Origin of the sequence: Acinetobacter sp. AYS6 (assembly GCF_025630795.1) — a bacterium.
Lineage (GTDB): Bacteria > Pseudomonadota > Gammaproteobacteria > Pseudomonadales > Moraxellaceae > Acinetobacter.
In genome coordinates, this window is the sequence record NZ_JAOTNV010000004.1 from 1 (window position 1) to 57,671 (window position 57,671).

A 57,671-nucleotide genomic window follows, 5' to 3' on the forward strand; every position below is an offset into this window, starting at 1 on the left:
CATCAATGAGTTCAGCGGGTTGTCCTGCGGTACCAAAACCACCAATCAGGATGGTTGCACCATCTTTAATCTGGGATAGAACCTCGCTAAGTGAGGACTTACTTTTGTCAATCATTAGACAACTCCATTGTGCTCATTGAAGAAGAAATAGATAAGAGATTTAGGCACACTGAGGTAAGATGAACAGATAAATATTTCACTCAATCCCGAGTGTTTCCCTTAGATTTCCTTTTAAACATTCTTGATAATTTTTGTAATTTGATCTAGTTATCAAACCATGGTTTTGTTCGGTATAAATAATTTTTGTTCGATGATCGAACATTATCTAATATAGTTGTCCGATCTGAATAAATCCTAAAACTTATCAATGTAAAAGAATATGAGTGGTTATAAATAGATATGTAGAAAGAATTGCTTAGACGGTTTAATCATCCAAGCAATTTAAAAATAATAGAATTAAGACTGAGACTGAAGAATCAAACGCGCAAGTTCTAAATCATCGGGATAGGTAATTTTTATATTATCAGATCGTCCCATTACTACCTGTACAGTTTCACCCATATATTCAAGTGCACTTGCCTCATCGGTAATAGTGACGTTATTTTCTAAAGCATGTTCAATTGCTTTTTTAAGTTTACCAATTTTAGTAATTTGAGGCGTTTGAGCTTGCCACAATAAATCTCGGCTTACCGTTTTATCAATATGATGACCTGTCTTAACTTGCTTTAGAGTATCACGAACAGGAATTGCTAAAATAGCACTATCCTTTGACTCAACTGCCTTTGACACAAGTGCATTTAAACAATCAATTGTGACACAAGGTCGAGCTGCATCATGCACAAGCACCCAGTCATTTTCATCGGCAAAATTTAAGAGATGATTTAATGCGTTTAAAACCGAATGAACTCGCTCAGCTCCACCAGTGCAAAAATGCGCCTTATCGATATTTTGAAATGCAAGGGTCTGAGCAAAGGTATCTTGCGTACCAATTGCCAAAACATAACCATTTAACGGAAGTTGACTTATACGGCCAATAGTATGTTCTAAAACAGTCCTATCCTGAATATATTGATACTGCTTCAATTCAGTTTTAGAAAATCGACTTCCGGATCCTGCAGCAGGTATAACTGCCCATAATTTAGTCTGGGATATCTGGAGATGCAGGTGTCTCATTCGTTTCCAAATCAACTTTAGCGTTCGGGTCAATATAAATAGGCTTGTAATGAGTACTGATTGTACTCATTTGAACAAATGTCTCGTGAGGTTTAACTAAACCAAGATCAAGGCGAGCATGTTCTTCTATTGCTTCTGTACCATTTTTCAGGTCAAAAACCTCTGCCGCCAAAATACGGTTCCGTTCTTTAAGCTCTTCATTTACCTCAGCTTGTTGCTGAATTTGTTGCATGAGAGCTTGATGAGGGATATAGCCACCCTCACCTAACCAAAATTGATATTGCAGTACAGCTACTAAAACAATAACAAGTAGCAATATCAGTTTGCTTGAAGTGGATCGAAATACTTCTAACATATCATTAAGAGTTTTAATTAAAAACTTTCATTAAGCTTTTGTATTGTATAACAATTTAAAAACGGCATACAAAATTCCTGCAAAATTTATGCAAAACTATTAATCCGCATATTACTTTAAATTGACCATTGTGACATGTTTCATTTTGTCAAAATTGAATGGAATTTGAAAGGGAAATAATATTTATAAGTACAACTGCTTATAAATCAATCTATGCATCTAAAAGCGACTCTCACTAGCAGGAAATTATGCTAAGTAACTCTAGAAAAACCCTCATTGGTGGCATTAATCAAGTATAGATTTAACCCATAGATTCGAGGTTGTTTAAGAGTTCGTAATATTGACCTTCTCATCTTTCACTTCAAAGTTAGCAAAACCAAAATTGATCCCCCCCTTTATTGTTAATTTTACCATCTCTAGCTCGACAAGCCTGCTCTTGAGTTTGTAGATTATTACTAATAAAGACAGAGAACTCCCCCACTAAAATTCTAGATTCCTAACAAATTGAATGTAGACCAATTGAACACTGATACTTAAGTTCTAATGCTTATATTATTGATTCCAAAATATGTAAATCAATTTTCAAATTAATTATTGAACCACTTAAGAACGAGAAAAATAAAAAACTACACAGTATTTTCTTTTATATTTTATTATTCTTCATAAATCTCACAAAAGAGAATAAAGGTATAAACTGTAGTGCATAAAATTTTAGCTTTTTCTTTAGTAAGCTTAGGTGTCAGTGCTTGCAACAACCCTATTGATGATAGCCCTTCGAAAATAATTAATATGGAGAATTATCAGGAAAAATATACACCAACCAACAGCTATATATTTGAATACAATGACATTATATACAGTTTAAAAAATGGACAAGAACCAAAAACAGCCCAACTAAAATTAAAAAATTTATTAAAAAAGATGCCATCCAACGATAATAATTTAGATATTTTAAAAACCAAACGTAAAGTACTTATTCATTTGGGTTGTCTTAAAGAAGCTTATATTTCTACCGAAAAAATATTAGCTAAAACAAATGATGCTAAGCTACAAGAAGCACAATGTATCTTCTTAAGAAAAATGGGAAAAAATGCTCATGAAATAAAAGAATGTTATGAAAAAACGGCTAATAGCTATTTCAATGAAGTAAATTTAATTCCAAGAGCAGCCTTACGATATCAATATGCACTGTGGGGCTATTATGCAGCCATGTTCCATGCAGGCCACATAGAATATAAAGATAAACTTCAAGAAATCATTGACTATCACAACATTGAAGATCACAAAAAAACATATCAACAAATGTATGAAAATATACTGAACCCACATGTTTTTCAAAAACGTTTAGATGCTATTCCCTACAGCCCCAATTGTCAGTAATTCATATTAGTAAAAATTATATATTCAATTACTCTCATTTTTTTATTCACCTTTTAATAGAGTTAAAAATATTAAATACTAAAAATAAAAAATTATGAAAAGTAACTTTTCACTTATCTATAGCTAAATAATTTTTCTATAGTTAATCCAAAACACAGCAAAAATCTAATTAATACTATTTATACAAATATAAAAATAGAATAAATAATTATCATCTTCAATCAAATCATTTTCAGCGTCATTGATATAATCTGGTTAAGGAGCTTTATCAAATTATATATAGCATATATTTTGTATCTTTCCTAAAATTTTCAATCCTCCCTCTATGCAAGCTATTCATTATTCTACTTTGTGAATATATTATTATAGGATAAGATAAATCCACCTCTTGAAGTAGGTATATATGGTTAACAGTATCTTGAGTTGTGGGAAGAGAATCTGGATACCCATACAATTTATTTAATTCTTTTATGTCTTATAGCAAAATCTCTTTTACTTAAAATTTCTAATTAACTCTACTAAACTATCTACTTCCTCAATATAATTATCATTTTCTATTTTATAAAATGATATTACTTTCTCATGATACAAAATCCCCATATAACTTAAAATAATATATTATCATTAGATATAAAAAATAATTAGTCTAATAAGGAATAAATAAAAAACTATTAAAACTAAACTCCAATAAACATTACCTTTATCTTAATTGAACACGTCAACAATCACTTTATCTTGCTATTTATCTACCATTAAAACCTAGAGTATATATTTATTCTAACGAATAAGCAGGATAGTGAAATTTATACAAAATCACATAGAGTTCTAATTTTTAACCAATAACTACTTAAAAAGTATATTTTTTCCATTTTTAATTTGCTAAGAATTCTATAAAGATTTATTACACCTATTTAAAAGGAGAAAAAAATGGATTTTTTTAATATTTTCATAGGTGACACGACTTGGCCCTTCATTTTGGAGATTTTGGTTCGATGTTCCGTCATGTTTATCATTATTATTAGTTTTTTAAGACTATCAGGTAAACGAGGTATACGCCAACTTTCCCTTTTTGAACTCGCAATTATTCTATGTTTAGGTTCAGCGGCTGGTGACCCAATGTTTACCAAAGACTTACCTATCATACATGCTTTAGTCGCGTTTATCGTTATTCTGTTTCTCTATCGTCTTGTAACATGGGCCATGGTGAAGCATAAGAAAATTGAAGATCTGTTGGAAGGAAAAGCACTTTGTGTAGTGAAAGATGGACTTTTAGTCTATAAGGATTTCCAGAAACAAACATATTCACATGATGAGTTTTTCTCAGAAATGCGCCAACAAAATGTTGAACATTTAGGTCAAATCAGAACAGCTTTGCTTGAGTCCGACGGAATTCTTAGTTTACTGTACTATGAAGATGAAGACGTAAAATGGGGGTTACCACTCTTCCCTGACGCTTACTACAAAGCTGACGTGCTTAAAATCAATACTTTTTATTCATGTATGAAATGTGGGGAAACTAAAATTCTAAATAAAATCGATCAAGAATGTACTCGTTGTAAACATCATAGTTGGGCTGAGTCTTTAAAAACCCGTCGTCTAGGATAGTAAAAGAATTCAATATTATAAATATCAGATATTAGGTTTTGCTAAAAAGACTGTAACAGATAGAATTTTGCATTTTTGAGAAGTTAGAAAAGAAGTAATAGAAAATGAAAAATTAATTTATTTTTATAAATTAAAAAAGGTGCTATTTCCCCCATTAAAAGAGTTAAATAGCACCTTAAAATGTTAAAAAATTAATTTTAACTTTTTATTTAAAGATTAGTTTAAACCTTTAAACTCAGCCTTACCGCGGTAAGCAGCTTTAGTCAATTCTTCAATACGAAGTAATTGGTTGTACTTAGAAACACGGTCAGAACGGCAAAGTGAACCAGTCTTAATTTGACCAGCCGCTGTACCTACTGCTAAGTCAGCAATAGTTGAATCTTCAGTTTCGCCAGAACGGTGAGAAATTACAGTTGTATAACCATTTTCTTTAGCAAGGTAAATTGCATCAAGAGTTTCAGTCAAAGTACCAATTTGGTTGTATTTGATTAAGATAGAGTTACCTACTTTCTCATTAATACCACGTTGTAAAATCTTAGGGTTTGTAACGAACAAGTCATCACCTACCAATTGGATTTTGTCACCAAGAATAGATGTCAAGTAAGACCAACCTTCCCAATCTGATTCATCTAAACCATCTTCAATTGAGATAATTGGATATTGGTTTACAAGGCCAGCTAAATAGTCAGAGAACTGGTTGCTTGAGAATGCTTTATTGCCTTCACCCGCAAGAACATATTGACCATTTTTGTAGAATTCTGAAGATGCACAGTCAAGCGCCAACATAATGTCAGAACCAGCTTTGTAACCAGTTTGACCAATAGCTTCAAGAATAACAGTGATTGCTTCTTCGTTTGAACGCAAGTTTGGTGCAAAACCGCCTTCATCACCTACAGCAGTGTTTAAACCTTTTTTGTTTAAAACTGATTTTAATGAATGGAAGATTTCAGCACCAGCACGTAATGCTTCAGCAAATGAAGTGAAGCCTACTGGCTCAATCATAAACTCTTGAATATCAACATTATTATCTGCATGTGAACCACCGTTAATGATGTTCATCATTGGTACAGGCATAGTCAAAATTGTTTGACCACGTAAATCAGCGATGTATTGGAAAAGAGGAATTTTCTTTTCATCAGCAGCAGCGCGTGCAGCAGCCAATGACACAGCTAAAGTTGCATTTGCACCCAATTTTTCTTTGTTTTCAGTACCATCAAGTTCGATCATCGTATTATCGATGTCTTTTTGTTCAAATACTGATTTGCCCACTAAAGCGTCACGGATAATCGTGTTTACGTTATTAACCGCAGTTTTAACACCTTTACCCAAATAACGTGCTTTGTCGCCATCACGAAGTTCTAAAGCTTCACGAGAACCAGTTGAAGCACCAGATGGTGCACATGCACGACCAACAACCCCAGATTCTAAAATTACGTCTGCTTCGATGGTTGGGTTACCACGAGAGTCCAAAATTTCACGTGCACGGATGTCAACGATTTGGCTCATGAACAATTCCTCTGTTGAATGAATAACTAGATGCAGATTATTGCATCAATGGGTGTCTAACTTTTTGAATCCTTTAACTAAAGTATCCAATTCTTTTATTTGTGCCAAGAATGGCTCAAGCTGCGACATACGTAATGCACAAGGTCCATCACATTTTGCATGTTCTGGGTCCGGATGACCTTCCAAGAACAATCCGGCTAAGCCTGTTGCCATTCCAGCGCGTGCTAAAGTTGTAATTTGAGCACGACGACCACCTGCTGAGTCAGCACGACCACCAGGAGTTTGCAACGCATGTGTTACGTCAAAGAAAACTGGTACATTCATTTCTTTCATGATGTCAAAGCCAAGCATATCTACAACAAGATTGTTATAACCAAATGCTGAACCACGCTCACAAAGAATAAGTTTATCGTTTCCTGCTTCTAAACATTTATTCAGGATATGACGCATTTCATGAGGTGCCAAAAACTGAGCTTTCTTAATATTGATAATGGCTTGGGTTTTCGCCATCGCTTCAACAAGATCAGTTTGGCGGCTTAGGAAAGCAGGTAACTGAATAATATCAGCTACTTCTGCAACTGCTTCAGCTTGATGTGGCTCATGAACATCAGTAATGATAGGCACATTAAAATGTTTTTTAATATCACCTAACCATTCAATCCCTTTTTCAAGTCCAGGACCACGGAATGAATGCAGACTAGAACGATTTGCTTTATCGAAGCTTGCTTTAAATACATATGGAATATCTAAGCGTTTGCAAATATCAACATACGTTTCTGCAATTTCGAAAGCTAAATCTTTTGATTCAAGTACGTTCATTCCGCCAAATAATACAAATGGCAAATGATTTGCCATTTGTATATCGCCTAAACGTACAACTTCTTGTGGTTTTAATTGTGACATTTAAACTTTCCCAGTTTATTTAAAATCGCATTATTTACTTTTTTGATGCTGAGTTTTCGCAGCGCCAATAAAACTAGCAAATAATGGATGTCCATCACGTGGTGAACTTGTAAATTCCGGGTGGAATTGTACAGCAATAAACCAAGGATGTTCAGGAATTTCTACAGTTTCAACCAAATGTTGTGCAGAAGAGTAGCCTGAAATCTTCATACCAGCCTTTTCAATCGACTCAATGAAACGGTTATTCATTTCATAACGGTGACGATGACGCTCAGTGATTTCTGCTTTACCATAGACTTCACGTGTTTTTGTGCCTTCAACCAATTCAGATTTTTGTGCACCTAAACGCATAGTTCCACCTAAATCAGACTCTACGCTGCGTTGTTGTAACTCGCCACGCTCATCTAACCATTCGGTAATTAAACCAATCAATGGATACTTTGTAGAACGGTTAAACTCTGTAGAAGATGCTTCTGGCATTGCTGCAACATGACGTGCATATTCAATTACAGCCAATTGCATCCCTAAACAAATACCCAAGAATGGAATTTTGTTTTCACGTGCATATTGAATAGCTTTCATTTTGCCTTCAGTACCGCGCTCACCAAAGCCACCTGGGACTAAAATTGCGTCAGCTGTTTGCAAAATAGAAACGTCTTGGCTTTCAAGTTCTTCAGCATTGACATAATCAATCTGAACTTTGACAAGGTTTTGAATACCCGCATGTAAAAGTGCTTCATTCACAGATTTATAAGCATCTGGAAGTTCTACATATTTACCGACCATCGCAACACGTACTGTGTATTCAGGATTCAACAATGCTTCAACTACATTATCCCAATCGGTTAAGTCAGCTTCAGGAAGATCATTAAACCCAAAACGTTCACAGATCAAGTCATCAACGTTTTGTTCATAGAATGTACGTGGAATTTGGTAAATCGTTTTCGCATCTTTACATACCACAACCGCACGCGCTTCTACGTTAGTGAACAATGCAATTTTACGTTTAGTATCAACATCTACATCATACTCAGTACGGCAGATTAAGATATCTGGCTGAATACCAATTGAAAGAAGTTCTTTCACTGAATGTTGAGTTGGCTTAGTTTTTAACTCAGCTGCAGATTTAATGTATGGCAACAATGTTAAATGCATCAGCATGGTACGTTTATGACCAAGCTCTACCATCAATTGACGAACTGATTCCATAAATGGAAGTGATTCAATATCACCAACCGTACCACCAATCTCAACGATTGCAACGTCGTAACCTTCACCAGCGCGAAGTACACGTTCTTTAATGTTGTCTGTAATATGTGGAATAACTTGAACCGTACCACCTAAGTAGTCACCACGACGCTCTTTATTTAAAACGTCTTGATATACACGGCCACTGGTAAAGTTATTCAGTTTGGTCATTTTCGCACGACGTAAGAAACGTTCGTAATAACCCAAGTCTAGATCAGTTTCGGCACCATCCTCTGTGACAAAAACTTCACCATGTTGGAAAGGACTCATTGTCCCCGGATCGACATTAATGTAAGGATCCATTTTAACCATTGTGACTTTTAAGCCACGGGCTTCCAAAAGTGCAGCAACTGAAGCAGCAGAAATACCTTTACCTAGCGATGAAACCACACCACCAGTAACAAAAATAAAATGGGTCATTAAGTTTCTCGTACAATCAAGCCGAAATCGGCCTACAATGTTGGGCAATTTTACTGTACTCTGCCCCTATAAAGCAAAGTCAAACCGCACCAATTCAAAGATCATTAAACAACTGGTTATTCTATCAGCATTTTTAATAAAAAATTAGGTCAATCTCACATGATTTTTTCATTCTCTTTTGCTGTTATAATGCCAGCTCCTCAATTAAATGTTGTTTAGGACAATGGCAAATAAAAAACTTTTAATCTGTGCTGCAATTGCAGCTGGACTATTGTTAACCGCATGTGTCAAAAAAGAAACACCAGAAGAAGAGCAAGAAAAGGTTGAAACTGCTGTTTCAGAACCTAAGCCTGCTGAACCTGCAAAATTTGAGTCTTTAGAAAGTGTTAAAACTGAAGAAGCTCAAACACAGGAACCAACGCAAGTTGAAGTTCATCACGAAGAAACAGCGAATACTACAACCGAAATTCGCCGTGAAACTCGCCCTGCCCAATCTGATCAAAGTTCACAAACAACAGCTTCTGAGCAACCTAAAGCTGAGCCAAAACCGGAACCTAAGCCAAAACCGGAACCTAAGCCTGAACCAAAACCAGAACCTAAGCCTGAGAAAGTTCAGTCGAAACCGGCTAAACCAGCTGAGCCATCTCAAACTGAAGATGATGCTGTTGCCGCGGCAATTGCTGCTGCTACACCAGCGCTTAAAAACTAAGTTCCTGTATGAATATGCCCAAATTAAACACTTGATTTGGGCTTTTTAAGTATTATTAAAATTATCAGTTTTACTTTTTTATTCCAATTTGTCTTTAAAGTTTTTCTAGATATCAATTTAGGACAACCTACTTCTTTCACTTGAAAAAGCATTGACGTTCCCTATTCTGAGATGTAATTTTTAATCAAGTTCCTTTTTGGAACTTCAATTAAAAGAAGATTGGAGCTTAAAATGAATACCGTATCAAATCGCGTGCCTGCCTCATTTCCAGTCCGCCGTATGGACTATAATTTTGAAAATACACCACGCTACTGGTGTAATAACGAACCTACTTTTACCCATTATTTTACGGGTTTATCTACATTGTTTCCTGAGGGTGAATCATATTTTGTTCGTTCAGTTCGAGCATTACGCGCAAAAGCAAAGTCGAATGAACTTCTAGATCGCGAAATCAGTGCTTTTATTGGTCAAGAAGCAATGCACTCTAAAGAACATCATGCTTTCCATGTGAGCGCACAACAACATGGTTTAGATCCAGAGTCTTTAGAAAAAGTAACTGGAATCGTTTTAAAAAGTATTGAAAAAGTTTTTAGTAAAAAATGGAACCTACTTGTAACAGTAGGCCTTGAACACTATACCGCAGTACTCGTGGTTAGCATGATGCAGTCTGTTAATGAACTAATGACAGACTCAACTATTCGTAATTTATGGTTATGGCACAGTATTGAAGAAACTGAACATAAAGCAGTGGCCTTTGATCTCTATCAACATTTATATGGAACCGGCTTAAGTGCTTACCTTCCGCGTATTACAGTGTTTACTTTAAGCCTATTTTTAATTACTGGCTTTTCAACAATTTATCAATTTGTGCTTATGAAACGGGATCGTCAACTTCTTAATTTTAAATCTTGGCGTAAGTTTCTTGGTTTTATGACAACACAATATAAAGTTCTAACTCCGAAGTTTTTTGATTATTATCGCTTTGATTTCCATCCTAACCAAACCGATGAAAAAGACCTTGTGGCTAGTACTAAACTTAAAATAGGACTGAAAGATCCCAAATTGCTTTTATCTTGAACTGATAAATTAATAAAGCCCATTCAATAGATGGGCTTTATTAATTTATGACCACATACTGTCATTCTTTATGATCGACCATAAAATAATTCGATATTAATTTGGCTGCCCATGAAGTACTTTTCCAACCTTCGTAAAAACCACAATGACTTCCCTTTTTAGTAGTTACCACGGCAATATTACTCATTTGCTGAATCGTTTCTTTATAAGGTTCTAAATTTTTAATAGAACATACCGGATCGTCTTCAGCATTAAGAATCATTAATGGAATTTTGACATTTTCAAATACATAAATTGGATTAATGGCTTGGCAATAACTTTGATAGTCCTCAAAGCCAGCCATTTCAAAATATTCTTTTTCAAACTCTTCGAGGCTAGTCGTTGCAAGAACCTTTTCTAAAGAAGCAATCTGGTTCCATGTATTTTGATAAGGATGAATAAAATATTTGAATAACTTTCTAGTCATCATTTTGCTATAAAACGGATGAACATTTTTAAAGCCAATTTCGGTATTGTAGCCTGGACACATTGCAAAAGCAGCTTTAAATGGTGTGTCAGTGCCTTGCTCTCCTAAATAGCGGACCAACAACCCTGTTCCGGCAGAGGAACCAACAGCATACAAATCAGATTCGGGAAACAAACTTTGAATATGTGTGAGCTGTTCTTTAAGGTCACTTGTTGATCCGAAAAGAGAAATCTGTGGTACAGGCATAGGTAAACCCGCATGCCCACGGCGTAAGCATAGTGCTATTCTCCATCCAGTATATTGATGTATATCTCTCACCAACTCACGCATACTTTCAGGCGTTCCAGTAATGGTATGCATAATGACAACTGTAGGAGTGGTTTTGGGAAGATTATAGCCATACCATGCGATTGCAGTTACGCCACCATCTTTCATGCTGAGCTGGTCAATACGATCATATTCAAGCTTAATGGTTTTTTTTCTAATAATATCGAAATATAAAAGATGAACATGATTGTTGCTTAACCATGGCGTAGGACGATATTTTTGTTTAAGTTGGGGCAACTTATCCAAAACATCTTTAATTTTTCCTTTTGGGTCATAATAGACTTTTGGTTGTTCAGCACCGAGTACCGAATCAAACAATTCTGAACCGAAAGCTTTAATTTTATTTAAAGTAGATATGACCATTTCCAATCACAACCTCTGATTATGAGTTAAATGATTGCCGCACTAATGCTGCAACCTGCTGTCCCCAAATTGCATAAATTTCTTTGCTCGGATGAAAGCCATCACTTGCCATAGGTAAGTTCATCGCTTGAAAACTTTCAATATCATATTGAACGAATCTAAATTGGTTTTGTGATTCTAACCATTTATATAACACTTGATTCATTTGCTCCGCATATTTTCCAAACAACCAAGCCAAGGGATTTGGTAAAGCTGGAAAATGTTGCATGGGCGGAACGCCCGAAACAATAATGAGTTTAGGCTGAAAACGTGCCTGTATATGTTCAAATAATTGCTTTTGTTGTTTTATCCATGAGTTTGCTGACGTTAATTTTGTCACATCATTAACGCCAATAGACGTAACAACAACATCGTAATTTTGCTGATCTAAATGCTGTAAAGCTTGAAAAACCTGCTTAGTAGTATCACCTGTTTTTGCATGAAGCTTCCAACTTATCAAATATTGATTTTGTAACTCAGAAATAATTGCGCCAGATAAAGCGTCTTGTTGAGTTTCAACACCAACTCCCGCTGCGGCAGAATCTCCTAAAATAAGCAGAGATAATGGTCTGCCATTGCCAACAATGCCTTCTCTTTCACCACTGGCTTCTAGCAAGCGTGGTGTATTCTTACGAACCTTTGTTCCCTGCATAAAAAGTACAGGCAACAATGCTAAAGTTGAAAGTTTTAACCACATTCTATTAATCTCTATCTTACTTAGGCTATTTACTAAAATTATTGGGGTTGAAACTTGGCAATTCTTATACCCATTTGCTCAGCCAGTGCAGCTAACCCACTCATTGGACGAATCATTACTTCAAAATCAATAATTTTTCCTTGTTCATTAAACCGAATCATATCGATTCCTTTTAATGACTTGCCACTGACATTGGCACTGAACTCAAGCACTACATTTTCACCATCTTCTGTATAAAACTCACGATGATATGTAAAGTTTTCGAACACTTGAATGACATTGGTAAGAATGAAGAAAACAACCTGCTTTCCTTCGTAAGGTTTATAGGCAACCGGTGAACGAAAAACCACATCATCTGCCAGTAAATCATTTAGATCGGATAAGTTACCTGCCTGAATCATGTGATGCCATTTTTCTAAAGACTGTTTTGTTATTTGAAGTGTCATTGCTATTTTATCCTATAATTCAACCAATGAAGTTAGGGACATTTCCGTTAAAAAATGTCCCCATAAAATTTATAGTACCGCTGCTAACTCAGCACCTTGACGTATTGCTCGTTTTGCATCTAGCTCTCCTGCCTCTTTAGCCCCACCAATTAAATGAACATTTTTTCCATCTGTTTTTAATTGATCATACATTGCAGTGAAAGATTCTTGACCAGCACAAATCACAACATGATCAACTTCAAGCACACTTGGTTGCCCATCTATAGTGATATGTAAGCCCTGATCATCTACTTTGTGGTATTGCACACCTGCAAGCATTTTAACTTGGCGATTTTTTAGGCCTGCACGATGAATCCAGCCTGTAGTTTTACCTAAACCAGCACCAACAACAGCCGTCTTACGTTGCAGCAAATAGACTTCTCGTTCAGAAGTCTCAACTTTTGGCTGCTTTAAACCACCTACATGCTCATATTGAGTATCAATTCCCCATTCTTCATAGAACTTTTCTGGGTTTAAACTGCCACTTTCACCCTCGTGAGTGAGATATTCAGCCGTATCAAAACCAATACCGCCTGCACCAATAATGGCTACACGCTGACCCACTGGCACACGTTCTTTTAAAACTTGTAAGTAGCTGAGTACTTTAGGATGATCAATGCCTTCAAATTGTAATTGACGAGGCGTGACACCCGTTGCAACCACAATTTCATCAAAATTTGCTTGGCTCAATTCTTCATAAGTTGCTTTATGATTCAAAATTAACTCAATGTTTGGTCGTAACTCAATTTGGCGACCAAAGTAGCGTAAAGTTTCATAGAACTCTTCTTTTCCAGGAACAGTTTTTGCAATATTAAATTGCCCACCAATTTGATGACTGGCCTCAAAAATTTTGACCTGATGCCCACGATCAGCTGCATATACAGCAAAACTTAAGCCTGCCGGACCTGCGCCAATCACAGCAATATTCTTTTTCACCTGAGCTTCTTTAAAAATAAGTTCAGTTTCATAACATGCGCGCGGGTTCACTAAACAAGTTGCGATTTTCATTGAGAAAATATGATCTAAACAAGCTTGGTTACAACCAATACATGTATTAATTTCATCACTACGACCTTGACTTGCCTTTAAGACAAACTCAGCATCAGCGAGCATTGGGCGCGCCATAGACACTATATCAGCATGACCAGATGCCAATACATGCTCAGCCATTTCTGGCGTATTAATTCGGTTAGAAGTAACTAAGGGAATAGAGACTTCACCTTTAAGTTTTTCGGTCACCCACGTAAAAGCAGCACGAGGAACTTTGGTCGCAATTGTTGGGATACGAGCTTCATGCCAGCCAATCCCTGTATTAATAATAGTTGCACCTGCTTTTTCAATTTCTTTTGCAAGCTGAATCACTTCATCAATACTTGAACCACCTTCAACTAAATCAAGCATCGATAAACGATAAATGATGATAAAGTTTTCACCCACTAAAGCACGGGTACGTTTTACAATTTCGATAGGAAAACGCATCCGGTTTTCATAACTACCACCCCATTCATCGTCACGATGATTCGTACGGGCAGCAATAAACTCATTAATTAAGTAACCTTCTGAGCCCATGATTTCCACGCCATCATAACCCGCATACTGAGCAAGTTTAGCGCAGTTTGCAAAGTCATCAATGGTCTGCTGTACTTCGGCAGAACTTAAAGCTTTCGGCTTAATTGGGTTAATCGGTGCTTGAATTGCTGAAGGAGCAACGTTATTTGCCTGATAAGAATAACGCCCAGTATGTAAAATCTGCATAGCGATTTTACCCCCCGCTTCATGCACAGCCTGGGTAATCACTTTATGTTTTTCAGCTTCTTCAACTGTGTCTAGCTTTGTGCCGTGAGTAAATACAACACCATCATCATTTGGAGAAACACCGCCAGTTACAATCAACCCCACATCACCTTTTGCACGTTCAGCATAAAACGCAGCCATGCGTTCATATCCCTGTGGTGCTTCTTCTAACCCAATATGCATAGACCCCATAAGCACACGGTTTTTTAAAGTCGTAAAGCCTAAATCAAGTGGCTTTAATAAATGTGGATAAGCTGACATATTTTCTCCTTTGGCTAGCAATTCGCTTGCTAATGCAACTTGTTGCATTAATTTATAATCAAATTTTGACTTTTATGCAACATGTTGCATAATCTCATCAGTCACACTTTACTTTTGCTTACAAACCGGATTGCCATGTCACTTTCTCATGTTTTATTGACCAGCTTGCTTGAACGCCCAAGCACCGGGTTCGAACTTGCCCGCCGCTTTGATCGTTCAATCGGTTTTTTCTGGAATGCCACCCATCAGCAAATTTATCGTGAACTCAACCACATGCTTAAAAAAGGTTGGGTTTCAACGTTAGAAAATGAAATGGACAATAGTCGAAAAAAGACTTATCAAGTTGAACAGTTAGGGCGTATTGAGCTAGCTTCATGGATGACTCAACAAAGTGAACCCTCACAACTTCGTGATGATTTAATGGTTAGATTGCGTGCTGAAGCACAATTGAGCAATAATCAGATATTACCTGAGCTGTTAAGGCATCTTGGTTTACATCAAGAGAAGCTGAAACTTTATCAAAGTATTTATGATAAGGATTTTAAAGACAGTGATGATCTCAATAACCGCGTGTTATACATCCACAAAATGATCTTAGAACTTGGGATTACCATGGAAAGTGAATGGATCAAATGGTTGGAACAAGTCATCCCTCAATTAAAACTCTTTGCCCAAGATAGCGTATCCGGAGAATAGCCATGCCATATTACACCATGCCCGATCGGGAAAATTTATTTGTACGCCGAGTTGGTCGTGGTGAGCCAGTTTTGGTTTTATCTGGTCTTGGCATGCAAAGCTGGCAATGGCTACCCTTTATCTATGCAAACCGTAAAGAATATGAGTTTATTATTCCAGATTGGCGTGGTTTTGGCGGTTCAAAAAACTGCGCAATCCCTGAGCAAGATGCAATTTCCAGCCATTGGCAAGACGTTGCCCATTTAATAGAACAATTGAAACTCGATAACTTTATATTGATGAGTTATTCAATGGGCGCTACAACTGCCATGCATGGTATGAAACATGCTCATTTAGCACAGCAGTTAAAAGCCTATTTACATATCGACCAAACGCCGAAAATATCTGTAGATTCAACATGGGAATATGGATTATTTGGTCCACTTCATACTCAGTTCAAACAATTACTAAATGATATCTATCAGTTATTATCCAAACATAAAACTGCTAAATATCTTTATGAATTATTTCTTCCTGATCGACAAGAATTAGTTCGACTTTGGGTCGATTTCATTGAGTTGCAAAGTAGTAACCCATTTAGTCCTTTAGTTTTTAAAACAGCTCTCAAACGGCCTTTCCTACAAAAATACTTATTACCAATTCAGCGTTTAGATTATTTATTTTGGTATGTTGAAAACTATCTTTATCACAATGAAGATTATCGAGAAGCCCTTCAACAATTACAGTGCCCTACGACATTTTTTATTGGTCGTAATTCGACACTCTACCCTGAAACTGGGCAGACACTTATTGCACATAGTGTCGAACATGCAAAAACAATATATTTTGAGCGCTCAGGCCATACACCTTTACTGACCGAACCGAAAAAATTTGGGCATGAAATCTCAACATTCTTATCAGAATTAAAACATGCTTCTTAAAAAATAAAGGGATCTGTTCACAGATCCCCTTTTAAACTTATAAATAATTACGCAGAATGAGCCAACTCTTTCGCTTTTAATTGCTCAGAGACACTTAACAACAGTTGCTCGGTTTTTTCCCATCCTAAACAACCATCAGTTACTGACTGCCCATAAGTCATATCACAAGAAATCTTTTGGTTGCCATCAACTAAATGGCTTTCAATCATGACACCCTTTACTTGGGTTTTTAAACGTTCAGCAACGATCTGCTGTAAAACTTCGGGCTGACGTAAAGGATCTTTGCCACTATTACCATGACTACAATCAATGACTAATGCAGGAAGATTTTGTTTGTACTTTTCTCGTATTGCCTGAATTGAAGCTAAATCATAATTTGGTCCATGATTTGCCCCACGCAAGATCAAGTGAGGTAAAAGGTTACCAGCACTCTGAATGACTGAAGGTAAACCTTGCTGATTCATTCCTAGAAATTGATGTTCATTTTGTGCTGACTGAATTGCATCTAATGCAATCTGAATTGAGCCATCAGTACCATTCTTGAAACCAATACTGTATGGCATATGGCTGGAGATTTCACGGTGAATCTGAGACTCACTTGTACGAGCACCAATTGCACCCCAAGCTAACAAATCATCAAAATAACCCGTTGCCATTGGGCTTAAAATTTCACTCGCGATTGGCAAACCCTTTTCAATAATTTGTAAGTAAAGTTCGCGTGACTTCTCTAAACCAAATTGTAAATTTGATGAACCATCTAAATTTGGATCGTACATGAAACCCTTCCAACCTACAGTTGTACGCGGTTTTTCAATGTATGCACGCATCACGATAAAAATTTGATCTTTTACTTTTTCTTGTAATTTTTGCAATCTTTCAACGTACTCAAGTACTGCAACCGGATCATGAATTGAACAAGGCCCTGTAATTACCATTAACCGATGATCTTTGCCGATAAGAATATTTTGAATAGTTTGGCGGTGTTCGGCAATTTGACGTGCGAAAGATTGTGAAAGCGGATATTTTGCTTTTAACTGGACAGGTAAACTAACTGGTGTTTCTTTTGTATTGCTTTGTGTCAATAAAGTATTTAGGGCATTCATTGGTTTTTCCTTGGGACTGCAATCTATTCAGTCCGATCATTTATTTGAGCGTTTTGGATCTATTCGTTGGTAAAGGTAAGCAAAAGTAAAACCAATAAAAGTTGCTAAAGTATGAATAAGTCATGTTGTTCATTTTAAGTTCCTCGATTCAAAAAGATAAAGCATAAAAAAACCTGATCGGGGTTGCCGATCAGGTATTAACTGTGATGGGCAACTTTCTCATGCCCGAATACGCTCAGGCAACTATCTAAATTGCCAAAAATAATAATATGCGTTAGTGTTCACAGATAGATTTAACATCTTTATCTCAAATATAAAAAAATGTTCCTTGAATCTAAAATACGCATTGTTGAAGGCTTTGACAAGTCTTTTTTTTGAAAAATCTCTTATTTTGACGCTTAAGATTTGACTCACTCATCATATTAACGAACCAAGCCTTGAGGTTGTAAAATAATTAATCCTGCGCCACAAAGCACAATTAGGCCACCCAATATATCCCACCTTGTTAATCCGACCTGATCAACAAAGCGCAGCCACATGAGAGCAGTGAATATATAAATACCGCCATAGGCAGCATAAATGCGCCCAGAAGCGGCGGGATGTAGGGTCAACAGCCAAACAAAAACAGCCAAACTTAAAACTGTAGGTAACCACAGCCAAGCAGACTTACCTTCTCTTAAAATTAGATAAGGGAAATAACAACCAAGAATTTCAGCAATAGCTGTGATAATAAATAACCCGAATACACTGAGTATTCGGGTTATCGCAAGACTATCAATTAACATAATTTACGCTGGTTCTGCCGTATGATGGTCTTCAAACACTTCAAGTTTTAAGCCGACAGCTTTGCCATCTTCTTTCTTCACAGATACAGCAACATTGCCACCATGATCTGCCAGTTCGCCAAACAAAATCATTTCAGCTAATGGTTTCTTCAAGTGTTCTTGAATGAGGCGTTGCATTGGACGTGCGCCCATCAAGCGGTCATAACCATTCGTTGCTAACCAATCACGTGCGCTTTGATCGACATCAAGTACAACTTGTTTGTCATCTAGCTGCGCTTGTAATTCTGTTAAGAATTTGTCCACTACAGACTCAATGACAGTTGTTGGCAATGCTTTGAATTGAATAACACCATCTAGACGGTTACGGAACTCTGGTGAGAAAGCACGTTTCATCGCTTCTTGGTTATCAGCACTATGATCTTGTTCCGTAAAACCAATACTTGCGCGAGAAATACTTTCCGCTCCAATATTTGTAGTCAGAACAATAATCACATTTCTAAAGTCTGACTTACGTCCATTGTTATCTGTTAAAGCACCATGATCCATGATTTGTAACAAGAGATTAAACACATCAGGATGCGCTTTTTCAATTTCATCTAGCAATAAAACACAGTGCGGATTTTTATGAATCGCATCAGTGAGCAACCCACCTTGGTCATAACCCACATAACCTGGAGGTGCACCAATTAAACGTGACACTGCATGACGTTCCATATATTCGGACATATCGAAACGCACAAGTTCCACACCTAACAACTTCGCAAGTTGCTTAGTCACTTCGGTTTTACCCACACCTGTTGGGCCAGCAAAAACAAAACTACCTACTGGCTTATCTGGTGATTTCAACCCAGCACGAGACAACTTGATCGCTGAGCCTAATGCAGTAATCGCCTCATCTTGACCAAACACCACACGTTTTAAATCACGCTCAAGATTTTCAAGCACTGACTTATCATCTTTAGATACAGTTTTAGGTGGGATACGAGCAATCTTAGAAACGATATCTTCGATATTCTCTACAGTAATCAAGCTGTCATCGCTTTCAGCCTTCAAACGACGCTGAGCACCTGCTTCATCAATCACATCAATCGCTTTATCTGGCAAGAAACGATCATTAATGAATTTAGCAGAAAGCTCTACAGCTGATACTAATGCCTTATCGTCATATTGTACGTGGTGAAAATCTTCAAATTTAGATTTTAAGCCGCGCAAAATATCAATTGTTTCAGTAATACTCGGTTCATTGACATCAATTTTCTGGAAGCGACGTGATAATGCATGGTCTTTTTCAAAAACCTGACGATATTCCTGGAACGTCGTTGAACCGATACAACGTAAAGTACCATTAGCTAAAGCTGGCTTAATGAGATTTGAAGCATCCATTGTGCTGCCCATACTTGAGCCCGCGCCAATGATCATATGAATTTCATCAATGAATAAAATCGCATTTGGATTTTTCTTCAAAGCATTAAGCAACTGTTTTAAACGTTTTTCAAAGTCACCGCGATATTTGGTGCCAGCTACTAACGCACCAATATCTAAACTGTAAACTTCAGCCTGACTCAAAGGTTTAGGCGCCTTGCCATTTACAATTAACCATGCCAAACCTTCAGCAATCGAGGTTTTACCAACGCCCGGATCACCTACCAGTAAGGGATTATTTTTGCGACGGCGACACAGAATTTGTGCTGTACGCTCAATTTCTTTTTCACGACCAATAAGTGGATCAGTTTTGCCTTTTTGCGCCTCAACATTTAAGTTCAGCGTATAAAGCTCTAATGGCCCTGCATTGCCCGTACTCGTTTCACCTTCAATATCTTCAACTTCTTCTTCAACTTGTACTTCGTCTTTACGTGTCCCATGAGACAAATATTGAGTCAATGTCAAGCGATTGATTTGATGACGTTTAAGCAAATACACAGCAAAAGAATCACGCTCTGAATACATTGCGACCAAAACATCCGCGCCCTCAACAGTACGATCGCCGCCACTTGATTGAACGTGGAAAATAGCACGTTGCAAAATGCGGTCAAAACTTTCTGTTGGATGAGGAGCTTGCTCGCTATTTTCGCCAAGCTTAGGAGTATGTTGTTCTACATATTCTTCTAATTCTTTACGCAAAGAAACTATATCAGCCCCACATGCTTTTAATGCATTTACGGCCGAATCGTTATCGAGTAATGCTAATAATAAGTGTTCAACTGTAAGAAACTCATGTCTCTTTTGACGAGCCATGCTAACAGCCAAACGTAATGATACTTCTAATTGACGACTGAGCATGTAACCCCCTTATGCTTTAGGCTCAATCTGGCAAAGTAATGGATGACCTTGCGATCGAGCGTAATTATTAACAAGGTTTGCTTTGGTTTCCGCGATGTCTCTTGGATATACCCCAGCAATACCTTTACCTTCATAGTGTACTGTTAGCATTACTTGAGTTGCTTGGTCAAGATTCATTGCAAAGTATTGTTGTAAAATTTCAATTACAAAGTCCATTGGCGTGTAATCGTCATTCATTAATACGACTGCATATAAAGGCGGACGCTTGAGTTCAGGAGGGGCTGTTTGTACAACAACCTCTCCGTCATGATCTTCGTTTTGCGAATCACTTAAGCGTGGATGGAAATGCCAATCGACATAACCAGACTGCTGAAAAGAAGCCTTGATATCTTTTAAGTTTGTTTGACGCTTATTTGTTCGCATAGGATGTTACTATTGTGAATTTGCTTCAGCTTGAGGAATTTCTGCCACAAAAGCAGAAGATGTTTCGACAGGTTTACCACGCTGCCAACTAAAACGCTTAATAACTGGTGTATCTGAACCGCCTGTTAAACGTACCTCAATAAATTGAGGGGTAAAACCTTTAGGCATCGTCCAACGACCTGTTAAACGCTCAAAGTCAGTAAAGTTAAAGTTTTTAGCTTCAAGTGGTACAACCAAAACTTCGGTATCTTTAATGAGTCTTATCTCAATCGATCCTGAAGCACGGCGCTTGCCTGGGCTTACCTGTACTAAATCCAACTGATATTCATAAGCATTTTCAGGCAGAGGTTTGATCGCTAAATTTTGAATGGTTAAGCTTAAGCCACCACGCTGCCTCAAGATCTCACGGTAGATATTGCTCATACCTTCTTGCTGCGTTTTATCAGCATTGGCCTGATTAAGAGCTTCAAACAGATCATTTGCATTTGTTACAGCAACATCACGCTCTTGTACTGCAGCGTTCAGGCTTTTATTAACCGCATCTAAAGCTGTTTTTTGCTTTTGCACCACTTCAACCAATTGCTCTGCATCAGCATCGTAACCTACAACAGTTAAACCTTGACGGTGACCAATTGTATAGCCGAGCGCAAGACAACCACTCATTAAAATAGCCGCGCCAATAAACAAAGGTTTATTGGTATTTAAAAATTTTTTCTTTTGCAACGAACTTTCTGCCGAAGTCGTCTGTCCAGAGTTTTGCATCGTCATCTCAGTGTTTAAGATCAGAGTCAAGACACACATTTAAATCGAAATTTAAATGTGTGTGAAGCAAAAAAGAGTTTTTTATGGTAATAAACCAATCCCTTGTAAGCCTTCATCTTCATCAAAGCCGAACATAAGGTTCATATTTTGTACAGCTTGACCAGATGCACCCTTCACAAGGTTATCTTGTACCGCAAGAATAATAAGTTTATTCGGTTGCGGCTTATATAAAGCAATACGAAGCTCATTCGCTCCGCGTACACTACGTGTTTCAGGCGAACTGTTAGCAGGCATCACATCAACAAATTTTTCATTTGCATAAAAGTGCTCATACAATGCCTGAATATCAGTTTGTTTTCCAGTTTCTGTCAAATCGACATAAATTGTGCTGAGCATACCGCGAATCATTGGAACTAAATGTGGAACAAACAAAAGTCCTTCAAAGCCACCTTTTTGCCCAGAAATATTTTCTAATGCCTCAACAATTTCAGGATGGTGACGGTGACCTGCAACCCCATAAGCCTTGAAGTTATCAGCATTTTCACTATAGATCATGCCTAAGCTTGCTTTACGACCAGCACCAGAAACACCTGACTTCGCATCAATAATAATATTTTTTGTTTCAATAAGTGCTTGTGCTGATTTCAAAAGTGGAGCCAAACCCAATTGAACAGTGGTCGGGTAGCAACCAGGGTTACCAATCACCTGTGCCTGTTTAATTTTTTCGCGGTTTAGTTCAGCCAAACCATATACTGAGTTTTCCAGAACTTCTGGACAGGCATGTTCCATGCCATACCATTTTTCAAACTGTTCAAGATTTTGTAAACGAAAATCAGCGGCCAAATCAATAACTTTAGTGCCAGCAGTAATCAGTTCTTTTGCATGCTGCATCGCAACACCGTGAGGTGTAGCAAAAAATACAACATCACACGTTTTTAAATCATCAATATTTAAATCTGAAAATTGAAGATCAGTATGCCCACGTAAATTAGGGAACATATCTGCAACTGGTTTGCCCGCTTCTGTACGTGAAGTAAGAACTCGAACCTGCGCTTTAGGATGTCGTAATAAAATACGTAATAGTTCAACGCCTGTATAACCTGTTCCACCAACAATTCCGACAGAAATCACGTGCATTACCTCAATTTTTGAATCTATACTTGTGCAGTAGTATGACAGGATGTCCAAGCTTACAAAACCATTTCATGCTTGGTAATTTTAATTTTTTTAATTTTAGCGACAATTAGATAGCACTTATTGAACTGTCAGAACTAAACAAATATCAGCAAATAAATATCAGATTTAATTTTGGAGAGCTAGGATGCTTCATCAATCAAAAGAAACACAATTACGCACGTACCTTGGTTTAAGCACATTAATTTTAAGTGCTGCACTTATAGGCTGCGGAGGTGGAGGCAGTAGCGGTGGCAACTCACCAAGCACTCCAACACCCGTTGATCCTACTCCAGAGGCAACAACTGATGTTACTGTTAAATCTCCCGTAGAAATTCGTAATATCCAATTCAAAGTATATGACAACAGCACGAACGCTGTTTTAGTAGATACCTCAATTGCAAGCTTAAACAGCTTTAATGTCAAAATTCCTACCGCTAAATTAAGTCGTTTATATCGCGTAGAAATTACGACTCAAAATTCATCTCAAGTATTTAATCCCATTACCTCAACCTATCAAAATTTCTCTGGTACTTATCATGCATTTATTACACCGAACAGTATAAGTGGCAGAACCCTATTCATCAGTCCAAGCAGTGAAGCGGTTTACCAACGAGCTGTGATACGCTCAGGACAACTTCCTCAAGAGACGATTGACCCAACTCGCATTGAACAATTACATGTAGATTTAGCTTCACAAGATGTTTATAGATCTCTTCTTAACGCGTTCAAAGATGCCGATATTCCAAGTTTAAGTCCAGCCAACCCCCTTACGGTTTTAACGTTGTTAAATTACTCAACTACAAAACCCAGTACATATGTAGATAGTTACCTTAGTTTTGGTTACTTACAATATTGGGCAACTTTTCATGGTGGAACAACCACATACCAAGAACTCATTAAAAGTTTGGCAACCGATTTAAAAGATGGCTTTTTAGATGGGAAAAAACTTCACGGCGATCAAACAACATTTACTCCTATTTTCGCATCTGCTCCAGATAATATTGATCCAGTTAAAAATACGCTGTTAGATATCGCAGCCAATCAAAAAACAACACGCGATAATTTTGCAACCAATTTAAAAGCCGCTACTTTTAAATTAGCAGATGCCCAAAGCCAATCCACTCTAGATCAAACAGGTTATGATCTTCTGCAAAAGAAACTATATTCAGGGGTCGTACCTGTCGGAAATACGACTGACTTTTTCCGTATAGATGGTGCTGGTGATTATCGTCGTGCTGTAGGTTTTAGCGGTATTACAGCGACCTGTAATGGGTCTATATATTCTTGTAAACAAGGTTTGACGAGTATTAATCTTTCCGACCCAAAACTACCTGCTACAGACTATTTAGTTGGTCACTATGATGACACTGCAACAGGTTGCCAGCTTAATTTCCGTGCGAATGGTCAAATCGACCTTATTAAAGGATCACAGACTTATCGCTCTGCGTTAAGTGCGGATAGTACAGATAATTTATTGCAAACAGATGCTGCAAGCTCAAGTTATTTACTCAACTCAAGTTCCGCCGAACCAAATAACTCAACGCAGCAATACAACTTTATACAATTATCAATTAAAGCAAATAAAATCGTGAGTGCTAAAGCAGGTTTAGACAGCCGAAAAGCACCAGATAACTTACAAACACCACAACTAGAATGTAGTTTTAGTTAGTTTGAGACATACCACCATGCAGGCAACGGATTTGATTTAAGTTGTCTGCGGTGTTTTTGAAAATATGGATCGTATTTTTCAACCTCTGCCCAAAAAGCTGGGCCATGGTCAAAATGTTTAGTATGAGCTAATTCATGAATAGCCACATAACGAGCAATCTCAAGTGGCATAAGAACCAATCCTGCATGTAGCATAATATTATGCTGACTGCTACAACTTCCCCAACGAGTTTTCGGACGGCGAATTGTACATTCTCTATAAGCCAAATGCGTGTGTTCACTTAACTCTTTTAAAAGCTCGGGTAACTCTTTTTTTGCAAAGGCAATAACAGCACTTTGTAATGCCAAATATGGCTGCGTGTCTTTAAGGAATAAACAACTGCTTTCCCAATCGAATTGAAAAACTCGATGCTGCTTTTGAACAATGATCTGAAACGGTTGGTCTTTATTAAAAAAATAAATCTCGGAAGGAATATCAATCGATGCCGATTGAACATTTTGTTGCTTTTTCCACGTCTCGGTCAACCATTGTTCAGACTGAGCCAAAAAATGCTGAATTTGTTTCTTACTACAAAACAAAGGAACCGTGAGACGGATTGAAGCAGGCTCGACACGTAAGCGCAATTTTCTTGCTCTTACGTGTCGAACGATTTTAATTTCTGGCATTTCCACAGACATTACTGTGCAGTACGCTCTTCAATACCATTATTTGTTGCAACAATTGCAATCGTTGCTGGATTTAAAGCGAAAATACCATTAGTCACAACACCCGGGATATTGTTAATGGTTTTTTCAACATCAAGTGCATTTAAAATATTAAGATTAAACACATCCAAAATCACATTACCATTATCTGTTACTACACCTTCACGATAAACTGGGTCGCCACCTAAACTCACCAACTTACGAGCCACAGCAGAACGAGCCATTGGAATAACTTCTACTGGAAGTGGAAAATCACGTCCGAGTTGATCAACCCATTTTGAATCATCAACAATACAAACAAATTTCTTAGCAATTGAAGCTACAATTTTTTCGCGTGTTAATGCAGCACCACCGCCTTTAATCATATGCATATGGCGGTCAATCTCATCTGCCCCGTCAACATACGCATCTAAACCACCGACATGGTTCATATCTACAACTTCGATGCCTAATTTTTTAAGGCGATCGGCAGTTGCTTGAGAACTTGCCACGGCAGCTTCTAATTGTAATTCAGGTAATAAATCAATGAGAAAGTTTACGGTACTTCCAGTCCCAACCCCCAAAATGCCACCTTTGGGTAAGTGTTTTAAAGCAGCTTTTGCAGCAGCTTGTTTCTTTTCATCTTGGGTTGCATATAGACTCATGACATCACTCAACTATTTTTTGACATTTATGCACCAATAATCGGCGCAAATGCACAGGGGTTTGCTACAATAACTTCCTATTTTAAACTGTTATAGGGAAGATGAACATGCTGTCTCGTGTGGTACGACAAATTTTACAAGCAACGGTTTATGATGTTGCAATTGAAACACCTCTCGAAGCAGCTCCACGAATTAGTCAAAAATTAAATAATATTATTCGTTTTAAACGTGAAGACTTACAGCCTGTTTTTTCTTTTAAATTACGCGGTGCCTATAACCGTATTAGCCAATTACCTAAAGAACAACTCGAACGTGGGGTAATTTGTGCATCTGCCGGCAACCATGCTCAAGGTGTAGCATTATCAGGTCAACGTTTAGGAATTCCAGCGATTATTGTCATGCCAAGCACGACTCCTGACATTAAAGTTCAAGCAGTTAAACGCTTGGGCGGTCAAGTTGTGTTACATGGTGATAGTTTTGATGTAGCAAATAAATATGCACAACAACGTGCCGAAGTTGAAGGACTTGTATTCATTCCGCCCTATGACGATGAACTTGTGATTGCTGGTCAAGGTACAATTGCCAATGAAATCTTACGTCAATGGCGTGATGTAGAATATGTGTTTGTTGCTGTAGGTGGTGGTGGCCTTATTTCAGGCGTAGCAGCTTACCTTGGAGAAGTTGCACCACACGTAAAAGTTATTGGCGTTGAATATGAAGAGTCCGCTTGTTTAAAAGCAGCCCTAGAAGCAAACGAACGTGTAATTTTGCCACATGTAGGCTTATTTGCAGATGGTACAGCTGTTGCCCAAATTGGTGCTTTACCTTTTGATATTATTCGTTTGCGCAAATCTGACAATTCAGGTCCGATTGTTGATCCTGACATTGTCACTGTGAATACAGATGAAATCTGTGCAGCAATTAAAGATACATTTGATGAAAACCGCAGCATTGTTGAACCTTCTGGTGCAATGGCCTTAGCGGGTATTAAAAAATATATTCACGAACATAAAATCAGCAATAAAAATATGGTGTCGATTGTATGCGGCGCCAATATGAATTTTGACCGCCTACGTTATATCGCTGAACGCACCGAGTTAGGTGAACAACGTGAAGCCATTTATGCCGTTACCCTACCTGAAGAGAAAGGCGCATTTTTAGGCTTTTGCCGTGCTTTGCATGGCCGAAATATCACTGAATTTAACTACCGAGCAAACAATACAGATGAAGCACAAGTATTTGTCGGTATTAGCTTAAAAGGTGGCGATGCAGAACGTCATGAAATTTTAGAACAATTAAAGCAACAAAATTATGTTGTAGATGACCTGTCTGATGATGAAGTTGCTAAGCTACATATTCGTTATCTAATTGGCGGTCATGCAAATCTAGATGATGAAAGACTGTTCCGCGTTGAGTTCCCAGAACGTCCAGGTGCCCTTTTAACCTTCTTAACTCGTTTAGGCCCAACTCATAATATTACGTTGTTCCATTACCGTAATCATGGTGCAGCAGAAGGACGTGTTTTAGTAGGCTTACAAGCAACCGATGCGAAACAAAATCCTGATGGCTTAATTGAAACACTTGAGCAGATTAGTTATCCGTATGCAGAAATTACGAATAATGTCGGCTACAAACGTTTCTTGAAATAATCTTCATGTTTAATGGATAAGCCGACAAATTTGTCGGCTTATTCATATAATTCTTTTAATATTGCCCTCATATTTACATTGCCTCTCTTTATCTCAAAGAAAATATCCTTAAAAATAAACGTCTAATCAGGAAACAAGGATCAATATGGCACAGTTTGCAGTCATTGGCTTAGGAAGTTTCGGAGCAACTGTTGCTCAAGAGCTCACAAAATTAAATCATGATGTTATTGGCATTGATACGGTAAAAAAGAATGTTGAAAATCTTGCCGACGTTTTAACTCATGCCGTCATTGCCGATGCGACTGACGAACACGTACTTGATGAACTAAATATTCAAAATTGTGATGCAGTTGTGGTCGCAATTGGTGAAGATATTGAAGCAAGTATCTTATGTGTACTCAATTTAAAAAATTTAGGTATGGACAAGATATGGGTAAAAGCAAAAACTAAAGCACATCACACCATTTTGTCGCACCTTAATATCAATAAAATTATTCATCCTGAAGAAGATATGGGGGTACGAGTCGCCCAAGCACTAAACTATCCCATGGTGAGTCGCTATATGTCTTTAGAAGATGACCATTACATTATAAAAATTGAAATTCCAGAGAAACTTAACGGCATCAACCTATATGGCATTATGCAGCAAGCACCCCAGGTCAAAACATTGCTCGTAAAAAGACAGCAACAAATTTTGTTTGAGACCGAAGAAAATTTCACCTTGCAAACGCATGATATTCTTATTTTAGAAGGTCATTTACCGCAGTTAAAAAAACTTTCTAATTGCTTCATATAAGAGGCGAAACCTAGAATATGTCTATATATCCCAAGCCCCATAAAACTTTAAATTTAAGCCCTCCTTCACTCTTGGCATTGGGGTTTCTGGGCTTTATTATTTTTGGTACTTTATTGCTAAAACTGCCATTTGCCAATACAGGTCATGTGAGCTGGATGGATGCGCTCTTTACAGCCACCTCAGCAGTTACAATTACCGGTTTATCTGTTTTAAATATTCATGAGTCTTTTACGCTGTTTGGGCAAACTATTATTTTGTTACTGATTCAATCGGGTGGCTTGGGTTTTATGACTTTTGCCATATTGGCTGCCTTAAGTTTGTCACCCAAAGTTGGTCTTAAACAGCAAATGATGGCACAAGATAGTCTCGGTCAAACCAGCCTATCAAAGGTTACTTTTGTTGCTAAGGGCGTTGTCACTTACACCCTTATTTTTGAGCTTATTGGCATAATTATTCTCACGACTGCTTTTACACCAATATACGGTTTTGCACGTGGATTGTATTATGCGATTTTTTACAGTATTTCCTCATTTAACAATGCTGGTTTTTCATTATTTTCTAATAGTTTAATCAGTTTTCAAAGCAATTATATGATTTGTATAACTGTTAGCATACTCTATACCTTGGGCGGACTTGGCTTTTTGGTTCTCATGGACATTAAGCAAAATAAAAAGTGGAAAAAACTCACGCCGAATAGCAAGCTGATTCTTACAACTATTACCGTGATTAACCTTATTGCCTTTATTTTAATTTGGGCTTTAGAAGCTCAAAATCCTCATACGCTAGGAATGCTGAGTGTAAGTGACCAAGCATTAAATGCTTGGTTTCAAGCCACTGTTCCACGCTCATCAGGATTTAATACTATTGATACAGGCGCAATGACCAACAGCAGCTCCTTACTCATGATGTTGCTTATGTTTATTGGTGGTGGTTCACTCAGTACAGCTGGTGGAATCAAAATTGGAACCTTTGTCATTTTAGTGTTGAGTGTTATTTCATTTTTACGGCGCACAGATGAAATCCGCATATTTAATCATTCAGTCGCACACGAAACGACGTATAAAGCTTTAGCTGTAACAGCGATTACGAGCATACTCATTTTCATGGGGTTCTTTATTATTTTGCTTTTAGAACCTAAAGCAGACTTTATGAACTTGCTGTTTGAAGTTGTTTCCGCAGCTTGTACTGTGGGGCTTTCTCGTGGCATCACGCCAGAGCTGCATAATGGTAGTTTATTCATTTTAAGTTTGTTGATGTTTGCTGGACGTCTCGGTCCCTTAACACTGGCTTATTTAATTGCCACTCCGAAAAAAAGTCGGCTCAAACATCCCCAAGCCAATATTCAAATTGGATAATAAAAAAGCCGCTTTTAAAGCGGCTTTTTTTACAAGTAAAAACTTAGTACCAGTTCATGAGTGAAACACCCAAGCCCGCGTAGGTTGCTCGGTGGTTATAGTCAATTAAGCTTTCACCGTAACCATTAAACAACTGGAAGTGTCCACGCAGTTTGCCACTGATTGGAAAAGCCCAATCAAATTGAACAGCACCATGGGAATCATCACCACCTTTCAATGAATGACGCAGCATTAAAGAGAAATCATTCTGCTTCCATTTATAAAATGCTGTTAAATCACCACGGCCAATGTAATCTTCCATATCCGGGTTATTATCATCTTTACTGTCTTCTTCAAGACGAATCCATGGACGAAGCATTACAGCAAAGTTACCACGCTCTAACCCAACGTTAAAAATCACACGATTCCAGCTACGAGATAATGGATCTGAACGACCATTTGATTGATGGTTTAAAGTAACCCCAAGCAGACGCCCATCCAAACCAAGCAATTCATAGTTTGTTCTAAACATTAAACTTGCTTCAGGCTCATAATTCGTTTCACGGAAAGGACGAGATTCTTCAGCATTGAATGTCTGCCAACGTGAAGATTGGGTATAACCTACCCACAAATCACCATTATTTCCAAAAATATTTTCCCAAGCTTTAGTTTTTAAAGAAATCTGAAATTTACTTTCTGTTGATTTCAGATTTTGATCTTCTGTCACTGTATTATTTGGGTTCGGACTATGTGGCAACTCATTTTTATCACTGGTCCAGAATACAGGTAGTAAATAGACGGGCTGATAAGCACGAATATTCCAAACGCCTAATTTACTTTTTTCAGACAACTCCCAACGTTGATCTAGCAAAGAAGTAGTAGGTTCAATTTTCGGTGCTTTACCAATTATTTTGATATTACTCACTGTATCTACCACCTTCTCTTTAAAAGTTTCAGGTGGAACAGCAGGTGCATCAATTTTTTTAACAGGCTCTGGTACAGCCGCAGCTTGAACAACTGGTAAAGCTGACGGTTTAAATACAGAGTCATAACAAGCCAGACGATCGGCATTCGAAGCAAGAGCAACACATGCATCTACTGTCGCGGGGGTTACAGGTGCCAAGGTGTCAGCATATGTTACAGGCGCACACAAACAGCTAAGCACGATTCCCATGCTTAGCTGTAAAGATGTGCGTTCAAATTGTCTGAACGCCATGTTCATCTCCAATTTTTATTTTAATTAACTTGTTGAATGGTAAAACCTAATTGCTGCAATTCATCACGTTTAGCAAATGGTGCAACTACAGCTTTTACAGGAGTTTGCTCAATCAAATATTGACGAGCAACACGCTGTAAATCATCTAAAGTTACATGCAACAATCTCTCACGCAAGAGACGGCGGAAAGCTGGTGTTCTTGCATGCAACAATGCATAACATGCAGTAATCGCCTCACCCGCTGGTGAACCTGGCTTATCCATACTTGCAACTAGACCAAGAATCGCTTCTTCAAGCTGATGAGGCTGTTGTTCCGTATTTAATAACCATTGCACACTTGCTTCAAAGTCTTTAAAAGTTTCTGTTAAACGTGGGTCACGGTAACTATAGAAACGGAATGAACACGCATTTCCATCATAACTTGCTCCGCCACCATACGCACCGCCTTTTTCACGAATGGCACTATGTAAGAACCCATTACGTAAATAAGCTGCCAATACCATTAACGGAGCTGCATCTGGATGCGACACATCCACCGCCTGATAAGCTGAAGCACAGAACTGAACATTTGCCTGAATTAACCATGCTTCATGATTATTATCATTTGCTTGTTCTACGTGAGTTAATTCCGTTGCAGTCGCATCAACGTCTAATTTATCCCAAACATTTTGGATTTCTTCAACCAAACGTTCAGATTGATGTTCTTCACATACGAGCAAGAACTGTTTAGGCGCTTGCAATAATTTACGATGAATACGTTTTAATTCTGCAATCAGATCATCATATGCCGCAGCATCTTGAGTAATCTTAGTAACAAGCTCACCTAACCAGTTTAATGCACCTAAACCAGTGTTTTGGTAGTCACGTTGAGCTAATGCACTCATATTACGTGATGCGATTTGCATTGCGTAGCTATGACCTGCTCCAGATAAGCGAGATTGCCAGCGTGTTTTACGTTGTTGCAATAACTCAATAATTCGCTCTTTTTCATCAAATCGAAGTTGTTCAAATGCTAATTTTAATAAATGAATTGCATCAAACTTCTGAGTCAAGGATTTAGTGGTTAAAGTTAACCACGCACTAATTTTATCTTTGTCATCAACTTTACTACGTAATGAAGCGCCCATTCCTAAACCACCACTTACAGCTGTTTGTAAGTTTTGTAGTTCAAGATAATCATACTCACCTGCACCCACTTCGCCCATCAAGATAGAAAGCAAATTGAAATAAGGTGACTTCACAATATCATCAGGGATTTGAATAAGTACTTGTTGATAGTAAATACCGTTCGTACCAGCATGGTACAAATTCAATGGCGTATCCATGCGATTACAAAGAATTTCGCGCAATTCGCCCTGCACAATATGCAAGTCAGCAGGTACATCTTCCAAACCTACTTTTGGTAATAGTTCAAGGTTGTCTGGAGTATCCTGACGTTCCTCTAACGCCTTAGTATTAGCGATAATTTCAGCCTTATCAGCATCTGTTAGCTTTTCGCCAATAGCAGCTAAACGTGCTTTTTCTGCTTCTTGCTCTTTTACAGATTTAGTTGGGTCTGGAATTAGAGTCATTTGCACACGATGAGGGTTATCGAGCAAATGTGTTTGAATCAGATTTGATAACCACATTGGGTCTTTCAATTCTTCTTTAACTTGTGCAATTGCGCTGTCAACATCCCAAATTTGGATTGGATCACTATGGTGAATCGCACCACTTAAGCCATTTAAAATTAAACTTAAGCCATATGGCGTACCATCACCATTAATTTCACGTTGATGCAACTCAATCTGATGCAAGATTGCATCAACTAAATTACTATCAATTGGTTTTGCAGCAACATCACGCAGAATATTTAAAACACCCTCTCTAAAGCTTTGTGCATGTTCTGGGTTTGAACCTTGAATACCACAGTAGAAAGTCATTTCAAAATTACTATCGTCTACGCCCATTAATGGACCAGTCGATTGAGCATAACCACAAGTTTCTAGATAATGACGTAGTGGTGAAGCTGAGTTTTCTAGCAAAATTCCTTCAACCAAACGCATTCCCAAACGCAATTTCACATCATTTGCTTCTGGTAATAACCAAGATAGAACATGATAAGTTTTATCTTTTAAATCATCGCTATCAACACCATAATTCTCTGTTACTTCAATTGGCGCTGCTAAACGTTTTTCAGGCTTAGAATATAAAGTTGTTCCAGCAGAAAACTTATGTAGAGCTAGTTTTTCAAATTGCTCTTGCAACTCATAAGCTGTTTGATTACCAAAGGTCATGAATACAGCATTACTTGGGTGGTAATGTACCTTATAAAAATCGACTAACTGCTCATACGTTAAATCAGGAATATCTTTCGGGTCGCCACCTGAGTTGTAGTGATAAGTTGTTTCAGGGAATAAATGATGAGCCAACTGATGATAAAGTTGGTCAGAAGGCGCACTCATCGCACCTTTCATTTCATTAAAAACAACACCTTTATAAACAGGTTGACCATTTTCAAGTTCAATACGAATACCTTCTTGAGCAAAATCAAGCGGATTCAAATTAGCAGCAAACGCCGCATCAAGATAAACAGAAAGTAAGTTTTGGAAATCTTTTTTGTTTTGAGTAGCAAATGGATAGGCAGTCCAGTCTGCTGCTGTAAATGCGTTCATGAATGTATTTAAAGAACGACGAATCATTAAAAAGAACGGATCACGTACCGGAAACTTTTCAGATCCACACAAAGCCGTATGTTCTAAAATGTGTGCCGTGCCTTTAGAGTCCATAGGCTGTGTTCTAAAAGCAACAAGGAATACATTTTCATCATAATCAGTTGCCAAGTGATAATGCACCGCACCTGTGACTTTATGCTTATATTCAGACACTAAAATATCTAATGCTTCTACATGGTGCTGACGTAGCAACTGAAACGCAGGGTGAACAGTTTGAGAAATGGTTTCAGTGACATCTACAGTCATGTGATCTCCTAACATATCGGATAAGTGAATAAGTCTCATTATAGCCTGAGTCAGCTTGAGATTGGCGAACAAAAGCCACGTAAAATACTATGTTTTTGTTGAGTCTTAGTTTTCATTGGCACGGCTTTGATATCAAGCACATAGCCATGAATGTTTTATCCTAACAGAACATAAGCTTTTAATTCTATGTATATGATAGACATTGAATATAAAAGCTTATCAATTTTTATCTCACTGACCTGTCCTCTGATCTTAATAATATTAGAACAACAGTATTTTCCACTCTAATTTTTGAATTAACTGAATTTTATTCAACAAACTACAGCAAATCCAAGCAATGGTGTAAACTTAGCAACCTGATTTTTTTATTTTGTGACAACTCATATGGCAACTGTAGATCTTTTTGCAATTGGTAATGCATTAATCGACCAAGAATTTAAAGTGTCTGATGATTTTCTGAATCAACAAGGCTTGCAAAAAGGCACAATGCAGTTGTCCGATGGCGACACTCAATCTGCTCTTTATGCAGAGTTAAAACAGCATCAAGACTACAAGGGCCAAGCAAGTGGCGGTTCAGCAGCAAATACGACTGTGGCCTTCAGCGCGCTAGGCGGAAGTGCTTTTTATGGTTGCCGCGTTGGCAACGACGATTTAGGAACAATTTACCTGCAAGGTCTAAATGAAGCTGGCATTAAGACTACCCCAAAATCGATCAGTGAAGGTGTAACTGGTACCTGTATGGTACTTATTAGCCCTGACTCTGAACGTACTATGCACACTTATTTGGGTATTACGGCTGAATTGTCTCAAGAGCAGATCGACTTTGAACCGTTAAAAACAGCAAAATGGCTTTATATTGAAGGTTACCTTTCTACAAGTGAAACGGCTCGTAAAGCTGTAAAACAAGCCAGAGAAATTGCAAAAGCAAGTGGTGTTAAAATTGCCCTGTCTCTTTCAGATCCTGCAATGGTGCAATACGCTCGTGAAGGCTTGGAAGAACTTATGGATGATGGCGTAGACTTACTATTTTGTAATGAACAAGAAGCCTTAATGTATACAAATACAACATCTGTAGAAGATGCTCTTGCTCAGTTACGTTTTAAAAATCACACTGTAGTCATTACACAAAGTGCTAAAGGTGCTTTAGTTTCTAACCCATCTCAACATTTCCATGTTGCTGGACGTCATGTTGAGGCAGTTGATACAAATGGTGCAGGCGATGCGTTTGCAGGCGCATTCCTTTATGCCCTAAATTACCATCAAGATTTGAATGCTGCGGCTCAGTTAGCTATCTTAATTTCGAGTGAAGTAGTCTCTCAATTTGGCCCACGTTTAGCTGTTAATGATTACGCTAAACTTCTTGAAAATTTTCAGAAGGAATGTGCTTGAAATGGAAAGGATCTGTATGACGGAAGAAGTTCCTGAGCGTGAAGCCAGAGCTTTTGACACTTTACAAGGAACGACTATTTTCGTTACGCAACGTGACGGCGCATTCTATGCCTATCAGAATTTATGCCCTCACCTACAAACTGAACTTGAGTATTTAGAAAATCAATTTCTTGACCAAGATCAGGAATACATTCAATGCTCTACCCACGGCGCCTTATTTAATGTGGAAACAGGCGAATGTATTTCAGGACCTTGCTTAGGGGATTTTTTAAATAAAGTTGAGCTTAAAGTACATTCAGATGGCGGTATCTATATCGTAGACTGAGACGACTAACATTAGAGTTTCTGCCATGGCTGATTTCTTTTTCAATTATTATCTTATGCCATTTCATTTAAGTGTAGTGGCTTTGATATTGCTCAGCGTGGTAGAAACCATTGGTATGTATATTGGACTCCGTCCAAGTCAGTTACTCAAAAAAATTGCCCCAGATTGGCTTTCTAACTCACCGCTACTTAATGTTAAATTTTCTAAAGCTCTAATTTTCGTTTTTTTACTCATCAATTTCAGTTATGCAGGTTACTTTTTACAACTCTCTTTCTTCGCAATACAACACTACTTTATTTCACCATTTTATTTGATTGTGCCTGCACTTGTGATCGCAATCTTTTTTACGGTGTTCATGATTCACTGCCTTGATCAAGTGATTAAGCCCAAGCTAACACATACTAACTATAACCTTTTAGGGCGCTTAGCCACTATTTCCAGTGGTAATGCCAGACCAGGCTTTTCAGCTCAAGCACGCGTACGTGATGAATTTGGTCAACTTCACTATGTTCAAGTAGAACCAGAATATGGTGAACTCGAATTATATTCCCAAGTCATTCTTGTCAGAGTGCATAAGAGCCATTATGTAGCTAAGAAAATTTCTATATCAAACGACCTTTTCGCACCCGATTAATTCTTAATTACTCTTGTAGTTTCTTATCTTTTTTTTGCAGGCTTCATTACGCCTGCATTTTATTATTTTCTTTTTAGTTAATTATTTATTATTCCGACCAATTTAGTTAGAAATAAAATTTATAAATATTATATACAACCATTTTAGTCGGTATTTAATTAAAACAAACTATTTTAATAAACTTTATATTTTTATTTATAAGCAATTTAGTAGGAATTAATAGTTAATTCAAACCATTTTAGTATGGTATTTATTTTAAGATAACAAGATATTGTTTTATATAAACTAATTATTTAAATATTCATTTTAAATATATTTAATGTTTATTTTTATTATATTTTGATTAATAATAAAATTAATATCAAATGAGGTTTAGTTTATGAGCCTTAATTTTCAAAATCTTAATCGTCGTTTAATTAAAGAAATCACTATTATTCTAATAATAAAAATAGTGCTTCTTTTAACGATTAAACATATTTGGTTTGATGCTCCCACCATCCCCAAAAATTTCGACAATCAGGTCGCCGAGCATATTGCTGGCGATAACATTTCCCACATTAAGGAGACACGTTGATGATTTCTGAAAGCGTGGTTGATCTTTCGCGGTTTCAATTTGCGATGACCGCAATGTATCACTTTCTTTTCGTCCCTTTAACTTTAGGTTTAGCATTCATCCTTGCCATTATGGAAACCACCTATGTCATTTCTGGTAAAGAAATTTACAAAGATATGACTAAATTTTGGGGAAAATTATTTGGTATTAACTTTGCTTTAGGGGTAACGACTGGCTTAACAATGGAGTTTCAGTTTGGAACAAACTGGGCTTATTACTCACATTATGTCGGTGATATTTTTGGTGCACCATTAGCAATCGAAGGCCTGATGGCATTCTTCCTTGAGTCAACATTTATTGGTCTATTCTTCTTTGGATGGGACCGTTTAACTAAGGTTCAGCATCTAGGGGTGACTTGGTTAGTGGCGCTTGGTTCCAACATGTCAGCGCTCTGGATTTTAGTGGCGAATGGATGGATGCAAAACCCAGTAGGTGCAGCATTCAACTTTGAAACAATGCGTATGGAATTAGTTGATTTCGGTGCGCTTATCTTTAACCCTGTAGCTCAGGTTAAATTCGTCCACACTGTATCTGCGGGTTATGTAACTGGTGCAATTTTTGTACTTGCTATCTCAAGCTACTACTTGCTTAAAAAACGTGATCTACCTTTCGCACGTCGTTCATTTGCAATTGCTGCAATTTTCGGTCTTGCATCTACACTTTCAGTGATTTTGTTAGGTGATGAATCTGGCTATGAACTAGGTGATGTTCAAAAAACCAAACTAGCTGCAATTGAAGCAGAATGGGATACTCACCCTGCTCCTGCTCCATTTACTTTATTTGGCATCCCAAACCATGAAGAAATGCGGACAGATTATGCAGTTAAAATTCCGTATGCACTAGGCTTAATTGCAACTCGCTCAATAACCAAAGAAGTTACTGGTCTTAAAGACCTCATGCAGCAGCACGAAGTTCGTATTCGTAACGGTATGCTTGCCTATGCTGAACTTGAAAAATTACGTGCAGGTGATCGCTCATCGGAACTATTGGCTTCATTTGAAAAAAATCAAAAAGATCTGGGTTATGGCCTACTTCTTAAGAAATATGCACCAAATGTAGTTGATGCTGACGAGCAACATATTAAAGCTGCTGTAAAAGACACTGTTCCAAATGTTACAGCACTATTTTTCTCTTTCCGCGCTATGGTTGCATCGGGCTTCTTAATGCTCCTACTTTTCATTTTAGCGACTTGGTCGGTAGCAAAAAGAAATGCTGAAAATAAACCTTGGCTACTTAAATATGCGTTATTTGCTTTGCCACTTCCTTGGATTGCTGCACAAACTGGCTGGTATGTAGCTGAAGGTGGCCGTCAACCATGGTCTATTGGTGAAATCTTACCAACCCACCTATCTACTTCTAGCTTAAGTACGGGTGATGTATGGGGCTCGATTCTTGCGCTAGCAGCGTTCTATACCATCCTTTTGATTATTGAAATGTATTTAATGATCAAATTTGCTCGCTTAGGACCAAGCTCTTTGCACACTGGCAAATATCATTTTGAAAAGCAAGAACCGAAAACAGTTGTTAATGGGGAGGCCTTATCATGATTGAATATGAACTATTAAAAATCATTTGGTGGGTGTTGGTGGGCATACTTCTGATCGGCTTCGCTCTCACTGACGGTTTCGATATGGGCTCCATGGCGCTTATGCCTTTCGTTGGAAAAACTGATAGTGAACGCCGTGCCGCCATCAATACCATTGCACCGCATTGGGATGGTAATCAGGTATGGTTCATTACAGCTGGGGGGGCACTATTTGCCGCATGGCCGATGGTCTATGCAGTAGCCTTCTCTGGCATGTACTGGGCATTATTGCTGGTTTTATTCGCCCTTTTCTTGCGACCAGTTGGCTTCGATTACCGTTCAAAACTTGAAAACACAAAATGGCGTAATTCTTGGGATTGGGGCCTGTGTATTGGCGGTGCTGTACCAGCGCTTGTATTTGGTGTGGCCTTTGGTAATTTGTTCTTAGGTATTCCTTTTAGTTTAGATAGCACATTACGCTCTGAATATACTGGCAGTTTTTTTGCGCTTCTTAACCCATTTGCCTTAGTTTGTGGTGTTGTGAGTCTATCAATGCTTTGTGCGCACGGTGGTGCATGGCTCATGCTGCGTACTGATAAAGCTTTAAAACAGCGCTCTGCTAAAGCAACGCAGATTATGGCCGCTATATTTTTGATCAGTTTCCTTGTTATTGGCGCATGGCTCTATTTCGGGCAAGTTCCAGGTTATAGCTATGCTGTTGCCATTGATCCAAATGCTGCACTTAACCCTTTAGCTAAAGAAGTGGTGACTAATAGCAATCCGGGTTGGATGAACAACTACAGTACCTATCCAATTACTAAAGTTGCTCCAGCTCTTGCAATATTAGGCGCCATCATTGCAATTTTTGCCTCTTCAAAAACAAAAGCAGGCTTAAGTTTTACTGGCACAAGTTTAATGATTGTAGGAGCAATTTTAACTGCTGGTTTTGCCCTATTTCCGTTCCTACTTCCATCTAGTATCAATCCCAACTCTAGCTTGACGATGTGGGATGCTGTCTCAAGTCACCTTACGTTAGGCGTTATGACTGTCGCAGCCTGTATTTTTGTTCCTCTTATTTTGATCTATACCAGTTGGTCTTATTACAAAATGTGGGGAGTCATTACCAACAAACACATCGAGTCAAACTCGCATAGCTTGTATTAAGGAGAACACAATGTGGTATTTCGCATGGATCCTAGGCATTTTGATGGCATGTTTTGCGGGTGTACTCAGTGCACTTTATATCGAACATCATCAAAATTTAGATGAGGAATAAATAATGGCAAAAGCAATGACAGCATCAAATCATCGAAAAGCTCAAGCATTTGCAATGGCCCTTTCTTTTCTGTTGGCATTGCCTCTTGCTGCAATTTTGTTGGTTTACCCTTCACTCATGCTAGATGCTAACGGACACTACAATCATAGCCAGCTTATGTTGGTGATGATTGGTATTTCTGGTGGTTTTATTTATGGAGTGGGTTTTGTACCTCACTTCTGGTTATGGAAATGGCTATTTAGCCCATGGGTGGCTTGGCCTCTCATGCTTTTAGGCTATTACATCTGGTTTCTAACCTAAACAAAAAGACCTCATTTGAGGTCTTTTTTCATTTCGAGCAATTTAATAGGTGCTGATCACAAATTAATTTGATTGTTCAGCTAACCACGCCATAAATTTTTGACGCTCAGCTTTAGAAGCTTTCTGCCAAGTTTCAACTAAACGTTGATCATTCGTTTGTACTCCACCTGTTCCTGCCATAGACGTTGCAGTCGGCACAACAACTTGAGTGGAAGTAGGTTTAGCCGATGCATATACTGCTTCAGGCTGTGGTTTAGATGATCTAGTTGTAAAGTCAGTTACTTTACCCAACAAGCCAGTTGCAAACCATGGTTTTGCTTCATTGTTAGCGCCCGTTTGTTTCACAATTAATTCATTATTTGCACTGTACAAAGCAACTGTTGGTTGTTCAGCATATTTTTTCGCTTTTTCAAAATCTTTAGGCACATCTACCATTGAAAGCTTATAAGTTTTCCCATCTTGCAATGCAGGCGTTTGGATTGTGACTACACCAGATTTAACAATGTCATGCTCACCATTTAAATGTTCAAAGTATTCTTGGTAGCGCACGCTTAAGCTCGTCTCACCTGCATCGACCTTATAATTATTTTTAGATGAGCGAAATAACCCAGAACTGACTTCTTGACCATTTACAGCAAGGATTACAATTTCCTCTGGTGCTGTAATTGTAACTGCTGAAAATACTGAACCGCTGAGTAATAAACCAATTGCAGCAACACCTAATCTTAAAGTCATCTGTTTCTTTCTCAATATTTGATAAGCTATGAAATCATGAGCAATATGCAATATGATTGTGACTATTTGATGACAGTGTCATTAATGGCTAGTTTTCCTATTTATTATTTTTAAATATTCAATTGAATTTAATCATTATCTATTTTATTTAGTTTTTTCACTATTATTAAAAAAGAAAAAAGAGTACCTATTTAGGTACTCTTTTTTGAATTTGCATTAATTGAAAGTTTTGAAACGATCAGCATCATTAATAAATGCTTTTTCGCCTGCTGGAGCTTCAACCGAACCAAATACTAATTGAGCACGTAATTTCCAAGTTGCTGGAACATCAAATGCTTCAGCTGCTTCAGCATCAACAATCGGGTTATAATGCTGCAAAGATGCACCTAAACCAAGCTCTGAAAGCGCAGTCCAAGTTGCAAATTGAGCAATCGCGCTTGAATGTTCAGACCATACTGGGAAGTTATCTGCATATAATTCGAATTGCTCTTGTAAGCTTTTAACAACAGCTTGGTCTTCATAAAATAGAACCGTACCAACACCAGCAACAAAGCTATCAATTTTTGTGTTTGTACCAGCAAAAGCTTCTGCAGGAACAATTTTACGCAATGCTTCACGAACTAAATTCCAGAATTTAGCATGTGATTCACCGTATAGTGTCACCACACGTGAAGATTGTGAGTTAAAAGCTGAAGGACTATGTTTAACCGCTTCACGGATAGTTTCTTCAATTTTAGTGCGATCTAATGCAATATTTTTACCGATTGCATAAATTGTACGACGATTTTTAATTTTATCTAAGAAAGTAGACATTTTGTTATTTCCTACCTATTTGATTGACCATGGGCCGTTGTTTGGGAATGAATACAGTGTATTAAAGTCATTTTTCATAATCAGCATTAAAAATATGACAGTTCGTTTTATTTTCGCAACAATAAAAAAAGATATACATATAAAAAAGCTCCACCATGTTAGTGAAGCTTTTTTATTGCTGACAACTAATTATTTATCTGTTTCAAACAGTGCAGCAACAAATGATTTAGCCGAGAATGGTCTTAAATCATCAATTTTTTCACCAACACCGATAAAACGAATTGGCACATGGGTGCGACTTGCAATATTAAAGAGCACGCCACCTTTCGCAGTTCCATCTAACTTGGTAATTGTAATACCTGTTAGGCCCACAGCTTGGTCAAACTCTTGCACTTGGTTAATTGCGTTTTGACCAGTGCCCGCATCTACCACCAACATAATTTCGTGAGGTGCAGTTGCATCAATTTTTTGCATCACGCGTTTAACTTTTTTAAGTTCTTCCATCAGGTTGCTTTTATTATGTAAACGACCTGCTGTATCTGCAATTAATACGTCAATTCCTTTAGCACGAGCACTTTCAAAAGCATCAAAAATAACGGAAGCACTATCAGCACCGTGACCTTGTGCGACCACGGAGATATCGTTACGTTCACCCCAGATTTGTAATTGTTCTGTCGCTGCGGCACGGAACGTATCCCCTGCAGCCAACATCACTTTTTTACCTTCACCTTGCAAACGCTTCGCCAATTTACCAATAGTTGTGGTTTTACCAACACCATTTACCCCAACCATTAAAATCACATAAGGCGATTTGTTGGGGTCAATATGCAAAGGTTTAACACGTGGAGCCAACAAAGCAACCAACTCTTCTTGCAACGCCTTATAAAGAGAGTGGGAATAGATCAAATCACCACGAGCTGTACGCTCTGTCAAATTGGTAATGATTGTTTTAGTGGCCTCAACGCCAATATCTGCAACCAATAGTTGCTCTTCGACTTCTTCCAGTAATTCATCGTCAATTTCCTTACCACCGATTAAGATATTGACCATACCATCAGCGAAATTACGACGAGTTTTGGTTAAACCTTCTTTCATCCGGCCAAAAAAACCAGATTTTGGTTGTTCAACCGCTGTATCTGTAGAAGCCAACTCAACCTTGGCTACTTCAATATTTTCTTGTGCTTTAACAGGAGATTCAACGATGGGAACATCGATAGCAGGTAAATTAGGTAATGTGACATCGTCATCACCGATCTCAGCATCTATCAAGAATTTATTTTGCATATTCGATTGTTGCTCCATGCGGATTCCTTGAAAAGCAGCGCGTTTAAAAAGATAAAGTTTAGCATAAATTCAAAATTTTGCCTGCCACAATAGTGCTCAAAAAGCTTTGGAAACCAAGATTTAGCCTGATTAATCCAATTACTGGGTATCTTCTTGGGCAAGTGCAGGATATTGCTTAATACGAGCACCTTCAAATTGGTAAGCATGCATTAGCTTTAAATAATCTGCCCGATGAATTTCTGATTGAGCTATTAACAACTCAGCCATATCTTGAGTTCTTGGATAAGTCGCCTGATGAGAAAGTTGTATAATTCGTTGATATTGTTCCGGACTAACAGGCCGAAGTAATGCTAAATATGACAGCACAAAAATACAGCCAATGACAATAACCACAAATAGGTTAAAACATTGATCAACTTTTAACTCAGACTTTAATTTAAGAAAATTTTGTTTGAATATGAGCATGACCTACCTCGAATTAGTGTAGTGTAGGGTTCAATGCTCATAAGCACAAGATCAAACATCCAGTAAGGTTAATAATCGTACCTTACTGGATAGAATGCTTAACTTATTAATGAACGAATGACAGAAAAGTATAAAATTGCAGCAATAATCACCAATACTAAAAGCATCGCAAAAATACTTAACCCTTCTTCTGCATCTGCTGGATGCAACTCGTCATCGTCAGCAATTTTCCGAAGTTCACCATCATAAACTTGATAAAACCAGTTTTTTTGAGCAGGTTCCAAATGCCCAGCAAAATCAAATACTCTTTTGCGCTGTGCAAGACAATAATCACCTAAATGGATTTCCTGATGAAAGATAGCTTCATCTAATAATTTACGGTGATAATGGGCCAGTTCTATGATTTGTTCCTCTTTAGGCGGAGTATCAAAAACAAAGCCGTCGATTGTATTTGTCATATTTTATTCTCCTTGTCTTTTATTCTCATATTGATTTTAATCAAAATTATTTGTGAATAATGTTTAATCATGTATCCTAATAGTGAATTAAGCGATTGCACGAATAGTTGACAAATCCATCAATTTGTAATATTAGTTTAATAATTCTAAGTTAAATTAATTTAAAGGCAGTGACCTTTAGAAAAAGTAATCATAATTACAATAAGGAGTTTTATATGATTCAACGTATCTCTCATCATGATTTAGAACATGTATACGCAACTGCAGTAAACACAATTCATTCTCAAATGAATTTTCAAGATGCAGTTACACAGTTAGAAGAAGTTGCTCGCGCTGGGCACGGTAAAGCTGCGCTATTCTTAGCAGAATTGTATTATCAAGGTTTCCGTGTTGAACGTGACTCACTTAAAGCACAATATTGGCAAAAGTTAGCCACAATGCAAGCATAAAGAAACGTCACCTAGGTGGCGTTTTTTTACGTCTGTAAAAAACCCAAAGTTATCAATTTGTCTAAAGCCTTACTTCGCTACTTCAGTTTCGGCTCAATTCACATTTTTATAGCAGTGAATATTTGTTTACGATTTGATACCTGTTTAAACTGAAATGTCATCTATTTTTTCTATAATAAGCAAGACAAGTTAAGAACCATTAAATTGACAATGAATAGTTTAAGCAATCTACAACCGGTTTCAAAAGACTTGATGATTAAGATTTATATTTTAAGAACCATGATGTATTGCGGAGTTCTTTGGGGATTATTTCATCAAGGATGGGCAATTAAATCAGATCAGGAAGACTTTATTTTCCCTTTTTGGCTCAATGGCTTGCAAGCTCACCGCTATGCGAAAGAACATTGGCCACATTACAAACCAAGAAGAATTACTCCCAAAGATTTCCACGAATCTTTATTGCCAACCTTAACCAGACTCAACGTTACGCCAGCTTTGTTTAATTCCTCTCATCGAAAGTTGAAATTATCTACTCAGCAAATGCATCATTTCTTTTTTAAACAACCGCACTGGCAAGAAGCCTAAAAATTCTTTAGGTTCTTAGCCACTATTTAGAATGCTTTTTGAACGCTTGATTGTAAAACTTGTATTTGAATGACTATCAAGTCTTTGCATTTTTATAAAATCAAGCTAATTTAAAACAAAATGATAAAACACGGGACAGAAGAAATGACAATCGTTGCACAAGTAATCAAAAACAAATCAGAACAAGATATTTTTACAATTTCTCCAGAAGCCACTGTCCTTGAAGCGATTAAGATTATGGCTGATAAAGGAATTGGTGCGTTAGTAGTAGCTGATGGCGAAAAAGTTGTCGGAATTTTATCTGAACGTGACTACACGCGAAAAGTGACACTTATGGAGCGTTCTTCATATAGCACTACAGTCGCTGAAATTATGACATCTAAAGTACTTACTGTAAGCCTGAACAACACCGTGGAAGAGTGTTTACAGTTAATGACAGATCGCCATTTACGTCATTTACCTGTATTGGACAATGAAAAATTAGTTGGTTTTATCTCTATTGGTGACTTGGTAAAAGCAGCAATGGAAGATCAGAAGAACCTCATTGAACAGTTAAAACAGTATATCTCTGGTTAATAATTTGAAATAAAAAATGGGCATATACATGCCCATTTTTTTATTACTAATACTTAAAGATAGTTATTAATTAAAGCGACTAAACGCTCTAACAAATCATCAGCCTGCGCTTGAGTCATATTAATAGGTGGTAATAGGCGAACGACTGAACCTGCTGTAACGTTGATAATAAGCTTGTATTGATCACGCGCAATGGCAACAAGTTCAGCACAGTCTTTCGGCAATTGAATACCAATCATCATACCAAAACCACGCACTTGAACATTCTTGTCAGCTAACTGGGCACGAAGTTGATCAACAATATAACGTCCTACTACTGCCGCATTTTCTACAGCATTCTCTTTTTGGATTGTATCAATTACTGTATAAACCACGCGAGAGCCTAATACAGTACCGCCATAGGTAGAGCCATGACTACCAGGTCCTAATAAACCAACAGCTTTACCTTGTGTCATTACTGCTCCGACCGGAAAACCATTTCCAAGCCCTTTCGCAGTCGTCAAGACATCAGGCACAATATTGGTATGCTGGTATGCAAAATATTTACCAGTACGGCCATTCCCTGTTTGAATTTCATCTAGCATCATTAACCAATTATGCTGATTACAAATATTACGCACTTCTTCAAGATAGCTAAAGCCTTGAGGAGCAGTATTAATACCCCCTTCACCTTGAATTGGTTCAATCAAAATTGCCACGATGTCTGGATGCTGCAATGCTGCTTCTTGAATTGCTTCCACATCACCAAATGGCACACGAATAAAATCGTTAGTTAAAGGAGCAAAGCCATCTTGTACTTTCTTATTACCTGTTGCTGAAAGTGTTGCTAAAGTACGACCATGAAAAGATTGTTCTGCCACAATAATCTTTGGTAAACGTACGCCTTGTTGAGTACCAAATTTACGAGCAATTTTAATTGCACCTTCATTTGACTCAGCACCACTATTTGAAAAGAAGATTTCTTCCATGCCTGAAACTTCAGCAAGTTTCTGAGCAGCTGCAGTTTGCCAAGGAATTTCAAATAAATTACTTGTGTGCACAAGTGTTGCAGCTTGTTCAGCAATTGCTTCCGCAATAACTGGGTGTGCATGACCTAAACCACATACAGCAATACCAGTTAAAGCATCTAGATATTCTGTACCATCTTCAGTATATAGATATGCCCCTCGGCCTCGTACAAAACTGATCGATTGGCGACCATAAGTAGCCATTAAGTGTGATGGTTGATCAGGTTGTATTGGAGCTAGGGTAATATCAGTCATAACGAACTCTGTCTGTATGAGGTTTTAAGAAGGGTTTATATAAGCAAAAACTGGCTCTGATGAAAAGTCTCATCAATCATTTATCTAAAATTTCGTCCGCTTTTTACTATCACTTCGGTTTATACAATAAAATATTGAATATTCAATGCAACTTTAAGTAATCAGGTGGTTTGCAAAGCAACATAAACACCCCCTATAATGCTGCTAGATTAGTTGAGGATCTATTTATGACTGAACAAGCACGTGATACTGAAGCGTTAATCCGCGATCAAATTGCGAAGCATCCCGTTTTACTTTACATGAAAGGCACTCCACAGTTTCCACAATGTGGTTTCTCTGCACGTGCAGTAGAGGCGCTCAGTCAAATTGGTCGTCCATTTGCATATGTAAATATTTTGGAAAATCCTGATATTCGTGCAATGTTACCAGCAATTGCGAATTGGCCTACATTCCCGCAACTTTGGGTAAATGGCGAACTGATTGGCGGTAGCGATATCATGCTTGAAATGTTCCAAAATGGCGAATTAAAACCATTAGTAGAACAATATAGCGCTGCACCAGAAGCGTAAATAATAAAAAAGCCAATCAATTGATTGGCTTTTTTATAAGCTCAATTTTAAAATTCGCTTACCCCCACATAGCGAAATAAACCTTCCACACCTAAGTCAGATTTTAAAACAATCAAATTTTCATAGCTTGTTGTCGTTAGAGCTTCAAAAATATTCATATTTGGATCTTCGTGTAACTCATCCACATTCTGGTTCATGCGTTCTTCAAATCGATCTGCAACAAATTCAAAGCCCAAGTCCATAGCAATAAATAAAGTATGTTCACATGGCTGAACATATTGTTCTTGTGCCCAGTCAATGATCGCTCGTTTGCAAAATGGACACTCGATATTCGTAGAGGCATCGTTAAGTTCTATCAATTGATAAGGCATTAGATTTGAAAATTTGAGAAAAACATAGTGTAGAAGAAATTGATTAATAGTTCCATATATAGCCTAGAAACCTCTTTAAAACACCCACATTAAAATTACAATGTAATGACAACATAATTTCAAAATCTATTTTTATTAGTTAGATATTGAGTTTATCTCCTGCTTACAAAAAATTTAGTATAAGAATTATCGTTGCAAAAATAATAATGTAAAATCATGGTTGTTGCAGAAATAGGATATTTTAATGCTCACTGATCTTGATGATTTTTATTGTTTTGCTCTTGTTGTTGAGCATGGCGGCTTTAGTGCTGCTGAGCGTGTAACGGATATACCAAAATCAAAATTAAGTCGCCGCGTGTACAGCTTAGAAGAAAACTTAGGGGTTCGCTTAATCCAGCGTAGTTCTCGTCATTTTGCTGTTACAGATATTGGGATGGATATTTATAGACATGCTCAAGTCATGATGAACGCTGCACAAGCTGCTCATGATTTGGTTGATCATTTAAGTATTCAACCTAGAGGCGTGGTAAAAGTTAGTGTGCCTGTTGATATTGCTCAAAATCAACTTCCTAAAATCCTACCTGCTTTCTTAAAAAAATATCCAGAAATTCGTTTGCAACTCATGGTCAGCAACCGTCGAGTAGACGTCATTAATGAAGGGATTGATATTGCCTTACGCGTTCGCTCAAAACTGGATGATGATCCAAGTTTAGTTCTTAGACAGTTCGCGCTTATAGAACAAAGTTTATTTGCAAGTCAGGCCTATTTAAATGAGTTTGGGGATATAAAAAACCCAGAGCAACTCAGTGAACACCGCATTTTGAGTTTGTCTGAAGAGCATCTCGATCAACAATTCATTTTGCATGGACCTGACAATCAACAGAAGAAAGTCAAAGTTAGCCCTATTGTAATGGGCACAAACATACACATGTTAGCTCAATTAGCGAGTCAAAACTGTGGTATCGCATTACTACCAGAGAGTGCAGCAGAAGATTTCTTGAAGTCTGGACAACTTTTACAAATCTTACCAGAGTGGAAAGCTCCTCATGGAATATTACACGCCGTATATCCATCACGCCGAGGGTTACTACCCGCTGTTCGAGTATTCATTGATTATTTAGTTGAACATCTTTCTGAGCGTTAAAATAAAAAAGTTCGATAATTTATCGAACTTTTTTTATATTTTTCAAATTGCAGGGTAGTTTCCCACACCTTCGGGCCATGGGGTTAATAGTTCAAAACCAGTGTCTGTTACTGCAACCATATGTTCCCATTGAGCAGATAATGAATGATCTTGAGTAATGACTGTCCATCCGTCATTTAACTCTTTTACTTGCGGTCTACCTGCATTCACCATTGGCTCAATGGTAAAAACCATCCCTTTCTTTAAAACCAAGCCTTGCCCGCGCTGCCCATAATGCAAAACATTAGGTTGTTCATGATAGACCTTACCAATCCCATGCCCACAGTATTCTCGAACAATACTATAGCCTTCTCGGTGGGCAACCGACTGAATAGCATAACCAATATCACCTAATGTAGCTCCTGGCTTAACAGTGTGAATACCTGCAACCATGGCCTCATATGTTGTATCAACTAATTTTTTCGCTTGTGGATTTACATTACCCACAAAATACATGCGGCTCGTATCGCCAAAATAACCATCTTTAATAATTGCGACATCAATATTAATAATATCGCCATCTTTTAAAATTTTATTCGGCGATGGGATCCCATGGCAAACAACTTCATTGACTGAAGTGCATATCGTTTTTGTAAAACCGTGATATCCCACATTAGCAGGAATAACTTTTAAATTATTTACAATATAGTCATTACAGAGGTTATCTAAATACTCAGTAGATACGCCCGGTTTAATATAGGCCTCTATCATTTCTAAAACTTGTGCCGCCAAGCGTCCAGAAACTCTTAATTTTTCCAGATCTTGTTCAGTTTTAATGGTAACAGTAGAAGCTCTCATTCAATTCTATCCTCGCAGACAAGAAACATGCCCTTCCCTACAAAAACCTAAGGTAATTCAAAATATTTTAGGATGAATATAAGTCAGACCAAAAGTCTAAAATGCTTAAATATTCGGCATTCACAATAAAAATTTATCTTTTTATTCTTACATATTTTTTATAAAAAGTCAGAACTTAAAAAGAAGTTCTTTTCTCCTTTTAATGGCTTTTCAAGTACATACTTTAACCAAACAAACGCTTATAACACTATATATGGTTTTAACCATCTGAAAAAAAGCTTTTTCACATAAATTAGCGCTTGATCATGATTACTTTTGCTCTAAAATTCCTTCTTTTTTTATTAAATTTAATTTATGCAACATCTTCGTACCGGAGATATTATTGCCTTAGGTTTTATGACCTTTGCCCTTTTCATTGGGGCTGGCAATATTATCTTTCCTCCCATCGTTGCTCAACAAGCTGGTGAGCATGTATGGTTAGCTGCACTAGGCTTTTTAATTACAGCTGTCGGCTTACCTGTAATTACCATCATGGCACTCTCTCGTATGCAGGGTTCCATTGAAATTATTAGTTCTCCCTTAGGTCGAGTAGCAAGTCTGATTTTGACAGTTATTTGTTATTTGTCAGTCGGCCCTCTATTTGCTACTCCTCGTACAGCTACTGTTTCTTATGAAATTGGTTTTTCCTCTTATTTTGGAACATCAAGTAGTAGCCTTTTAATCTATAGCGCAATCTACTTTTCATTTGTAACTTTAGTTTCACTTTATCCAAACAAATTATTGGATACAGTTGGACATGTACTTGCTCCGCTCAAAATTATTGCTTTAGCAATTTTAGGAATTGCAGCAGTCATGATTCCTGCGGGTTACGTACCTGCTCCGATTAACCATTACGTGGCATCTCCGGTTTCAGAGGGTTTCGTAAACGGTTATCTCACGATGGACACTTTAGGTGCACTCGTATTTGGTATCGTTATTATTCAAGCGATTTATTCTCGCGGCGTAACTGATAAAAAGTTAGTCACCAAATATGCAATTATTGCCAGTCTCATTTCAGGTGTTGGTCTTACTTTAGTCTATTTAAGCTTATTCAAATTAGGTTTAGGTAGCCATGAAGTAGCACCAAATGCAGCAAATGGCGCAGTAATTTTACATGCATATGTACAGCATGCTTTTGGAAATATGGGTTCATTATTCTTAACTGGACTAATCTTTTTAGCATGTATGGTTACAGCAATTGGCTTAACTTGTGCGTGTGGTGAGTACTTTGCTCAGCTAACCAAATTACCATATAAGCTTTTAGTATTTATTTTAGTTGGTTTCTCTTTCATTATTTCGAATCTTGGATTGACTAAACTGATTGCTATTTCAGTGCCTGTCTTAAGTGCAATCTATCCACCTGCAATTGTGGTGATTATGCTGAGCTTCTTTTGGAAATTTTGGCACAAACCTTCTTTTATTGTTGGTTCAGTAACAAGCATTGCTTTAATTTTCGGGATTATTGATGGCCTTAAAGTTGCAGGTTTTGGTGATTATTTACCTGAATTTCTTCAACATTTACCATTAAATGAACAGAACTTAGCTTGGTTGATCCCATCTTTAGTTGTTCTTGTAATTACCGTAATTATCGACAAAGTTAAATTCAAAAGTATTTAATCTAGTGACTTTTTTGAAATCGAGTTTTATCCAAACATGATTTTATATATTGAATAGAATGCTGTGTTTACCCAACCAGCATTTTATTTCCACACTAGTTTTTAATGACAAATCAACTATAGATATAATTAATTTTTACTGTAAAATTACACTAAAATAATTTTAGCTACTCAGGAAAGAAGAGCAACAATGAAAACTAAATATTACCTAACATTAGCAGATGCAGAGTTTTTAATGGAAGAAGCTCAAAAATATGCAATTGAACACAACTTTAAAGTCAGCATTGCGATTGTTGACGAAACAAGCTCTCTATTACTCATGAAACGTTTAGATGGCGCCTCTCCTTTAAGTTCACATCTATGCTTAGAAAAAGCAAAATGCTCTTCAATATCAGGTAGACCATCAAAATTTTACGAAGAACTTCTACAAAGTGGTCGTCTTGGTTTTTTAAGTATGCCTAGTGCTCAAGGGATGCTAGAAGGTGGGAAACCGATTATTCATGAAGGTGAAATTTTAGGTGCTATCGGTGTATCTGGTGTTCAATCTTTTGAAGATGCAGAAATTGCCCAACATGCAATTGATACCTTTTTTAAAAAGCAAAATAGCTAAAATAACGTGATAGGAAAGAGAAATTAATACACTTTTCACTTAAATAGTTTCTCTTTTCTAAAAAAGTAAGTATTTCATACAAAAATATTTAATATTTACTTTTTTAATACCTCAACCTTTTATAAATATAGAACTTTTTATAAAACTGCTCAAAAAATTTTCTATTCGCTATTGAATTGAATTAAAAATAGCAGTACAACATTAAACTTAAAACTTATTCTTGACTAAAACATTAGGTTTTAGCGCAACCACAAGGAGGGATGGAGATGTTATCATTACATTTCAACAAACAAGTCTTCATTAACACTCTGAACAGCAAAGATTCAGTTGTTTATGGAGTAACACCGCTTGCTCTTATGCTGACTTTACTGTTTCAAGGTATGATTAAAGGAAATCTGAAGCCCGAATACTTTATGTATGCGATGGTGGTTTCTTTCATATTTTGTCTGTGGGCCTTTGTCGATCATAAGATGCGAAAACTAGCTAAAAGACGTCTTAGTCAACAAAATTTGAATACTTAAAAAATGGATGAGTAATCATCCATTTTTATACATCTACAAATAAAAAAATTGTTCCAATAACTAAAATAGCTGTAGCCAACAATTCAGTAACAATCAATGCCACCATCATTAAAGACATTAACCACGAAGGTAGATTAAATCTACCTAACTGATGTGGAATTTTGAATTGATTTGTCGTGTCCTGTAAATATCCATGTATGATATAAACCAATATTGAAAAACTAAAAAATAAGACATTCGCCAGCACACACCACAAAGTAATATTTTCATTTAAAACAGTAAAATAACTTAATACAGCAAGAATTAGGCTAGCAGCTGCATAAAGCAAGCTACTGCGGTGAGCGATGTCAACATAATAATGGGCACGATGTAATTCTGAACGGCGTATTTGCCAATATTTCCACACTCCTGTAAACATTCCAATCCATAGAAATATGCCACTAAATACAATAGCCAACTGTACAGCTTTCGGTAAATCCATCTTTTTTCCAATTATTCGTTTTATTAAAATTTAATGAGCTGTATAGCATAAATCTTGACTTTATAGTCACATTTTAATCAAGTATCATTTTGGAACTCATGTAAATTAAAGTTATTAATAAGCCAATTATTACGTAATATTATGGATAACACCTTTGAATCATTTTGGATGACCTGTGAAGATGGTTATCAACTTGCTGCACAATTTTATCCAGCTCAATCAAAAAAGTCGGCAAATCCTGTTTTGATTTGTCCAGCCACAGGTATCACTAAAAATTTTTATCATCCTTTTGCTATATGGTTAAGCCAACAAGGTTATGACGTATTAAGCTTTGATTTCCGAGGAATTGGGGACTCATTGCATGGGCCTCTAAAGCAAAGCGATGCAAGTATTAATGATTGGGGAACGCTTGATATTCCTTGTGCAATTGATGCTTTATTAGAAAAAACCCGAGCAGAACAAGTTACTCTTCTTGGCCATAGTGCGGGTGGGCAACTGTTGGGAATCGTGCCTAATTTTCATAAAGTAGCAAAAGTTGTTGCGGTAGCAGGTTCTACTGGCCATGTAAAAGGACTTAAAGGTAAAACTAAGTTTCTGGCCCCTGTTATGTTTAACCTTATCTTTCCAATTTCTAGTACTTTAAAGGGTTATGGTGCTACTCAATTTATTGGAATGGGTGAAAACTTACCTAAAAAAGTCGCACAACAGTGGAGAGAATTTTGTAGCAATTCAGGTTATGTGAAAAATGCTATTGGTAAAACTATTTTTCATGACTTTCATACTGAAATTAATTGCCCTATTACTTCTATTTGGGCAAGTGACGATGAAATTGCCACTCAACACAATGTTGCAGATTTATTAAGTTTATATCCTAATGCATCTACTAAAATGCTAGAACTAGACCCTATAAAACTGGGCTATAAATCAATCGGACACATGTTAATGTTTAAGAAGTCACATCAAAAGCTGTGGTCAGTTTTAGAGCAAGAAATTCAACAATAATTTTAAATTCTATCATTTACTTTTTGCCTCTATGCCCGTAATCCGGTGTAGAGGTTTTTTTTATTATTAGCAGTCCCCTTTTTATAAAATTACTTTATTAAATTTATAGTTACTATAAGAAATTAAAATATAATAAGTATTAATTGCTTTGTATTTTAAATAAGCGTTTTTTACGTAAATACGTCGATATAGCCTTAAACTTCTGCTATGGTAATTTATCTGAAGCTGTTGTTTAAAAACGGTTAAACTAACCTATTTTAATACAAACAGCTTCTTTTTTTCTGTTTTAGCTAAACCAAAGAAATTGTTCAAGGATAAGTATGCTAGCACTCGAGCCTCGACATATTCATATGAATCAACATGCTGTTGATAAAAAGCATGCATTACAGTGTCTAGTAGATATATTAGTAAAAGATGGGTTAGTTACGCCTGAATATCTAACAGGACTCATCAATCGCGAACAGCAAAGCGCCACCTATTTAGGTCAAGGAATTGCAATTCCACATGGGACTCCTCAATCTCGTGAATTTATTTTAGAAACAGGTATTCGGTTAGCTCACTTCCCAGAAGGAATAATATGGGATGGGGAAAACACAATTTATTTGGCTGTTGTTATTGCAGCAAAATCTGATGAGCATTTACAAGTACTACAAATATTAACTCGAGCTTTAATGCAAGATGTAAGTGAACAGGTAAAAAATGCGACACAACCTGAACAAATTATTGAACTCTTGCAAGCTCAACCCCTATCTTTAACTTTGCACGAAAATTTAATTCAAACTGACATTGAATCTCAAGATATTGAAGATTTGTTATGGTCAGCTTCTCAAATTCTCAAAAAACATAATTTCGTAAAATGTGGTTTTTTAAGCTCACTTGATCCGGATCAAGTTATCCAGCTACAAGACCAGATCTGGTCTATTTCTAGCAATAAATTTGTTCAACAACCCGCAATTAGTATTGTAAAACCACGTAAAACTTTAGATATCGGTGGACAAAAACTAAATACGCTAGTTTGTATTGCTGCCAATGAGCAGTTAGATAACCAACGATTTAATCGACTGATTGATATTTTATTTAATCCCGAGCAAGTCGCACAGCTAGATCAAACACAGGCACCAAATGAAATTGCTAAAATTATTGGTGCAGATGTTATTCCAGATTGGCCTCATCGTTCGGTTGTATTAGCCAATGCCCATGGATTACATGCGCGACCAGCGACTCACTTGGTGAATTTAACTAAAAGTTTCCAAGGTGATATTCAAGTCGCAGTGGACGAAGGTAATTTTGTTTCTGCTAAAAGTTTGACGCGCCTCTTGGCTTTGGGATGTAACCGTGGTCAGACTTTACGTTTTATTGCCGAGCCAGAAACAGATGCTGTTGACGCTTTAGATAAAGTTATTCAGGCCGTGCAAGAAGGTTTAGGAGAGGAAGTTGAACCAATTCAATCTCCTGATACCCAAGAAGCTCAATCATCTCAAACAGTAACCCCACTGCCAAAAACATTGAGTACAAATACAGGTATTCCAGCTTCTAGTGGTCTAGCTTTTGGACCTGTACATGTCATTAAACCTAAGGTTTATCAATATGAACGCATGGGTTTAAGTGTTAAAGCAGAAAAAGAAAAACTGGATATTGCACTTCATGCAGTTAAAAACAATATTCATCAAGTGATTGCAAAATCTGAAGTTACTGAAATTAAGCAAATCTTCCAAGCACATTTAGAAATGCTTGACGATCCAGATCTTATTAATGGTGTTTATCAAAAGATTAACTTAAATCTTTCGGCTCCTGCTGCTTGGCATGAACACATTGAAGCCGCTGCTAAAGAGCAAGCAGCTTTACCGGACCGCTTACTGGCTGAGCGTGCTACAGACTTACGTGATATTGGCGATCGAGTTTTAGCTCAACTCTGTGGTGAAGTTATCATCGAAGAACCCAAAGAGCCTTATATCCTGATCATGTATGATGTGGGGCCAAGTGATGTAGCTCGTCTTAATAAAGATCGTGTAGCAGGTATTTTGACAGCTGTAGGTGGTGCAAGTGCCCATAGCGCTATTGTTGCTCGTGCTTTAGGGATCCCTGCAATTGTTGGTGCTGGTGACCAAGTACTAGATATTGAACAAAAGAGTTCTCTTTTAATTAATGGGGATACGGGAACTTTTATCTTAAATCCGAATACTCAGCAAATCGAATATGCAAAACAGGAACGTGAACTTCAACAGAAAATCCGCGAAGAAGCAGAACGCCACAGCCAAGAACCTGCAATTACTCTAGATCAACACCAGATCGAAATTGCTGCCAATTTAGGAAAAGTTCAAGCTACCGCTCACGCAGTAGAATGTGGTGCCGAAGCAATTGGCTTACTTAGAACCGAACTTGTTTTTATGGCTCATAGTAGTGCTCCAAGTGAAGCTACTCAAGAAGCAGATTATCGGGTTGTTTTAGATGCCCTTGCTGGTCGCCCACTTGTAGTACGTACTCTTGATGTAGGTGGTGATAAGCCACTTCCTTACCTTCCAATTGCTGAAGAAGAAAATCCATTTTTAGGTCTAAGAGGTATTCGTTTGACACTCAGACAGCCAGAGCTGTTACGTCAACAACTTATCGCTTTGCTTAAAGCCGCAGATAATCGCCCTTTACGAATCATGTTCCCAATGATTGGCCGTGTGGAAGAATGGCGTGCTGCCAAAGCCATTCTGGATGAAGTTAAAGCTGTACATCCATGTGCCAACTTACAAGTTGGTATTATGATTGAAGTTCCTTCCGCTGCTTTACTTGCGCCTATTCTTGCTCAAGAAGTAGACTTTTTCAGTATAGGAACAAATGACTTAACTCAATATACTTTAGCGATTGACCGTGGTCACCCTATCCTCTCGGCTGAAGCAGACGGCCTCCACCCAAGTATTTTGCAATTGATTGATCACACTGTAAAAGCTGCGCACAAACATGGCAAATGGGTAGGTATATGCGGAGAACTGGCAGCCGATCCAAAAGCTGTACCAATCCTTATGGGATTAGGTGTAGATGAGCTTAGTATGTCACCGAACAGTATTCCTTTGGTGAAAGCTCAAATTCGTACACTTAACTACAGCCAAGCTCAGATGCTTGCAAAACGCGCACTAGAATGTGAGAGCGCCAGTGCTGTACGTCAGTTATCCGAACAAGAAATTTAAAGATTAGGAACAGTAATGGCTAAAGTTTTAACAATTACTTTAAATCCTGCAATTGATGTAACCATCCAACTCAATGAATTACAAGTTGGTGAAGTAAATCGCCAAGAATCTGTAGAAATACATGCAGCTGGCAAAGGATTAAATATTGCACAGGTTTTAAAAGATTTAGGGCATGAGGTTATTGTTTCTGGATTTTTAGGAACAACAAACAAACAAATTTTTGATGATCATTTTAAAGAAGCTCAATTCCAACCTGAGTTTATTTATATTGAAGGCGAGACTCGTCAAAATATAAAAATTGCTGAACATTCTGGTCGTATGACCGATTTAAATGGAAAAGGTTTCTTAGTTTCTGAACTAGATAAAAAGAACCTCTTTCAAAAAATCGAAATGATTTTGCCACAGGTAGATGTAGTTGCCATTGCTGGGAGCCTTCCACAAGGTTTTAGTGTTGATGAGTTACAGCAACTTATTAAATTCATTCAACAGCAAGGAAAAAAAGTTGCACTTGATACAAGTGGTAAAGCATTGGTCGCTGCAATTGAATGTCAACCATGGATGATTAAACCAAATACAGATGAGTTATTCGAAAGCTATCAGCTTCCTGCTGCGACCTATGCTGAACAAAAAAAGCTTTTTGAAAACTTAGCTAAAATTGAGCATGTCGTTATTTCGATGGGCGAAGACGGTG

General features: G+C 37.4%; 58 protein-coding genes (1 of these 58 running past the window's edge). 29 read left to right on the forward strand and 29 right to left on the reverse strand.

Annotation, left to right across the window (positions count from 1 at the left end; translation table 11 throughout):
- The 3 genes from OD757_RS00835 to ftsB all read right to left on the reverse strand — a co-directional run.
- The coding region (locus OD757_RS00835) for a CoA-transferase (RefSeq protein ID WP_078182497.1) at window positions 1–115 on the reverse strand (115 nt) is incomplete at its 3' end.
- A gap of 341 nt (window positions 116–456) precedes the next feature.
- Complete coding sequence (ispD, locus tag OD757_RS00840) at window positions 457–1,173, reverse strand: 2-C-methyl-D-erythritol 4-phosphate cytidylyltransferase (protein ID WP_263030551.1); 717 nt, start codon at window positions 1,171–1,173, stop codon at window positions 457–459.
- Complete coding sequence (gene ftsB / locus OD757_RS00845) at window positions 1,139–1,528, reverse strand: cell division protein FtsB (protein ID WP_034678679.1); 390 nt, start codon at window positions 1,526–1,528, stop codon at window positions 1,139–1,141. Before ftsB ends, ispD begins: the two co-directional genes overlap by 35 nt.
- A 699-nt stretch (window positions 1,529–2,227) precedes the next feature.
- On the opposite strand from ftsB, the gene OD757_RS00850 reads away from it, so the two are divergent.
- Together OD757_RS00850 and OD757_RS00855 are read left to right on the forward strand one after the other, a co-directional pair.
- Complete coding sequence (locus OD757_RS00850) at window positions 2,228–2,908, forward strand: hypothetical protein (protein WP_263030552.1); 681 nt, start codon at window positions 2,228–2,230, stop codon at window positions 2,906–2,908.
- 927 nt (window positions 2,909–3,835) lie between these two features.
- Window positions 3,836–4,513 (forward strand): DUF421 domain-containing protein, encoded by a 678-nt coding sequence (locus OD757_RS00855; RefSeq protein WP_009392666.1) that lies wholly within the window; start codon window positions 3,836–3,838, stop codon window positions 4,511–4,513.
- 216 nt (window positions 4,514–4,729) lie between these two features.
- On the opposite strand, the gene eno is transcribed toward OD757_RS00855, so the two are convergent.
- Genes eno through OD757_RS00870 form a run of 3 tightly spaced genes read right to left on the reverse strand, consistent with a single transcriptional unit; the run spans window position 4,730 to window position 8,590 of the window.
- Window positions 4,730–6,019, reverse strand: coding sequence for a phosphopyruvate hydratase (gene eno, locus OD757_RS00860; protein ID WP_009392725.1), 1,290 nt, complete (start codon window positions 6,017–6,019; stop codon window positions 4,730–4,732).
- Between the two features lie 45 nt (window positions 6,020–6,064).
- Window positions 6,065–6,922: a 3-deoxy-8-phosphooctulonate synthase gene (gene kdsA / locus OD757_RS00865; protein ID WP_003652054.1), complete on the reverse strand. Its 858-nt coding sequence runs from the start codon at window positions 6,920–6,922 to the stop codon at window positions 6,065–6,067.
- 30 nt (window positions 6,923–6,952) lie between these two features.
- A complete protein-coding gene (locus tag OD757_RS00870) occupies window positions 6,953–8,590 on the reverse strand; it encodes a CTP synthase (protein WP_009392659.1) in 1,638 nt (545 codons plus the stop codon).
- Between the two features lie 223 nt (window positions 8,591–8,813).
- Between OD757_RS00870 and OD757_RS00875 the strand changes: the two genes are divergently transcribed.
- Both OD757_RS00875 and OD757_RS00880 read left to right on the forward strand, forming a co-directional pair.
- On the forward strand, window positions 8,814–9,299 hold the full coding sequence (locus tag OD757_RS00875) for an internalin (protein ID WP_263030553.1): 486 nt from the start codon (window positions 8,814–8,816) through the stop codon (window positions 9,297–9,299).
- Between the two features lie 231 nt (window positions 9,300–9,530).
- Window positions 9,531–10,376 (forward strand): metal-dependent hydrolase, encoded by an 846-nt coding sequence (locus tag OD757_RS00880; RefSeq protein ID WP_263030554.1) that lies wholly within the window; start codon window positions 9,531–9,533, stop codon window positions 10,374–10,376.
- Window positions 10,377–10,437: 61 nt separating this feature from the next.
- On the opposite strand, the gene OD757_RS00885 is transcribed toward OD757_RS00880, so the two are convergent.
- The 4 genes from OD757_RS00885 to OD757_RS00900 all read right to left on the reverse strand — a co-directional run bounded on the left by OD757_RS00885 (window position 10,438) and on the right by OD757_RS00900 (window position 14,808).
- Window positions 10,438–11,532 (reverse strand): YheT family hydrolase, encoded by a 1,095-nt coding sequence (locus OD757_RS00885; RefSeq protein WP_263030555.1) that lies wholly within the window; start codon window positions 11,530–11,532, stop codon window positions 10,438–10,440.
- Window positions 11,533–11,551: 19 nt separating this feature from the next.
- Window positions 11,552–12,268: an SGNH/GDSL hydrolase family protein gene (locus tag OD757_RS00890; RefSeq protein ID WP_263030556.1), complete on the reverse strand. Its 717-nt coding sequence runs from the start codon at window positions 12,266–12,268 to the stop codon at window positions 11,552–11,554.
- Between the two features lie 38 nt (window positions 12,269–12,306).
- Complete coding sequence (locus OD757_RS00895; protein ID WP_262144604.1) at window positions 12,307–12,714, reverse strand: nuclear transport factor 2 family protein; 408 nt, start codon at window positions 12,712–12,714, stop codon at window positions 12,307–12,309.
- A 69-nt stretch (window positions 12,715–12,783) separates the two neighbouring features.
- Window positions 12,784–14,808 (reverse strand): NADPH-dependent 2,4-dienoyl-CoA reductase, encoded by a 2,025-nt coding sequence (locus tag OD757_RS00900; RefSeq protein ID WP_263030557.1) that lies wholly within the window; start codon window positions 14,806–14,808, stop codon window positions 12,784–12,786.
- Between the two features lie 135 nt (window positions 14,809–14,943).
- On the opposite strand from OD757_RS00900, the gene OD757_RS00905 reads away from it, so the two are divergent.
- Window positions 14,944–15,504, forward strand: a complete 561-nt coding sequence (locus tag OD757_RS00905; protein ID WP_263030558.1) for a PadR family transcriptional regulator — start codon at window positions 14,944–14,946, stop codon at window positions 15,502–15,504.
- A 2-nt stretch (window positions 15,505–15,506) separates the two neighbouring features.
- Window positions 15,507–16,424 carry an alpha/beta fold hydrolase gene (locus OD757_RS00910; protein ID WP_009392679.1) on the forward strand — a complete coding sequence of 306 codons (918 nt, stop codon included), beginning with the start codon at window positions 15,507–15,509 and terminating at the stop codon, window positions 16,422–16,424.
- Window positions 16,425–16,471: 47 nt separating this feature from the next.
- Here the strand turns inward: OD757_RS00910 and OD757_RS00915 are convergent, their stop codons facing one another.
- The 6 genes from OD757_RS00915 to argC form a co-directional block, all read right to left on the reverse strand.
- On the reverse strand, window positions 16,472–17,527 hold the full coding sequence (locus OD757_RS00915; protein ID WP_263030559.1) for a 3-deoxy-7-phosphoheptulonate synthase: 1,056 nt from the start codon (window positions 17,525–17,527) through the stop codon (window positions 16,472–16,474).
- Between the two features lie 422 nt (window positions 17,528–17,949).
- Window positions 17,950–18,312: a YnfA family protein gene (locus tag OD757_RS00920; protein ID WP_009392624.1), complete on the reverse strand. Its 363-nt coding sequence runs from the start codon at window positions 18,310–18,312 to the stop codon at window positions 17,950–17,952.
- A gap of 3 nt (window positions 18,313–18,315) precedes the next feature.
- Window positions 18,316–20,592: an ATP-dependent Clp protease ATP-binding subunit ClpA gene (clpA, locus tag OD757_RS00925; RefSeq protein ID WP_009392681.1), complete on the reverse strand. Its 2,277-nt coding sequence runs from the start codon at window positions 20,590–20,592 to the stop codon at window positions 18,316–18,318.
- Window positions 20,593–20,601: 9 nt separating this feature from the next.
- The gene (gene clpS / locus OD757_RS00930; RefSeq protein WP_002121129.1) at window positions 20,602–21,015 is read right to left on the reverse strand and encodes an ATP-dependent Clp protease adapter ClpS; all 414 of its coding nucleotides are present in this window, start codon (window positions 21,013–21,015) and stop codon (window positions 20,602–20,604) included.
- Window positions 21,016–21,024: 9 nt separating this feature from the next.
- Window positions 21,025–21,783, reverse strand: a complete 759-nt coding sequence (locus OD757_RS00935; RefSeq protein ID WP_263031005.1) for a DUF6776 family protein — start codon at window positions 21,781–21,783, stop codon at window positions 21,025–21,027.
- A gap of 75 nt (window positions 21,784–21,858) precedes the next feature.
- Window positions 21,859–22,914 (reverse strand): N-acetyl-gamma-glutamyl-phosphate reductase, encoded by a 1,056-nt coding sequence (gene argC / locus OD757_RS00940; RefSeq protein WP_263030560.1) that lies wholly within the window; start codon window positions 22,912–22,914, stop codon window positions 21,859–21,861.
- 184 nt (window positions 22,915–23,098) lie between these two features.
- Between argC and OD757_RS00945 the strand changes: the two genes are divergently transcribed.
- Window positions 23,099–24,622 (forward strand): hypothetical protein, encoded by a 1,524-nt coding sequence (locus OD757_RS00945; RefSeq protein WP_263030561.1) that lies wholly within the window; start codon window positions 23,099–23,101, stop codon window positions 24,620–24,622.
- Here the strand turns inward: OD757_RS00945 and OD757_RS00950 are convergent.
- Both OD757_RS00950 and rpiA read right to left on the reverse strand, forming a co-directional pair.
- Window positions 24,619–25,299 (reverse strand): M48 family metallopeptidase, encoded by a 681-nt coding sequence (locus OD757_RS00950; protein WP_263030562.1) that lies wholly within the window; start codon window positions 25,297–25,299, stop codon window positions 24,619–24,621. The genes OD757_RS00945 and OD757_RS00950 overlap by 4 nt on opposite strands.
- A complete protein-coding gene (gene rpiA / locus OD757_RS00955; protein ID WP_009392669.1) occupies window positions 25,299–25,970 on the reverse strand; it encodes a ribose-5-phosphate isomerase RpiA in 672 nt (223 codons plus the stop codon). The genes OD757_RS00950 and rpiA overlap by 1 nt, the downstream gene beginning before the upstream one ends.
- A 101-nt stretch (window positions 25,971–26,071) precedes the next feature.
- Between rpiA and ilvA the strand changes: the two genes are divergently transcribed.
- The 3 genes from ilvA to OD757_RS00970 all read left to right on the forward strand — a co-directional run bounded on the left by ilvA (window position 26,072) and on the right by OD757_RS00970 (window position 29,770).
- Window positions 26,072–27,619, forward strand: coding sequence for a threonine ammonia-lyase, biosynthetic (gene ilvA / locus OD757_RS00960; protein ID WP_263030563.1), 1,548 nt, complete (start codon window positions 26,072–26,074; stop codon window positions 27,617–27,619).
- Window positions 27,620–27,764: 145 nt separating this feature from the next.
- The gene (locus OD757_RS00965) at window positions 27,765–28,415 is read left to right on the forward strand and encodes a potassium channel family protein (RefSeq protein ID WP_009392617.1); all 651 of its coding nucleotides are present in this window, start codon (window positions 27,765–27,767) and stop codon (window positions 28,413–28,415) included.
- A 17-nt stretch (window positions 28,416–28,432) separates the two neighbouring features.
- A complete protein-coding gene (locus tag OD757_RS00970) occupies window positions 28,433–29,770 on the forward strand; it encodes a TrkH family potassium uptake protein (RefSeq protein ID WP_263030564.1) in 1,338 nt (445 codons plus the stop codon).
- A 43-nt stretch (window positions 29,771–29,813) separates the two neighbouring features.
- Here OD757_RS00970 and OD757_RS00975 read toward each other — a convergent pair whose 3' ends face one another.
- The gene (locus OD757_RS00975) at window positions 29,814–30,965 is read right to left on the reverse strand and encodes a phospholipase A (RefSeq protein ID WP_263030565.1); all 1,152 of its coding nucleotides are present in this window, start codon (window positions 30,963–30,965) and stop codon (window positions 29,814–29,816) included.
- A 20-nt stretch (window positions 30,966–30,985) separates the two neighbouring features.
- Complete coding sequence (locus tag OD757_RS00980; protein WP_263030566.1) at window positions 30,986–33,925, reverse strand: insulinase family protein; 2,940 nt, start codon at window positions 33,923–33,925, stop codon at window positions 30,986–30,988.
- A 384-nt stretch (window positions 33,926–34,309) separates the two neighbouring features.
- On the opposite strand from OD757_RS00980, the gene OD757_RS00985 reads away from it, so the two are divergent.
- The 8 genes from OD757_RS00985 to OD757_RS01020 all read left to right on the forward strand — a co-directional run bounded on the left by OD757_RS00985 (window position 34,310) and on the right by OD757_RS01020 (window position 39,987).
- Window positions 34,310–35,314 (forward strand): adenosine kinase, encoded by a 1,005-nt coding sequence (locus tag OD757_RS00985; protein ID WP_263030567.1) that lies wholly within the window; start codon window positions 34,310–34,312, stop codon window positions 35,312–35,314.
- 16 nt (window positions 35,315–35,330) lie between these two features.
- On the forward strand, window positions 35,331–35,639 hold the full coding sequence (locus OD757_RS00990) for a Rieske (2Fe-2S) protein (RefSeq protein WP_263030568.1): 309 nt from the start codon (window positions 35,331–35,333) through the stop codon (window positions 35,637–35,639).
- A gap of 25 nt (window positions 35,640–35,664) precedes the next feature.
- On the forward strand, window positions 35,665–36,273 hold the full coding sequence (locus OD757_RS00995) for an OB-fold-containig protein (protein WP_005040085.1): 609 nt from the start codon (window positions 35,665–35,667) through the stop codon (window positions 36,271–36,273).
- 379 nt (window positions 36,274–36,652) lie between these two features.
- A complete protein-coding gene (gene cydP / locus OD757_RS01000) occupies window positions 36,653–36,847 on the forward strand; it encodes a cytochrome oxidase putative small subunit CydP (RefSeq protein WP_009392703.1) in 195 nt (64 codons plus the stop codon).
- On the forward strand, window positions 36,847–38,433 hold the full coding sequence (locus OD757_RS01005) for a cytochrome ubiquinol oxidase subunit I (protein ID WP_263031006.1): 1,587 nt from the start codon (window positions 36,847–36,849) through the stop codon (window positions 38,431–38,433). The genes cydP and OD757_RS01005 overlap by 1 nt, the downstream gene beginning before the upstream one ends.
- Window positions 38,430–39,575, forward strand: a complete 1,146-nt coding sequence (gene cydB, locus OD757_RS01010; protein ID WP_263030569.1) for a cytochrome d ubiquinol oxidase subunit II — start codon at window positions 38,430–38,432, stop codon at window positions 39,573–39,575. The genes OD757_RS01005 and cydB overlap by 4 nt, the downstream gene beginning before the upstream one ends.
- A gap of 10 nt (window positions 39,576–39,585) precedes the next feature.
- Window positions 39,586–39,687: a cytochrome bd-I oxidase subunit CydX gene (gene cydX / locus OD757_RS01015; protein WP_000270276.1), complete on the forward strand. Its 102-nt coding sequence runs from the start codon at window positions 39,586–39,588 to the stop codon at window positions 39,685–39,687.
- Complete coding sequence (locus tag OD757_RS01020) at window positions 39,688–39,987, forward strand: cyd operon YbgE family protein (protein WP_263031007.1); 300 nt, start codon at window positions 39,688–39,690, stop codon at window positions 39,985–39,987.
- A 63-nt stretch (window positions 39,988–40,050) separates the two neighbouring features.
- On the opposite strand, the gene OD757_RS01025 is transcribed toward OD757_RS01020, so the two are convergent.
- The 5 genes from OD757_RS01025 to OD757_RS01045 all read right to left on the reverse strand — a co-directional run bounded on the left by OD757_RS01025 (window position 40,051) and on the right by OD757_RS01045 (window position 43,742).
- Window positions 40,051–40,722: a DUF2057 domain-containing protein gene (locus OD757_RS01025; protein ID WP_263030570.1), complete on the reverse strand. Its 672-nt coding sequence runs from the start codon at window positions 40,720–40,722 to the stop codon at window positions 40,051–40,053.
- Window positions 40,723–40,938: 216 nt separating this feature from the next.
- Complete coding sequence (locus OD757_RS01030; RefSeq protein WP_263030571.1) at window positions 40,939–41,535, reverse strand: nitroreductase family protein; 597 nt, start codon at window positions 41,533–41,535, stop codon at window positions 40,939–40,941.
- A 189-nt stretch (window positions 41,536–41,724) separates the two neighbouring features.
- Window positions 41,725–42,837, reverse strand: coding sequence for a signal recognition particle-docking protein FtsY (ftsY, locus tag OD757_RS01035; protein ID WP_263030572.1), 1,113 nt, complete (start codon window positions 42,835–42,837; stop codon window positions 41,725–41,727).
- A 120-nt stretch (window positions 42,838–42,957) separates the two neighbouring features.
- Window positions 42,958–43,284, reverse strand: a complete 327-nt coding sequence (locus tag OD757_RS01040; RefSeq protein ID WP_009392650.1) for a hypothetical protein — start codon at window positions 43,282–43,284, stop codon at window positions 42,958–42,960.
- A 98-nt stretch (window positions 43,285–43,382) separates the two neighbouring features.
- Window positions 43,383–43,742: a hypothetical protein gene (locus OD757_RS01045; protein ID WP_009392611.1), complete on the reverse strand. Its 360-nt coding sequence runs from the start codon at window positions 43,740–43,742 to the stop codon at window positions 43,383–43,385.
- Between the two features lie 215 nt (window positions 43,743–43,957).
- Between OD757_RS01045 and OD757_RS01050 the strand changes: the two genes are divergently transcribed.
- From OD757_RS01050 to OD757_RS01060, 3 genes are all read left to right on the forward strand, one after another.
- Window positions 43,958–44,191, forward strand: coding sequence for a hypothetical protein (locus OD757_RS01050; protein WP_003652111.1), 234 nt, complete (start codon window positions 43,958–43,960; stop codon window positions 44,189–44,191).
- A 210-nt stretch (window positions 44,192–44,401) separates the two neighbouring features.
- Window positions 44,402–44,776 carry a DUF2750 domain-containing protein gene (locus OD757_RS01055; protein ID WP_009392607.1) on the forward strand — a complete coding sequence of 125 codons (375 nt, stop codon included), beginning with the start codon at window positions 44,402–44,404 and terminating at the stop codon, window positions 44,774–44,776.
- Window positions 44,777–44,920: 144 nt separating this feature from the next.
- Complete coding sequence (locus OD757_RS01060) at window positions 44,921–45,352, forward strand: CBS domain-containing protein (RefSeq protein WP_003652114.1); 432 nt, start codon at window positions 44,921–44,923, stop codon at window positions 45,350–45,352.
- 53 nt (window positions 45,353–45,405) lie between these two features.
- Here the strand turns inward: OD757_RS01060 and OD757_RS01065 are convergent, their stop codons facing one another.
- Window positions 45,406–46,614 carry an aspartate aminotransferase family protein gene (locus tag OD757_RS01065; RefSeq protein WP_263030573.1) on the reverse strand — a complete coding sequence of 403 codons (1,209 nt, stop codon included), beginning with the start codon at window positions 46,612–46,614 and terminating at the stop codon, window positions 45,406–45,408.
- A 227-nt stretch (window positions 46,615–46,841) separates the two neighbouring features.
- On the opposite strand from OD757_RS01065, the gene grxD reads away from it, so the two are divergent.
- The gene (gene grxD / locus OD757_RS01070; RefSeq protein WP_004791933.1) at window positions 46,842–47,183 is read left to right on the forward strand and encodes a Grx4 family monothiol glutaredoxin; all 342 of its coding nucleotides are present in this window, start codon (window positions 46,842–46,844) and stop codon (window positions 47,181–47,183) included.
- 47 nt (window positions 47,184–47,230) lie between these two features.
- Here grxD and OD757_RS01075 read toward each other — a convergent pair whose 3' ends face one another.
- Complete coding sequence (locus tag OD757_RS01075) at window positions 47,231–47,554, reverse strand: hypothetical protein (RefSeq protein ID WP_263030574.1); 324 nt, start codon at window positions 47,552–47,554, stop codon at window positions 47,231–47,233.
- A gap of 244 nt (window positions 47,555–47,798) precedes the next feature.
- Between OD757_RS01075 and OD757_RS01080 the strand changes: the two genes are divergently transcribed.
- Window positions 47,799–48,698 carry a LysR family transcriptional regulator gene (locus OD757_RS01080; RefSeq protein WP_009392643.1) on the forward strand — a complete coding sequence of 300 codons (900 nt, stop codon included), beginning with the start codon at window positions 47,799–47,801 and terminating at the stop codon, window positions 48,696–48,698.
- Between the two features lie 42 nt (window positions 48,699–48,740).
- Here the strand turns inward: OD757_RS01080 and map are convergent, their stop codons facing one another.
- Complete coding sequence (map, locus tag OD757_RS01085; RefSeq protein ID WP_009392682.1) at window positions 48,741–49,535, reverse strand: type I methionyl aminopeptidase; 795 nt, start codon at window positions 49,533–49,535, stop codon at window positions 48,741–48,743.
- Window positions 49,536–49,889: 354 nt separating this feature from the next.
- On the opposite strand from map, the gene brnQ reads away from it, so the two are divergent.
- The 3 genes from brnQ (at window position 49,890) to OD757_RS01100 (ending at window position 52,321) form a co-directional block, all read left to right on the forward strand.
- On the forward strand, window positions 49,890–51,191 hold the full coding sequence (gene brnQ, locus OD757_RS01090) for a branched-chain amino acid transport system II carrier protein (protein WP_009392598.1): 1,302 nt from the start codon (window positions 49,890–49,892) through the stop codon (window positions 51,189–51,191).
- Window positions 51,192–51,380: 189 nt separating this feature from the next.
- Complete coding sequence (locus OD757_RS01095) at window positions 51,381–51,800, forward strand: GlcG/HbpS family heme-binding protein (RefSeq protein ID WP_009392680.1); 420 nt, start codon at window positions 51,381–51,383, stop codon at window positions 51,798–51,800.
- Between the two features lie 266 nt (window positions 51,801–52,066).
- The gene (locus OD757_RS01100; protein ID WP_034678891.1) at window positions 52,067–52,321 is read left to right on the forward strand and encodes a hypothetical protein; all 255 of its coding nucleotides are present in this window, start codon (window positions 52,067–52,069) and stop codon (window positions 52,319–52,321) included.
- Window positions 52,322–52,346: 25 nt separating this feature from the next.
- Here OD757_RS01100 and OD757_RS01105 read toward each other — a convergent pair whose 3' ends face one another.
- Complete coding sequence (locus OD757_RS01105; RefSeq protein ID WP_263030575.1) at window positions 52,347–52,802, reverse strand: hypothetical protein; 456 nt, start codon at window positions 52,800–52,802, stop codon at window positions 52,347–52,349.
- Window positions 52,803–52,943: 141 nt separating this feature from the next.
- Here OD757_RS01105 and OD757_RS01110 point away from each other — a divergent pair, with 141 nt between their 5' ends.
- From OD757_RS01110 to pfkB, 3 genes are all read left to right on the forward strand, one after another.
- Complete coding sequence (locus OD757_RS01110; RefSeq protein WP_263030576.1) at window positions 52,944–53,804, forward strand: alpha/beta fold hydrolase; 861 nt, start codon at window positions 52,944–52,946, stop codon at window positions 53,802–53,804.
- A gap of 320 nt (window positions 53,805–54,124) precedes the next feature.
- The gene (gene ptsP / locus OD757_RS01115; RefSeq protein WP_263030577.1) at window positions 54,125–56,980 is read left to right on the forward strand and encodes a phosphoenolpyruvate--protein phosphotransferase; all 2,856 of its coding nucleotides are present in this window, start codon (window positions 54,125–54,127) and stop codon (window positions 56,978–56,980) included.
- A gap of 15 nt (window positions 56,981–56,995) precedes the next feature.
- Window positions 56,996–57,671 carry the 5' portion of a 1-phosphofructokinase gene (gene pfkB, locus OD757_RS01120; RefSeq protein WP_263030578.1) on the forward strand. Its footprint extends 272 nt past the window's final position, so only the first 676 of its 948 coding nucleotides appear in the window; it begins with the start codon at window positions 56,996–56,998; its stop codon lies off the right edge, out of view.

Bases quoted from the DNA above. Each gene is read 5' to 3' on its own strand.
- ispD (WP_263030551.1), bottom strand. From the start codon at position 1,173: ATGAGACACCTGCATCTCCAGATATCCCAGACTAAATTATGGGCAGTT.
- ftsB (WP_034678679.1), bottom strand. From the start codon at position 1,528: ATGTTAGAAGTATTTCGATCCACTTCAAGCAAACTGATATTGCTACTT.
- OD757_RS00855 (WP_009392666.1), top strand. From the start codon at position 3,836: ATGGATTTTTTTAATATTTTCATAGGTGACACGACTTGGCCCTTCATT.
- eno (WP_009392725.1), bottom strand. From the start codon at position 6,019: ATGAGCCAAATCGTTGACATCCGTGCACGTGAAATTTTGGACTCTCGT.
- kdsA (WP_003652054.1), bottom strand. From the start codon at position 6,922: ATGTCACAATTAAAACCACAAGAAGTTGTACGTTTAGGCGATATACAA.
- OD757_RS00870 (WP_009392659.1), bottom strand. From the start codon at position 8,590: ATGACCCATTTTATTTTTGTTACTGGTGGTGTGGTTTCATCGCTAGGT.
- OD757_RS00875 (WP_263030553.1), top strand. From the start codon at position 8,814: ATGGCAAATAAAAAACTTTTAATCTGTGCTGCAATTGCAGCTGGACTA.
- OD757_RS00880 (WP_263030554.1), top strand. From the start codon at position 9,531: ATGAATACCGTATCAAATCGCGTGCCTGCCTCATTTCCAGTCCGCCGT.
- OD757_RS00885 (WP_263030555.1), bottom strand. From the start codon at position 11,532: ATGGTCATATCTACTTTAAATAAAATTAAAGCTTTCGGTTCAGAATTG.
- OD757_RS00890 (WP_263030556.1), bottom strand. From the start codon at position 12,268: ATGTGGTTAAAACTTTCAACTTTAGCATTGTTGCCTGTACTTTTTATG.
- OD757_RS00895 (WP_262144604.1), bottom strand. From the start codon at position 12,714: ATGACACTTCAAATAACAAAACAGTCTTTAGAAAAATGGCATCACATG.
- OD757_RS00900 (WP_263030557.1), bottom strand. From the start codon at position 14,808: ATGTCAGCTTATCCACATTTATTAAAGCCACTTGATTTAGGCTTTACG.
- OD757_RS00905 (WP_263030558.1), top strand. From the start codon at position 14,944: ATGTCACTTTCTCATGTTTTATTGACCAGCTTGCTTGAACGCCCAAGC.
- OD757_RS00910 (WP_009392679.1), top strand. From the start codon at position 15,507: ATGCCATATTACACCATGCCCGATCGGGAAAATTTATTTGTACGCCGA.
- OD757_RS00915 (WP_263030559.1), bottom strand. From the start codon at position 17,527: ATGAATGCCCTAAATACTTTATTGACACAAAGCAATACAAAAGAAACA.
- OD757_RS00920 (WP_009392624.1), bottom strand. From the start codon at position 18,312: ATGTTAATTGATAGTCTTGCGATAACCCGAATACTCAGTGTATTCGGG.
- clpA (WP_009392681.1), bottom strand. From the start codon at position 20,592: ATGCTCAGTCGTCAATTAGAAGTATCATTACGTTTGGCTGTTAGCATG.
- clpS (WP_002121129.1), bottom strand. From the start codon at position 21,015: ATGCGAACAAATAAGCGTCAAACAAACTTAAAAGATATCAAGGCTTCT.
- OD757_RS00935 (WP_263031005.1), bottom strand. From the start codon at position 21,783: ATGACGATGCAAAACTCTGGACAGACGACTTCGGCAGAAAGTTCGTTG.
- argC (WP_263030560.1), bottom strand. From the start codon at position 22,914: ATGCACGTGATTTCTGTCGGAATTGTTGGTGGAACAGGTTATACAGGC.
- OD757_RS00945 (WP_263030561.1), top strand. From the start codon at position 23,099: ATGCTTCATCAATCAAAAGAAACACAATTACGCACGTACCTTGGTTTA.
- OD757_RS00950 (WP_263030562.1), bottom strand. From the start codon at position 25,299: ATGTCTGTGGAAATGCCAGAAATTAAAATCGTTCGACACGTAAGAGCA.
- rpiA (WP_009392669.1), bottom strand. From the start codon at position 25,970: ATGAGTCTATATGCAACCCAAGATGAAAAGAAACAAGCTGCTGCAAAA.
- ilvA (WP_263030563.1), top strand. From the start codon at position 26,072: ATGAACATGCTGTCTCGTGTGGTACGACAAATTTTACAAGCAACGGTT.
- OD757_RS00965 (WP_009392617.1), top strand. From the start codon at position 27,765: ATGGCACAGTTTGCAGTCATTGGCTTAGGAAGTTTCGGAGCAACTGTT.
- OD757_RS00970 (WP_263030564.1), top strand. From the start codon at position 28,433: ATGTCTATATATCCCAAGCCCCATAAAACTTTAAATTTAAGCCCTCCT.
- OD757_RS00975 (WP_263030565.1), bottom strand. From the start codon at position 30,965: ATGGCGTTCAGACAATTTGAACGCACATCTTTACAGCTAAGCATGGGA.
- OD757_RS00980 (WP_263030566.1), bottom strand. From the start codon at position 33,925: ATGACTGTAGATGTCACTGAAACCATTTCTCAAACTGTTCACCCTGCG.
- OD757_RS00985 (WP_263030567.1), top strand. From the start codon at position 34,310: ATGGCAACTGTAGATCTTTTTGCAATTGGTAATGCATTAATCGACCAA.
- OD757_RS00990 (WP_263030568.1), top strand. From the start codon at position 35,331: ATGACGGAAGAAGTTCCTGAGCGTGAAGCCAGAGCTTTTGACACTTTA.
- OD757_RS00995 (WP_005040085.1), top strand. From the start codon at position 35,665: ATGGCTGATTTCTTTTTCAATTATTATCTTATGCCATTTCATTTAAGT.
- cydP (WP_009392703.1), top strand. From the start codon at position 36,653: ATGAGCCTTAATTTTCAAAATCTTAATCGTCGTTTAATTAAAGAAATC.
- OD757_RS01005 (WP_263031006.1), top strand. From the start codon at position 36,847: ATGATTTCTGAAAGCGTGGTTGATCTTTCGCGGTTTCAATTTGCGATG.
- cydB (WP_263030569.1), top strand. From the start codon at position 38,430: ATGATTGAATATGAACTATTAAAAATCATTTGGTGGGTGTTGGTGGGC.
- cydX (WP_000270276.1), top strand. From the start codon at position 39,586: ATGTGGTATTTCGCATGGATCCTAGGCATTTTGATGGCATGTTTTGCG.
- OD757_RS01025 (WP_263030570.1), bottom strand. From the start codon at position 40,722: ATGACTTTAAGATTAGGTGTTGCTGCAATTGGTTTATTACTCAGCGGT.
- OD757_RS01030 (WP_263030571.1), bottom strand. From the start codon at position 41,535: ATGTCTACTTTCTTAGATAAAATTAAAAATCGTCGTACAATTTATGCA.
- ftsY (WP_263030572.1), bottom strand. From the start codon at position 42,837: ATGGAGCAACAATCGAATATGCAAAATAAATTCTTGATAGATGCTGAG.
- OD757_RS01040 (WP_009392650.1), bottom strand. From the start codon at position 43,284: ATGCTCATATTCAAACAAAATTTTCTTAAATTAAAGTCTGAGTTAAAA.
- OD757_RS01045 (WP_009392611.1), bottom strand. From the start codon at position 43,742: ATGACAAATACAATCGACGGCTTTGTTTTTGATACTCCGCCTAAAGAG.
- OD757_RS01050 (WP_003652111.1), top strand. From the start codon at position 43,958: ATGATTCAACGTATCTCTCATCATGATTTAGAACATGTATACGCAACT.
- OD757_RS01055 (WP_009392607.1), top strand. From the start codon at position 44,402: ATGAATAGTTTAAGCAATCTACAACCGGTTTCAAAAGACTTGATGATT.
- OD757_RS01060 (WP_003652114.1), top strand. From the start codon at position 44,921: ATGACAATCGTTGCACAAGTAATCAAAAACAAATCAGAACAAGATATT.
- OD757_RS01065 (WP_263030573.1), bottom strand. From the start codon at position 46,614: ATGACTGATATTACCCTAGCTCCAATACAACCTGATCAACCATCACAC.
- grxD (WP_004791933.1), top strand. From the start codon at position 46,842: ATGACTGAACAAGCACGTGATACTGAAGCGTTAATCCGCGATCAAATT.
- OD757_RS01075 (WP_263030574.1), bottom strand. From the start codon at position 47,554: ATGCCTTATCAATTGATAGAACTTAACGATGCCTCTACGAATATCGAG.
- OD757_RS01080 (WP_009392643.1), top strand. From the start codon at position 47,799: ATGCTCACTGATCTTGATGATTTTTATTGTTTTGCTCTTGTTGTTGAG.
- map (WP_009392682.1), bottom strand. From the start codon at position 49,535: ATGAGAGCTTCTACTGTTACCATTAAAACTGAACAAGATCTGGAAAAA.
- brnQ (WP_009392598.1), top strand. From the start codon at position 49,890: ATGCAACATCTTCGTACCGGAGATATTATTGCCTTAGGTTTTATGACC.
- OD757_RS01095 (WP_009392680.1), top strand. From the start codon at position 51,381: ATGAAAACTAAATATTACCTAACATTAGCAGATGCAGAGTTTTTAATG.
- OD757_RS01100 (WP_034678891.1), top strand. From the start codon at position 52,067: ATGTTATCATTACATTTCAACAAACAAGTCTTCATTAACACTCTGAAC.
- OD757_RS01105 (WP_263030575.1), bottom strand. From the start codon at position 52,802: ATGGATTTACCGAAAGCTGTACAGTTGGCTATTGTATTTAGTGGCATA.
- OD757_RS01110 (WP_263030576.1), top strand. From the start codon at position 52,944: ATGGATAACACCTTTGAATCATTTTGGATGACCTGTGAAGATGGTTAT.
- ptsP (WP_263030577.1), top strand. From the start codon at position 54,125: ATGCTAGCACTCGAGCCTCGACATATTCATATGAATCAACATGCTGTT.